We start from the raw sequence: 55,987 nt of genomic DNA on the forward strand, positions 1-55,987 counted from the left end.
CACGGCACCGGCCATCCAGCTTGTAGTTGCCGTCGAGACGGGCACCATTTCAGGAAACGCCGGCATCCGACTTGCCTCGGTCCGGCTCTTGCGCCTGCCAGACTCTGAAGTCGTTGCTGTGACGGGGGCCGGAGAAGGCGGCAGTTTCCTGTTTACGCTCCTTCCGGCCGGCTCATACCGCGTAGTGCCGGAGCGCTCGGGCGTGAGCTTCCAGCCGGCTTTCAGGGACGTGACCCTGTCTCAGGGGGGCACGGTGGAAGCTTCCTTTGCCGCTCAGGCTTCGGTGGGGTCCATCGAGGCTCAGGTGGTCAATGTGCTTCGTCAGCCTCAGGTCGGCATCGAGGTGGTGCTTGCAAGTAGCGACGGCCTCGTGGTTCGCAGTGCCCGAACGGCCGCAGACGGCACGGTGGTGTTTCAGGAGCTCCCGTTGCTGAGGAGCTACACGGTCAGGCCCAGTAAGGCCGGGTTTTCTGCGAATCCGGCGTTCCGGGAAGTCCAGCTCGTCTCAGCCGTGCCCGTGTTGATGGAGTTTTCCCTTCTTGAGGCAACCGGTCGCATCAGCGGGCGGGTGGAGGCTCCCGACGGCAGTGCGTTAGCCGGAGCCACCGTTACCGCAGTGCATCTGGCCACCGGCACGTCGATGACGGCGACGGTGAACGAGAATCAATACCAACTGGCCAGGCTTAGCGGCGGCAGGTATCGATTGCAGGCCCGCGCCGACGGATACAACCCCGCCTCCAGAGAGCTTCAGCTGGACGAAGGTCAGCACGCCTCCGGCGAAGACTTTCTCCTGGATCGGGCGACGGTGCGCGTCAGCGGAAGGGTCCTGTACCAGGGTGCGGGTCAGGCCGGTGTGCGCGTAGTTGCCGAAGCCCGTGATCGCCTGGAGACGGTCTCCGGACCCAACGGCGTCTACCTGTTCGAGAGCCTTCCGCTGGATCGTCCGGCACCGGACTCGACCGTCTATACGTTCCGGTACGAACCACAGGCGGGACGGATGCAGACCCTGGTCTACGCGCTACCGGGGGCACTGGTGGGTCAGGTGACCGTGCTTCCGGACGTGACACTGGATTCCGGACGCATCACGGTGCAGGTAGACGATGGCTCGAACCCGTTACCGGCCAGCGTGGCGCTGGAGGGTCCGGGAGGACATCGAGTAGAAGGGGAGGCAGACGAAGGAAACTTTGAGTCGCCGGCCGAGCTGGGACAAGGTCTGTACCGCGTGTCCGTGGATGCTCCAGGCCGGCTGAGGCCCTCAGGCGACGGGATGGTGGTCCACTTGCCAGACAACATGGCGCAGGCCAGCCTCCGTGTATCGCTGCCGTTCTTCCACGCCAGTCCGGAAACGGTGTCGAGTGCCGAACCGGTGACCATTGCAGTCGAGGTGACTCCCGGCACCGAACTGACCGATGTCTCCGCGGTTGTCACGTACGAATCCGCCGGCGCCGTCCTCGAAGTTCCGATGGCGCAGGTCTCGGGCAATCTGGTGGCTCAGCTGCCGCCGCTGAGGTCGACCGACCCGGTGCCGTACAGCATACAGGTTGAGGCAGCCGCGTCGGGTCTGACCTATCGGCAGTCCGGCCTCACTCTCATTCCTCAGGCGCCCGGAGCATTGGCAAGCGCGCGCATCGAGCCGGCTCTGAACGGGGCAAGGGTGCGATCGGGGGACACGTACGCACTCCAGCTGGTATTGCGGGACGGCCTCGGGTCCTCGATAGAGGATCGATTCACATCGGCCGGCCCCGGCCAGGTTTCCTGGAGCCTGATCGGCGACGGTGCCGAGATTGCCCCCGACTCCGAGCATCGAGAGCGGGCGACGCTGGTTGTGCACCAGGCCGGAGCATTCCGTCTGGTCGCGAGCATTCGTCTTGAGGGTGAGCAGCAGGAAGTCGTGGCCGACTTTGTCGCGGGCGAGTTCTCGCCGGCATCGCTGCTGGTGAGTGTGCCCGAGCCGACCGTCGCGAACGAGGGAGGCGGCGTGCAGCTTTCCTACAGGGCCGAGACGGCAGATGGAGTCAGTCAGATCCTGGGCGCAGGTCTGCGCTGGAGCGTCGACCCTCCAGGTGCGGGCTCCGTGAGCTCAACTGGCTTCTTCCAGCCCTCGGACGCCTCTTTCATCGGGCCCGTGGTCATCACGGCTCGGGACGACCGATCGGGCCAGGAAGCCAGGACTGCGCTCTCGCTGGTTCGTCGTCTGGCACCCGGTTCATCCGCTTCCCTTCACGATGGGCAAGGCGTTCGTTTAACACTGCCCGAAGGCGCCATACCGTTTTACTCAGAGATCGGGCTGTCCAGGCCGGCGCTTCGTGGTCCCAAACGAAACGCATTCCCGCAGGGCGCGTCCGTGAGACATACCGCAGGGGAGCGTCTGGTGCGGTTCTCGATGCGCGCCGACGAGGCACTGCCGGGAGATTCCCTGCTGTTGCCGGCCGTCGTCGAACTGCCGTCGGACCCAACCCTGCGCCTGCTTCAGGGTACCCGCACGCTGGCTCGATTCGACGCGTCAACGCTCAAATGGCACCTTGTCGAGTCAGTCGATGAGGCAGACTTCGTCCGGTCTGATCGCGTGCATCACCTCTCGGAGTACGGCGTACTGGCTGCGAATGAAGCGCTCGGACTGCGCCACGTCGCCGTGCTGCCGAATCCCTTCTCGCCGACGCTGGCGCCCCTGAAAATCGGTTACGTGCTGACGACAGAAACGCCGCCGGCATCTGTCAGCGTACGCATCTTCACGACTCGCGGCGAACTCGTACGTACTCTTCTTCAGTCCGAACCCCAGGAACCCGGGAGGTACGGATCGGCCTCATCCAGAAGGTTGATCACCTGGGACGGGCTGACCGACTCGGGCACGCTGGCCCGCAACGGGCGCTACCTGATCGAGATCCGGGCCGAGGACACCTCGGGAGTAACGAGCGAGCTGATTCCGGTGGTACTGGTCAAGTGAGTTGCTACGTCACGATAGCGCGGAATGGCTGGGGTGCAACGACGTTGCGGCTGCTCATGCTGGGCATCTCGTGCATCGCGCTGGCACACGCGGCATCGGCCCAGTCACTGAGCTCCATCCAGGCGGCATTCGTGGACCCGGGAATCGGCACCAGGCAGGCCGCGATGGGATATGCCGGGACAGCGCTAACCGGCGTCGAGGGGGCTTCCTGGAACCCGGCTTCGGTGGCGCGTCTTCCGAGGTTGGACGTATCGATGGTCTATATCGACGCCTTCGGCGTAGTGCCCGCGGGCCTTGCACACGTCGGTTTCCGGACCGGGCGTCGCTGGGGGCTCGCGGTGGGCCTTTCCGAGTCTGGCGACGACGTGCTGCAGGAAACCACCGCTGAGGTGGTCGCGGCCAGGAGATTCGGTCCGTTGTCCGTCGGGCTCGGCGGCCGGGTGCTTCGCGCTGTGTTTGGCCGCAATGCCCTGGCGCCATCCGATTATCAGGTATTCGATCCGGGGGAAATCGAGGCAGGAATTGCGCGACAGGTCCAGGGAGATGCGCTGGGCTTCACGCTCGCCGCGGGCGCACAGTACTTCGCCGGGAGGGCAGCCTTCGCAGTCGTCGTTCGCAACCCGCTGTCCAGCGTGACCTGGAACAGCGGATCAGCTGCTGCCACCAATGCGAGCTATCAGGAAGGACTGCCGCTGGAACTGGTGGTGGGGGCGGCACTGCCGGCGGGCCCCCGTGCGCAGATCCTGATGGACGTTCGCCCGGCACTCGATCCGGAGCTGGATCATGCGGTACGTGTGGGGGCTGAATGGGGGCCGGTTCCCGTGATCACACTCAGGGCCGGCACTGAGAGGCGCTTCAACGGCAGAGGAGACGATGTGCTGACGGCAGGCTTCGCACTTGCCTCCCCCGGTACATCGACATTTCGGGTGATCGCCTCGTACGCGTACGCCTCAAGCTTTCTCGGCCTGACGCAGCAGGTCGGCATTCGCATGGTGCTGCGATGATCAAGCGGTGCCTACCCTATCTCCTCGCCATGTGGGTCGTTACGCCGGCCTGGTCCCAGAGCAATGAATCGTTCCGGGTGGAAGACTGGCGGGGAGGCAGTGTCGAGTCAGGGCTGCGATTGGCCATGTACCGAGCCGGCCCGGGGATCAACGCTGTCGGAGGCGTGCTGAACGGAAGGCTCAGGGGAGGACCGGGGGTCCTGTTCTCGGCCCCCGCGCAACTGGCCGATGCGGGAGCGGGCGTCCTTCTGGCCGGGCGGGCCGGGATTACGAACGCAACCATACCGGGGCTGCAGCATGCGCTCCTTTCGCAGGAGGATGTGCGCTCGGCCACCGACGAATTCCTTGCCGACTATGCCTTCTCCGGCACGCCGGACTACACGACCATTGCGGGTCTCGCCGCGGGCCAGCCGCGCCAGTTGGTGTCGGTTGCCGCCGCGCACGAATTGCTCGAGGGCTTTACCATCGCTGCCGGATTCCATCGGCCGGTGTCCCTTGCCGCGGATTTTCGCGCCGCGGGAATCGAGTTTGTATTGGACGCGGGCCGGCGAAGCGGCTCCCAGACCATCGACATCGACGTGCTGGGTCAACTGAGCGGCGCATCCGGCCTGCGCCTGGATCTCGACGTGCTCGCGACCGGATTCGGTTACCGCTTTGCCTCCGACGACCTGGGATCCTGGGATTTCGGGGCCTCGGTCAGTCGCACGACCGCATCGACCGTGATCGACTGGTCCGTGGAGCCGGAATTGATGATCGTGCTCAGCGGCTCCCAGCAGTATTTCTTCAACGATCCGTCCGACCCGAATCTGTCCGCGGATGAAACCAACGACCTCTACTGGCGCGCCCAGGCGGACTACCGGGGGTCGGCGTGGAGCGCACGCTCCGGGTTGCGCTTCGCCAGCGAGGGCGGAGTGCTCACGCTGATGGTGGACGGCCGTTGGACACAGGACATCCGACTGGCCGACCCTTCGGCCACAGTCAGGGGGTACCTCCCGTCGTTTCTGAACCTGGCAGGCAGCCCGGATCCGGGGCCATTCGAGGAGGAGCTGATGGATGTGGAACGACTGGACCTCGCCAAGCCGAATCTGACCCGTCAGACCTCGGACTCCCTGGGTACCTCAGCCACGTATCGGCGGCCGGATGAAGTGATGGTAACCCTGGATCTGGGGCTGGGTCCGCACACGCTGTCGGCCAACTACGTGCACTACATGGGGGAACTGTCCATGGAGGGCACCTACGGGAGCCGGCGCGGAGAGCCCAAGGTGTTTCGGGTGGGCAAGTCGCTCGACTACGAGGTCCGAGCCGCACTGGATCTGCGATTTCCCGACCGGATGAAAGGGCTCGGGTGGGCGCTGCTTCCGGTCCGCCTGCTATTTCTCGATTTCGACGGCCTGATCATGCAGGCCTTTGCCGGAACGACGGAGTATCGTGAGCCGCACTATCGCATCGGAGGCGGTGTGGTCTATGGCTCTCCCATTGTCAGCGGCGTCGAGCGAAACGTTCGCTCCGATTTGAACCGGCTTCTGGACGGGGCCATGCCGTCGGGCTTTGCGCTTGCCCGCTCCTACACCGTGTTCGAAAACCTGGACGTCGGCGTCACGGCGGTCGGAGTGCCCGACCTGCTGTTGCGAACGTCGCTCACATGGAGACTCGGCCGCCGCGAGCCCTGACCCGCCTCGCCTTCTAGCCGAAGCGCCTCCCCAGTTCTTCGCACAAATCCTCCAGGTACGCCTGGTCCGTGGTATCAAACGCGTCGTCGCGATTGGAGTCCACATCCAGCACGGCGATTACCTGACCCTCCGGGTTCAGCACTGGTACCACGATCTCCGACCGGGTGCTGGAGGAGCAGGCAATGTGGCCCGGAAACAGCTCGACATCCGGCACCAGCTGGGTTTGCCGGCTTTCGGCCGCCGCGCCACAGACGCCCCGGCCGAACGCAATGCGCAAACAGCCGTGGGTGCCCTGATACGGCCCGACGGCCAGCATGCCGGGTTCTACAGTGCGGTAGAACCCCGTCCAGTCATAGTGATCGAACGCGTGGTGGAGTTCGCAAGCCACTGTCGCCATGGCGGCCACCCAATCCGTTTCTCCCTCCAGTAGGGCGTCGATGGTGCGCCTGACCTCGCGGTACGTGTCTGCCTTGTCGGGGTGGGTGATGGTCTGCATCAGTTCTTCAGCTTCTGATAAGCCTCCAGGGCCCGTTCCCGGGCCTCCTTGTGCTCAACGATGGGCGCGGGATACTGCTCCGGCACCACGTCGGTATCCCAAGGCTCGAAGAGGTGTTTGTCCGGTACATCTTTCAGTTCCGGCACCCATTTTCGCACGTATGCTCCGTCCGGGTCAAACTTGTCGCCCTGCGTGATGGGATTGAAAATGCGGAAGAACGGCTGCGCATCCGCTCCGCATCCTCCGGCCCATTGCCAGCCGAAGGTATTGTTTGCCAGGTCGGCATCGACCAAGGTGTCGTTGAACCATGCCTGCCCGTGTCGCCAGGACAGGAGCAGGTGTTTCGTGAGGAAGGAAGCAACGATCATGCGCACGCGGTTGTGCATCCAGCCCGTTTCCCAGAGCTGCCTCATGCCGGCGTCGACCATGGGATAGCCGGTTCGACCCTGTTGCCAGGCCTGAAGGGCCTGCGAATCCTCGCGCCAGGGGAACGCCTCAAACTCCTCCCGAAGCGGCTCGGTTACCGTGTGCGGGAAGTGATGCAGCACGTGATGCGCAAAGTCGCGCCAGACCAGTTCGCGGCGAAAATCTTCGTCGCTCGAGGCGTGCCAGGCCTGCCGGATCGAGATCTCCCCAAAGTGAAGGTGCGGAGACAGCTGCGAGGTCCCATCGATGGACGGAATGTCGCGCTCGTCCGCGTAGTCCGACATGTCCAACTGAGACAGTTTGCCCCTGGCTGATCGTTCGCCGGGATTCCAGGCCGCATCGATGCCTCCGGCCCAATCGATTTTTGGCAACAGCTCCAGCGCTTCCAGCGGAGTACCTGAGACGTCTGGGGTGGCCTGAACATCCGAGAATCGAGGCGTGCCGCTCGGTTCGTCGACCGGCGTGCCCTCCGCCAGGAATTTCTTGTAGAAGGGGGTGAACACCTTGTACGGACCACCTGAACCCGTTTGGATGGCATCCGGGTTGTGCAGCAGGGCGCCGGCGAATCTGCGTACATCGATGTCCTTTTCCTCAAGCCGGCGCTGGATTTCATCGTCCCGGCGAGCGCGATGCGGCTCCGGGCGCTCTTGCCAGTACACCGCCTCTGCCCCGGTTTCGCAGGCAAGCCGGACCACCTCGTCGGCCGGATCCCCTTGCCGGATCACAAGCTGCAGGCCCGCGGCCTGCAACGCCTCGGCGTGGGCCGCCAGCGAATGGTGCAGCCACCAGCGGGATGCGCTGCCGTCCGCCCAGCCTTCACCGCCATTCCAGGCAAAGAATGGTATGACCGGCTGCCCGGAATCGGCTGCGGCCTGCAGGGCCGCGTGATCCGACTTGCGGAGATCGTTTTCAAACCAGACGATGACAGGAGGCATTCGGAGAGGGATCGTACACACAGACCCCCGATGTACGTGACCGCTTGCCTCTACGTTCGGGCAGATCCCGGACCTCACGGAAAAAGCGAATCGGGTGTTTGGGCCCGTACTCTACTTGCGGAGGATCGGCGTTACCCCGACGCAGCCCTCGATGCCGATCGGTCACTGACACACAGAACCGATTGAATCCACGGTAATCATGCGTACCGTAAACGTATCAGCCAAGGCTACGGCTGAACTCATTTCCCGAACGCTCTCTGACGCGTATCCGGGGACCCTCTTTGCAGTGAACATCGCCGAGCCGCAAGGTCGACGCGACATTCACGGAATCGATGTCGTCTGGATCGACGGCCCCAAACGCGAGCAGGTAGAGGAGATGCTTGATCGCTTTCAGGGGGTATCGTGGGATCCCAGGACCGGCAATCTGGACAGCCGCTCACACATGCAGGTGGGGCGGGATGGACTGCTGGAAGAAGTCTTCTACGACATCGACTACATCTTCTGCGACGGCCCTACGACGGTACTCTACCGCTGATCAGGCAGGCGCCGGCCCCCCCGGAACGGGTTTCCCGGTGCCGCCGCCCAGCACGCACTGCAGGATCGCGACATCAAGGCGCTCCCCGTCCACGAATCCGATTTCGTGCTGGATGCCTACCCGTTCGTATCCGAAGCGCTCGTGCATGCGGATGCTGCCGTCGTTGCCTGCCCAGATCTTGGCCACCAGGTGATGGTAGCCTAGTTCGCGGCATCGCTCCATGAGACGGTGCTGCATGGCCGAACCGTGGCCCTGGCCGGTCAGGGAGCGGTCCACGTACACGGACGTTTCGGCAGCCACTGCGTAGCCCGGACGAGGGTGGTAGGTCTTGATGATTCCCCAGCCAACGACGGCGAACTCATCGCCTGATTCGACCACCAGCAGGTCCTCTCGGGGACCCTGTTTCTCTATCCACAGCGCAACGTCCGAGGCGGCCAGGTCATCGGTGTCCATGGTCGCATCGCGGAGCCGGATCGACTGGTTATAGATCCGGGCGATGCGGTCTGCGTCCCGCATCGTGGCCTTGCGGATCCTGCGCTCCGGCTCAGGCATCCAGCACCGATCGAACGGCCTGTTCGGCATCGATCATCGTACCGACCGTGCCCGATCCCGCAACGGAGCGACCGGAGTCCTTGAGAATGCCGTAGACCTCATCGGCCGTCAGTTCCGGATTCAACGCGCGCAGCACGCCGGCCAGGCCGGAGACCATGGGTGTCGCCATGGAGGTGCCCGAAAGCTTCACGTAGCCGCCACCGGGGCGAAGCGACAGGATGTTCGTGCCCGGCGCCGAAATGGGGCGCGACAGGCTGCTGTTGGTATTGGAGAACGGCGCCTTGGCCAGGCGTTCGTTGACGGCGCCGACGGCGATCACGCCCTCGATGTTTGAGGGCACGCTCTTTTTGGCGTCGATATTGGAATTGCCTGCTGCAGCGATCACGACGGCGCCGCGCTTGCGCGCAAACTTGACCGCATCGACCATCACTTTTGGCGTTATGGGGCTCTGACCACCCAGCGACAGCGAAATGACGTCGGCACCGGCCTCGGCGGCCGAAATGATGCCCTCTGCCGTGCTTTCGGCCGTTCCGAGACCATTGTCACCCAGGGCCGAGAACCCGAGAATGGTGACGAACCGGCCCTCCCAGTTCAGGGATGCCACACCAAGGCCGTTGTTGGTGGTGGCTCCGGCTATGCCCGCGCAGTGGCTGCCGTGTCCATGCCGGTCGCGGGAGCCCGGGGACTCGCCGAAGACCGAACTCACGTCCTCATGCGAGGCGTCGACACCGGTGTCGACGATGGCGACGACCGCCTTGCGCACCGGCTCGGCATCCTGAAGCAGGGCGTGGGCTTCGTGACCGCGAATGGCCTCCAGGGCCCACTGAGAGCCCACCAGCGGGTCATTCTCCAGAACATCCAGCGGGAGCATCTCCTCGATGGGCTCGGTGGCGGGCAGATCCAGGCTGAACGTGGGGTTCAACTCCGTGTGGTCGACGTTTTCGGTGTCGAGGTCGAGAATCTTGCGCAACGCCTCCCGACAATCCTTGGGAAGCCGAATGAGGTACACCTGGGCCAGGTCCTCATCCTCGGCGAGGTCTACCATGGGAAAGGCGCGCTCGGCGACGCCCTGGTGGGCTTCGACCACCGCCGCAATTTCCTCATAACTGTCGTCCGGGCCCAGTTCAACGAGCAGCGTGACCTGCTCCGAGGACGAGAACATGCTGCCACGCAAGAGAATGATGACCACGCCGAGGACCATGGATCCCATGCCGAGCATGAAGAAGGACCGGGCCTGCTCCTTTTTGCCGGCGACCATGCCGGCGATGATGAGCAGTCCCGCGCCGAGCTCAGCAGCCGCAAAGCCCACGGAGTCCAGCAAGGGCCCCGTCCCCGTCAGCCGCATAAACACGGCAATTCCCAGCAGGGCCAATCCGCCGAGCACGAAGAAGGGGTTTTTGTCGTCCTTTCGGGCGGCCAGTCCCAGCAGGACAGATCCCCCGACAGTCAGCGCGGCAGTCAGAAACATGGTGTTCAGGCGGGAATAGGATAAACGCTCCCAGCGGATCGCTACGGTATGGCGGGCTGCTGGTTTCACCACCGGGAATGCTGCCCGGACTACCTACACATTTCCCCAGTGATGAAGAAACTGCTCCTGAGCCTCCTGTTCGTGATGTCCGCAGGCCTGTCCGCCTGCCAGTGCTCCGACAAGCCTGAAATCGGCCCTGTCGAAGGGCAGACCTCAACTGCCCAGGTGGTCTCTGAGCCCATCGCCTGATCCATTGCCGGGTCGGCCCGACTCCTCGTTGCATGCGCATTTCCGACGACACCATTGAGTCGGTCCGCTCGTCCGCGGACGTCGTGGATGTGGTCGGAGACTACGTGCGACTGAAAAAACGGGGCTCGAATTACGTCGGACTCTGCCCGTTTCACAACGAGAAGACTCCATCGTTCAACGTCAACCCCTCGCTGGGCATCTTCAAGTGCTTCGGCTGCGGGGAGGGGGGAGACGTCTTCAGCTTCATCAGTCGGGTGGAGAACCTGACGTTCCCCGAGGCGGTGACGCTGCTCGCCGAGCGGCTTGGAATCGTCATCGAGCAGCCGGACGGCGTAGATGAGGGTGCGTCGGAACGGGAGGCCATCCTGCATGCGCTGCACTTCGCGGCACGCTACTTCTACCAGCAGCTCACTCGGGAGGAGACGGGAGCTGTGGCGAGGGACTACCTGGCCAAACGGCAGATTGAGCCGGAAATGGTCAAGCGGTTCGGTGTCGGCTATGCGCGGGATGAGTGGGACGGACTGCTGAAGGCTGCCACGGAGGCCAGGATCAGCGAGTCCATGCTGGAAGCCGCCGGGTTGGTTCTTCCCCGGCGGGATGGGTCGGGATACTATGACCGCTACCGCCACCGACTGATTTTCCCCATCCTCAGCCACGTCGGCAAGGTGCTCGGCTTCGGTGGAAGGATTCTGGAGAAAGCGGACGATCAGCCCAAGTACATCAACTCTCCCGAGACCGAGGTGTACCACAAGGGCAAGGTGCTGTACGGGCTCTATCACGCCAAGAACGCCATCAGAGGGCGTGAGGAGGTGGTGCTTGTGGAAGGCTACACGGACGTCATCGCGCTGCACCAGGCTGGCGTGGAGCATGTGGTTGCCAGTTCGGGCACGGCGCTCACGTCGGATCAGGTGAAGCTCATCGGTCGATATGCTCGCCGCGTCATCATGCTGTACGATGCGGATGCCGCCGGCGCCAAGGCCACGGTGCGCGGCATCGACCTCCTGCTGCAGGCAGGCATGGCGCCCTACGTGGTTTCGCTGCCCGAAGGGGAGGACCCCGACACGTTTGTGCAGAAGTTCGGCGCCGAGGCCTTTGAGACTGCCATGTCTGACCGGAGGGAGGATTTCGTCACCTACCTGCACGGAAGAGCAAGGGCCAAGGGCAGTCTGGACGAGCCTGACTCGCGCGCCGAGACGCATCACGCCATCATGAAGCTGGTCTCACGAATCCCCGACCAGTTGATGCGTGAGTCCTATGTGCAGCGGGCGGCGTCGGTGCTCGGGGTGCCGGATGTGTATTTGCGGCGGGCCATGCAGGCCGATCGCAAGCGTGAAGCGCGGAATCAACAGCGCCGACAGCGCCGGGAGCCGGCGCAGGAGCCGGCCGCGCAGGTACCGCAGAGTGCTGAACGCCAGCCGCTGCCCGAAGAGAAGACCCTGCTGCGCCTGATGCTCGACCACGGCTCGCCCATGGTCAGTTTCATTTTGTCACGCACGGCCCTGGACGAGTTTACCGAGGGCCCGTCGCGCCGAACCGCGCACGCGCTGGTCCAGCAATTCGAGTCAGGAGAAATACGCAAACAGTCATTTCTTGACGGCACGCTGGGCACCGGGATCCAGCGTCTGGCTGCTGAGATCCTGACGGATCGGGAAGAACCCTCCGACAACTGGGAAAAGAAGCGGCGCATCACCGTGCCGCAATTCAATGAGAACGCCCGTGCAGCGGCCTCTGGAGCCATGACGTTGCTCAAATTGGACCGTCTGGACGAGATGATTGCCGGACTTCGGCATGGCATCCATATTGCAGAGCGCGAAGGGCGTGAAGTGCGGCCTCTTCAGGAAGAGCTCGTAGGGCTGCAGCAGCTGCGCAGAAAAATTGAAGACCGAGAGTTTTTGAACTGATGGCCACTACTCGATTGAGTTCTTCCGGCGGAGATTCATCTCCGCACGATACGCCTGGCGTCCCCTCGCCCAGCAAACCTCGCCTGCATGCGGCTGTCCCTCGGGCCGTCGATCCACAGCCGGTTGCGACCGGGGCCGAGCTGGATCATCCGGCGCTGTATTTCAATCGTGAATTGTCGTGGCTGGACTTCAACTGGCGGGTGCTGCACCTGGCACTTGACGAACGCACCCCCCTTCTGGAGCGGGTACGCTTCGCGGCCATCACCACGTCCAACATGGACGAGTTCTTTCGCAAGCGCGTCGGTGGTTTGAAGCGCCAGGCCGCCGCGGGGGTGGTGACGCTGAGTCCCGACGGCCGCACACCGCTGGAGCAGTTGCGCCTGGCGCAGCATGCCGTGCGTCCAATGCACGATGCGCTGTGCGATGTGTGGGTGAATACCCTCAAGCCGGCCCTGGCGGATCAGGCCGGTATCCGCATTCTGGACTACGATGGACTCGCTGAGACGGAGCACGCCTTCCTGCGCGAGTACTTCCAGAAGAACATCTTCCCGGTCCTGACTCCGCTGGCCGTCGACCCGGGACATCCCTTCCCGTTCATCTCCAATCTGAGCCTTTCCCTGGCTGTGACACTGCGTCACCCCACGCGAGGCACCGAGCACTTTGCGCGGCTGAAGGTTCCTACCTCCCGCGGCCGGTTTGTGCGCCTTCCCGGGGACGGTCACAGCTACGTGCCCGTCGAGCAGGTGATCGCGGCCAATGTCGGCGAGGTATTCCGCGGCATGGATGTCGTGGGTGCTCACACGTTTCGACTGACGCGCAATGCGGACATCCGGCGGGATGAGGAAGAGGCGGACGATCTGATCGAGATGATCGCGGAGGAGCTCAGGGAACGGCGCTTTGCGCCCGTCACCCGGCTTGAGCTGGCAAGTTCGGCTTCAGAGGACGTGCGCGCTCTGCTGACACGCGAGCTGCAGCTCTCCCCGGAGGACATCTTTGACGTCGACGGCGAGCTGGATCTGACGGACTTGCACAACATCGCAAGCATCGATATTCCCGCGCTGCAGTTCCGGCCCTGGGATCCGGTCATTCCGTCGCGTCTGCGCCATGCAGGGGAGGCCAAGGACCGGGTGGACATGTTCTCGGTCATCAGGGGCGGCGACATCATGGTGCACCATCCCTACGAGGCGTTCAGCGCCAGCGTACTGCGCTTCATCGAGGACGCCGCAGTGGATCCGAAGGTGGTTGCCATCAAGCAGACCCTGTATCGCACCTCGGATGACTCACGTGTCGTCAACGCGCTGATTCGGGCCGCCGAGCGTGGGAAGCAGGTCGCCGTGCTTGTCGAGGTGAAGGCGCGATTTGATGAGGCCAACAACATGGAATGGGGCGCACTGCTGGAACGAGCCGGCGTGCATGTGACCTATGGCCTGGTCGGGCTGAAGACGCACACGAAGACGACGCTCGTCATCCGCGAAGAAGAGGACGGTCTGAGAGCCTACTGCCACATCGGGACGGGCAACTATCACCAGAAAACGGCCAAGCTCTACACCGACATCGGGTACTTCACGTGCGATCCCGATGTGGGCTACGACATCATCAACCTGTTTCACTATCTGACCGGCTATGCCCCGGAGCAGCACTACAAGAAACTGGTCGTGGCGCCGCGGGACATGCGCCGCACATTCGTGCAGCTTGTGCGCCGCGAAGTGGAGTTGCACGAGAAGCACGGCGATGGGCGTATAGTCGCGAAAATGAACGCGCTAGACGACACCGTCATGATCCAGGAGCTCTACCGCGCCTCTCAGGCCGGTGTGCGCATCGACCTGATCGTGCGAGGGCATTGCCGACTGCGGCCCGGATTGCCGGGGATCTCGGACAACATTCGTCTGGTGTCCATCCTGGGTCGTTTTCTCGAGCACAGCCGCATTTTCTGGTTCCGCAACAACGAGGAACACCAGGTCTTCATCGGAAGCGCGGACTGGCAGCGTCGCAATCTGGATGACCGGGTGGAAGCCGTGCTGGAGATAGATGACGAGAGTGCTCGCCAGCGGCTGATCGATACCCTTGAGCTGGCGCTGCTGGACAATCGCTCTGCGTGGGAGCTCGGATCCGACGGCCAGTATCAACTCCGTATGCCGGCGGACGGCCTCGAAGAGCCGGGATTTCAGGAGCAACTGATGCACATTCATCGCCAGGACGCGACAGAATCCAGCTCCTGGGACATCACCTGATCCGCCGCCCCGCGGGTGGAGGTCGGTCAGTACAGTTTCTCCATGCGCGCCGGGTCATTGGAGTCCGCATCGCGAGTGATCCAGTACGTGCGCATGCCCGGGTCCGGCCGGCGGTTCATGGGGTCCTTGCCCGCAAGGCGAAGCATGAGAGCGATGGGGGTCACGACGAGCAGGAAAACCAGCGTCAGCAGGACACGCGTCATGATCGTGCCAAGGACCAGCGCAATGAGCATCCAGGCCGGATACACGGTGCGCAATGCACCCGGAAGCAGCGTGCCGAGCATCACGAGGGGAGTCCCGACGGCGATCAGTACGGTTGCCGCGGTGCCGGGGACCCAGTCCGAGCGCCACATCAGAAACACTGCGATGGCAAGGAAGACACCGCCTACGACCAGGCCAAAACGGCGTAGCGTGCCGGCATCCCGGGGGAGGGCAAGCGCCTCTTTCCACAACGTTCTGAGCATGAGGGACGATACGAACACTCGGACCGGTTCACCGAGCAGGATTCGGAACGACAGCGTCAAATGATCGCGCCTGGGCTCCTTTCCCCGCTATTTCATGTCGCTCGTGCGGCGGTCGACGTAGGTTTTCGGCATGAACGACATCGTTGAGTCCGTGATGCGATCCGGCTTCGGCCAACCGGCAAGCGTGGCGTACCTGGTCGGAAAACCCGCACCGGGCGAGCACCTGCCCCTGGAACGGACCCTGGTCGTAGCCGGCAAGGGGTTCGAGGGTGATCACGACCGCACCGCGTGGTGGAAGGGGGAGTTGATTCCTGGTCGGGAGGTCACCGCAATGGCGATCGAGGTGCTGCGTGCGATGCGGGTTGCGCCGGACGTGCCCGGCGACAATCTGATTACGCGCGGCGTGGATCTCGGTGCACTGAACGCCGGGGATCGGCTCATGATTGGTGATGTGGTGCTTGTTCGCAGCGAGAAACCGCATCGCCCATGTGCGCTGTTCAGACAGCGGGCCGGGCACGAGGCTTTTGAGGCTGCGGCAGCGGGGCTGCGCGGTGCCCTCTTCTCGGTAGAACGATCGGGAGAAATCGCGGTGGGCGACCCGATCGAGGTTGTTGCCGAGGTGAGCGCATGAAGCGTGTGCTTCCCCTGGTGCTGGGTGTTGTCGTTGCGGCGTGTACCACGCCGCCGCAACAACGGGGAACGACGGGCGCCGAGGTCTACGCGACCACCTGCGCAGCCTGCCACGCCGCCGACGGACTCGGTGTCAATGAAGCTTTCCCGCCTCTAAAGGACAGCCCCTGGGTCAGTCTGCCGGATTCGCTGCTCATTCGGCTGACGCTACGTGGCCTGCGGGGCCCCATTCAGGTGAATGGCCGTGAATACAACAACATGATGCCGCCCCACGCCTTCCTCACGGACGAGCAGCTGGCCGCGGTACTCACGTTTGTGCGTACGGAGTTTGGAGCCGGTGGGCTCATTGAGCCCGACCAGGTTGCGGCAGAGCGTCAGCGATTCGGCTCTGGACCGATGTGGACCATCCAGGAGCTCACCGCCGCGCCTGAATGACCGGCTCAGGATCTGTCTGCGGCCCGGGCTACGAGGTGCTTGAATAACGGGAGCAGATCAGTCACCTGACGCTCCGGGTGGAATTGCACGCCCAGTACCGAGCCGTCTTCGTTTTCGATGGCTTCGATGACGCCGTCGTCGGCTCGGCCGGCCACCCGGAATCCCTGGCCCACGGATGCCAGGGCCTGGATGTGATAGGTGTTCACCGAACGCGGCTCCTCTCCGAGAAGCTTCGCGATCCAGGTGTCGGGTTCGGCGGTGAATGCGTGCGAAGTGCCGCCTCGCTCGCTGGAGTGCACGCCCGTTCCCTCCAGGGCGGACTGCACGTCTGCGTGGATGGTGCCGCCGGCCACCGCGTTGATCAGCTGCATGCCGTAGCAGATCCCCAGCACGGGCGCACTGCGCCTTCGGTGCAGTTCCAGATACAGCCTGTCTGATGCAGACCGGCGGGCGTCGGTGGGCTTGATGTCGTCGGGCAGCGAGCCGATCAGTCCCTCCTGGATCGCAGGCCCACCGGTGATCACCAGTCCCTGCACAAGGTCCACAAGCGCTTCGGCCACGCCTGGATCCGTGGTGGTCGGCAATACCACAGGAATCCCTCCGGCAGCTTCAACAGCATCCGCGTACCTCGCGTCCAGTTCCTGTTTGCCGTCCTTTAACGACGTGGTGATGCCTATCAGAGGCCTCTTCATGCGTCCGGGGTGTTCAGGGCGATGATTCGGGCGATGGCCGCTCCGCCCAGGTCAGTCAGTTCCGCCAATACGAGTTCGGTGTGGGCACCAAGGTCAGGCGGGGGAGACAGTTCCCGGAATCCGGCCGGCCACTGCCGGATCCCCTCAGGCTCGAGGACCATGTAAGGAGAGCGGGCGAGTGCATCGCCGGCGTGCCGAATCCGGCCGGCCGGCACCCCACATTTTTCCAGCCCAGCCATCAACGTGTCACTGGCAACTCCGGCTGCGGCCGCCTGGAGCCGCGATTCGAGTTGTTGGCGCTGCCTGACCCGACCGGCGTTTGTGCGCCACTGCGCATCGACCGGGACATGCAGTGCTTCACAGACGGCCTCAAACTGCCGACTGCTGCCGACGGCCAGCAGAATCGACTCGCCGTCGGAGCACTGGAGCACGGTCCCATAGGGGGCGATGTTGGGGTGTGCAGATCCCATGCGCACGGGAGGCTGTCCAGTTCGCAGGGTGCCGCTGCCCTGGTTGGCCAGCGCAGAAACAGCGGCATCGAGCAGCGAAATGGTCACATGCCTGCCTTTGCCGGTGCGCTGCCGGTCCAGCAGCGCCAGAAGAATGCCCTCCTTCAAGTGGTGGGCCGCCAGCACGTCCATCAGGGCCACAGGCAGTTTGACGGGGGGGCGGTCCGGATAACCGTTCATCGCCATGAAGCCGGATTCGGCCTGGATGACCGCATCGTAACCGGCGCGATCGGAGTCTCGGCCGTATCCGGATACCGTGGCAACTATGAGTCCCGGGTTCTCCAGCAGCAGCGTTTCCGGGTCGAGCCCCAATCTGGCGTCGTGCCCGGGGCGGAAACTGGCGATGAGGATGTCGGCCCTGGCCGCCAGTGCTTTGGCGGCACGGGCGGCCTCGGTGTCCCGGAGGTCCAGCACCACGGATTCCTTGCCAAAGTTCGCTGCGCTGAAATACGAGGCCGTGTCGTCGGGGTTTTCAGCCGCCCGATGCCAGGACCGGGTCACGTCTCCCGCAGGCGGCTCGACCTTGACCACACGCGCGCCCAACTCGGCCAGAAACTGGCCGACGCTTGGCCCCGCCAGCACGGTCGCCAGCTCGACGACGAGCAGGCCCTCCAGCACGTCAGGCTCCCGGTACGCCCGGTTCGGTCATGTCCCGCACGTCCAGCACGTGGTCCAATTCCTCCTCGGACATCAGCCCCATTTCCAGTACGACTGCGCGCACGGACTGTCGCGTTTTGGCGGCCGTCTTTGCCACGGTCGATGCCTGGTCGTAGCCAATCGTGCGGTTGAGCGCCGTGGCAATGGACGGATTAAGTTCAAGCAGCTCGCGGCATCGCTCCCGGTCTGCCTGAATGCCCTCCAGGCAACCGGTCCGGAACGCATCGCAGGCGCCCTGGAGCACGTTGACAGACTCCAGCATGGCGTGTGCCATGACGGGCATCATGACGTTCAGCTCGAAGTTGCCATGCTGCCCGCCGACGGTGATCGTGGTGTGATTGCCCATGACACGTGCGCAGACCATCATCAACGCCTCGCTGAGCACCGGATTCACCTTGCCGGGCATGATCGACGACCCCGGCTGGATGGCCGGAAGGCGGATCTCGGAAAGTCCGCTGGTGGGACCACTCGACAGGTGCCGAATGTCGTTGGCGATCTTCATCAGCGAGACGGCCACCGTATTCAGCGCTCCCGATGCGCTCACGTAGGCATCCTTGGCGGCCTGGGCCTCGAAATGGTTGTCGGCCTCCCGGAAGGTGAGCCCTGTGAACTCGGAAATGTGAGCGATGGCCGATTTGGCGAACGCAGGCGGGCAGTTGATACCCGTTCCCGTAGCGGTGCCGCCCAGTGCGAGTTCAGCCAGCTCTTCGGAGGCGCGCTCGACCCGCCTCATGCCGAGCCGGAGCTGCGCCGCGTAGCCACCGAACTCCTGGCCCAGTCGGACCGGGGTGGCATCCATGAGGTGGGTGCGGCCACTCTTGACCACATCGTCAAACTCGGCAGCCTTGGCCTCGAGGGCCGTCGCAAACCGGTCCAGGGCCGGCAATAAATCCTCGGCGATGGCAACCCGCGCGGCAACATGCATCGCGGTCGGAATGACATCGTTGGAGGATTGCGAGGCGTTCACATGATCGTTGGGGTGGACCAGCTTCGAGCCGCGGTCGCCCCCCATGCGCTCCGAGGCCAGGTTTGCAAGCACCTCGTTGGCGTTCATGTTGCTCGAGGTCCCGCTGCCGGTCTGGAAGATGTCCAGCACGAATTCGTGGTCGAGCTCGCCGGCAATCACGCGGTCCGCGACGGCAACGATCGCATCGCGCACATCCTGCTCGATCAATGACAACTCTGCGTTGGCCATGGCCGCGGAGCGCTTGACAATGCCCAGCGCCGCGATGAATCGCCGCGGGAAACGAATCCCGCTGATGGGGAAGTTGTCGGCGGCGCGCTGGGTCTGGGCGCCAAAGGCCGCGTCGGCGGGTACCCGGACTTCTCCGAGGGAGTCGCGTTCGATGCGAAAATCGCTCATCGTTGATGGCAGCAGTGGATGGTTTCGAAATATACCCGCGCGCCCTCACGGAGGGTGTTGATTGGGGTTGAATACGGGGCGTTTCGCAGAGGCGTGCCGGGGCGATGCGCCCGCTCCGCACGCCCTGGCAACCCAAGCGGGCCCTGTTCGTAGCTTGCCGCCGCCAAACCCTCCCCGGATGAAACTGATCACCGACGTGTCGGCCATGCAGGCCGAAGCCAATACCGCCCGCGCCGCCGGAAAACGGCTCGCCCTGGTGCCGACCATGGGGTCACTGCACGCGGGCCATCTGGAGTTGGTGCGTCGCGCGAAGGAAGAGGCCGACCACGTAACGGTCTCCATCTTCGTCAATCCGACCCAGTTCGCTCCCGGAGAGGACTACGACCTCTATCCCCGTGATCTGGAGGGGGACATGCGTCTGCTCGAGGGCATTGGGGCGGTCCAGGCGATCTATGCGCCGCCCCCCTTGGCCATGTACGAGAACGGCACGTCAGGGCTTACCTGGGTGACCGTCGACCGGCTGACGGAGTACCTCTGCGGACCCCACCGGGAAGGCCACTTTCGCGGCGTCACGACCATCGTCGCGAAGCTGTTCAATGCGTGTCGTCCCGACGTGGCCGTGTTCGGGCTGAAGGACGCGCAGCAGTTTTTCACGCTGCGACGTATGGTGCGCGATCTGGACTTCGGCATAGAGCTCGTTGGTGTCGAAACCGTGCGCGAGCCGGATGGGCTGGCCATGTCCAGCAGGAATCGTTACCTCGGCACCGAGGCCCGCAAGCAGGCCGTGGCCCTTTCCCGGGCTGTGCTGGGTGCCCGGGATCGGATCCGGGCTGGTGAGCGCGACTCCACCCGCGTCCTGGATGCCATGCAGGCCGAATTTGACAATCTCTCCCTGGCCGCCCTTGAGTATACCGAGGTGGTCGACGGAGACCTGCTTCAGCCTGTGGATGCGCTGCGTCCGGGAATGACGGTGATCGCGGCGGTTGCGGCGCAGGTGGGCGGTGCGCGACTCATCGACAATTCCATTGTGCAGGTACCCGAATGAGGTTCTTTGCTGCGCTGCTGCTGGCGCTGTTTGTGACGGATGCGGCGGGCCAGTCATGGCGCTACCCTGCTCCGGTGGACGGAGGGCTGGCGCTCATCGACAGCACGGGAAAAAGGGTCGGGGATGCCGTATTCGAGAGCGTGCCTGCCTTCGACGGACCCGTCGGCGCGGCGCGCAGAGACGGACGGTGGGGACTGATTGACAGATCCGGCGCCTGGGTGGTCGAGCCCCGCTATGGGGAAGCCTCCGCGCACGGGAATCGTGTCCTCGCCCGGGACGCGCAGGGCTGGCACCTGCTGGACGCTTCGGGCAGGACGCTGACCTCCGAACCCTATGCGGCGATCTCACCCCCAGGCGATGGCGTAGCGGCCTTCCAGGAGCTGAGTCCGGGTCGCGGCAAGGAAGGAAAGTGGGGTCTTCTGTCCGCAGACGACGGTCGGGTGGTGCTCCGACCGGAGTTGGATGCCGCCGGGGTGCCCGCAGAGGGTCTTGTTCCGGCTGCGCGGTATCGCAAGCTTATTTTTCTGCGTCTGGAGCGCCGCTGGGGGTACGTGGACCAGGCGGGTCAGTGGCGGATTGAGCCTCTCTTCGGGTTCGCACGGACTTTTTCCGACGGACTGGGACTGGCGACGGACGGCCGGGCCGGCGTCTACCTTGACGCGTCCGGCGATACCGTGCTGGTGGCCGAGCATGCGCTGGTCGCCTCGTTCTCGGACGGACTGGCCCGCTTCGGCGAGCCCGGCAGCCAGGGGTTCATGGATGTGGAGGGTGCCGTGCGCATAGAGGCCCGCTTCGAGGCCGCTTCCGACTTCCGGAACGGCCGGGCTGCTGTCAGACAGGACGGGCGATGGGGCTACATCGACACCACCGGAGCCTGGGTAGTGCCCCCGACCTTTGAAACGGCCGGCACGTTCCAGGGGGGGCTGACGCTGGTCCGATTCCAGGGCAGGCACCAGTACATCGACCTGCAAGGCAACGTCATCTGGCAGCAGAACTAGCCGGAATCGCCAAGCGTCGGAAACCGACCTAGTCTTCGAACTGCTCGTAGGCCTTGATGATGTCCTTCACCAATCGGTGCCGGATAACATCGGCCTCGTCGAAATAGACGAACTGGATGCCCTCCACGTCTGACAGAATCTCCCGGGCGTGCACCAACCCGCTGTCCGAGCGGCGAGGCAGGTCGGTCTGTGTGACGTCCCCGGTGATGATGGAACGGCTGTTGGCCCCGAGCCTCGTCAGAAACATCTTCATCTGCGGCGTGGTCGCGTTCTGGGCTTCATCCAGAATCACGAACGCCGAGTTGAGTGTGCGGCCGCGCATGTAGGCGAGCGGCACGATCTCAACAATGTTCTGCTCCATGAGCGAGGTCAGCTTCTCACGGGAGAGCATGTCCTCGAGCGCATCGTAGAGCGGACGCAGATAAGGGTCGATCTTTTCCCGGAAGTCACCCGGCAGAAACCCGAGCCGTTCGCCGGCTTCCACGGCAGGGCGACAGAGCACGATGCGCTTGACCTGCTTGGACTTCAGGGCGGCCACGGCCAGTGCGACTGCCGTGTAGGTCTTGCCCGTTCCCGCAGGACCGATGGCGAATACGATGTCGTGGTTGCGCGCCGAGTTGACCAGCTTGATCTGGTTGGGCGTGCGGGCACGGACAACGCCACCCGAGGGCGTGAAGACCACTGCGTTCTGGGCGTCCGTTTTGGTCGGAGCTCCATCACCCGCGTCCGTCAGCGCCAGAACCGTATCGATGTCGTTCTGGGTGAGATGCCCGTTACGGTTGACGAGCACAGTCATCTCGTCGAGCACCCGGGAAATCTGGTTCAGGCTGGTCTCGTTGCCCTTGAGGAAAATCTCGTTGCCGCGGGCCGTGATGCGGGTCTCGGGAAAGGCATCTTCGATGCGGCGGAGGTAAACGTCATTGAAGCCGAAAAGCAGTAGAGGTTCGGCTTTTTCAATCAGGATGCGCCGTTCTGCCAACGTGTATTATGCAACTTGAGGCTGTTGAAACACCCGAACGCCGGAGCCCGCCGAATGATGCCAATGCCGCCGCGAACCCTCGTTGTGGAGTTTACCAAGATGAGTGGCGCCGGGAATGACTTCATCGTAATCGACAACCGGTTCTACCATTTCTCGGAGGACGAGCTGTCGAACTTTGCCGTGCGGTATTGTGCGCGGCGCTCGGGCGTGGGTGCGGACGGTCTGCTGGCGCTCCAGGCCTCCGAGGAGCAGCATTTCCGAATGAAGTACGTCAATGCGGACGGGTCCGTGGGCTCCATGTGCGGAAATGGCGCGCGGTGCCTGGCGCGCTACGCGTTTGATGCCGGCATTCAGCACGAATTGCTCGTGTTTGAGACGGATGCCGGCCGGTATGAGGCCGCGGTGACGGGCGATGTGGTCCGGCTGTTTGTCCCACCGCATGAGGAGTTCAGAACCGTGCCGCATGACGAATTCGGACCCGGTCGCTTCTACATCTGGACCGGTTGCGAGCATACGGTAGTGTTTGTCGACGACGTGGCCGCGGTGGATGTCGCAAACGAGGGCGCACGTCTGCGTCGAGGCCATCAGCCTGCCGGGACGAACGTCAACTTTGTCCAGGTGGCAGGGGCCGCTCTGAAGGTCCGCACCTTTGAGAAAGGGGTCGAGGCTGAGACGTTGGCTTGCGGCACCGGAGCGACGGCCTCCGCGGCGGTGTCCCGCCTCACCGGCCGGCTGTCGGGCACGCACATCGATGTGCATATGCCCGGCGGGATCCTGGGCATTGGGTTCGATGCGAGCGGTGGGGCCAAATACCTCGAGGGTCCCGCCGTAACCGTGTACCGCGGGACCCTCGAAATACCTGTCTGAAATCGACCGGCCGGCCGGCGCTAGTTGATGAGCACCCGGCTGCGATTGTCCACGATCTCGGAGTCCTCCTTCAGGGAAGCAATCCACTGGGCCCGCACGCGGTTCTGACGCTGGGTCAGCAGCTGTTGGCGCAGCGTTTCCCGCTCGCTGTCGGCGATGGGGGAGGGCTCCCGTACCTGGGTAACGTGCACCACATAGACGCCGTTGTCGCCCGTCAGCACGTCAGACGTTTCACCCGCCTGCATGCCGAGGGCGGTGCCCACGAATTCGGGATCGCGGCCCAGCGTCGGTACCACCATGTTGGTGTATGAGAGGCTGTTCGCGGTGCGCTCGGTTTCACCCACGGCGGCGGCCAGGCCCTCAAAGCCACCGGTCGTGTTCAGCGCGTCCTGCAGTCGTTCCTGCAGCAGCTCGGCCTTCTTCTGGTTCCGCACGCGCGGCTCAAGCTGCGAGCGTACCTCCTCGAAAGGCTGGTAGCCGGCCTCCTGAATGGCCTCGACGACACCGACGATAAACTCGTTGTTGAGCTCGATCACGGGGCTGATGTCTCCGACGTCGGCATCCTCCAGGAAGGTCGAAAGTTCGCCACTCTGCCCGATACCCGGGATGAATACGGAGCCGTCTTCAACCTGTACGGTGTTGGGGTTCAGACCGGTGCGGGCTGCCTCTGCCTCGAATTCGCCGTTCTCTTCAGCGAAATACTGGAGGTCGTCCAGCCGTTCCTGTGCGGCGTTGAGCGTGGCGACTGAAGCGCGAAGGTCCAGCGCGAAGTCGGCGATCCTGGCTTCCTGCGTGGCACGCTCGGTTACTTCGATGAGGTGGTAGCCGAATTGCGTCTCGACCGGGCCTACGACGCGTCCTACGCGAGCGCCAAATGCAGCCTCCTCAAACGCAGGGACCATGCGACCCGGTCCGAACCAGCCGAGATCGCCGCCCTGGGACGCCGAGGCGTCGGAGGAATGCTCGCGAGCCATTTCCTCGAAGTCCGCTCCGTTCCGGATCTGGCGAAGCACATCGTTGGCGTTGGTGCGCGCCTCGGCGCGTGCCGCGTCATCTCCTTCCGCGGCGCGGAACAGGATGTGGCGCGCCCGCACGGCTGTCTCTTCCGGAGCCCGCACATCAATCACCTTGATCAGGTGGGCCTGACTGCCGGAAATGATGGGCCCGATGACAGCACCCGGGGTCGGATTGTCGAAGATCGCATCGGCAATCGGGTCTTCGAGCTCGTCCGGACGGAAATACGCGTCCGTCCAGGGCCGGGAGGAGCCGTTGCGCGTGAGGAATGTGGAATCGTCAGCTGCCGCGACAAACGATTCGCGGAGGTCATCCAGATCCTCCAGCGTCGCGGCCGTGTCGGCCGGCGTGGGGTCCTTGTCAACCGAGACATACCGGAACGTGTAGGAGCGCTCACGGGCGAATTCCTCGCGGTTGTCGTCATAGAACCGGCGCAGGTCCCGGTCCGTGAACGACACGGAATCGTTGGGGATTGTCGCGAAGCGCAGCGCTACGAAGCGCACATCGACCGCGCGGTTGCGGCGCATGTACTCGGCCTCGACGTCGGCGTCGGAGATCCGCACGCTGCCGGCCACCAGGCGGTCCAGTTTCTCACGCAGGCGCTCCTGGCGCAGGTAGTCCTCAATCTGGATCCAGTCCTGGCGGGCGTCCGGGTTCTCGATAAAGTTCTGCAGGAGGGCGCGATCAACGCCACCTGATCCGTCACCGAAATAGAGCGTAATGATGGGATGCGGGTCTGCACCCTGCACCATTTCGATCAGCTCGTTGTCGGAAACGGCCAGGCCCAGACGCTCCATCTCCTGCTCGCGCAGTTTCGTCTCGACAAGATTGTCGAACACGCGCTGCCGCGTCTGGTCCAGCATCTGGGGAGGCATGCTCTCGCCCGTCTGCTGCTGGTAATTCTGCATTTGCCCGTCCAGGGCAGAGTTGTACTCCTCAAACGTGATCGCTTCGCCGTTGACTTCGGCAATCTTGTTACCGGTGAAACCGACAACGTCGAGGCCGCCGGAGTCCTGGAGCACCCAGATGACGCCGAAGGCAAAAACGAGAATCCAGAGGACGACTCCGGTGTTTTCCCGGAGCCGGTTCATCACACCCATGGTGAACCGATGACTTGGTGAAGAGGAGGAAGGGGGAGGCCCGAGGGCACGGGCTCATTCCTGTTTAGCCGCGGGTATACCGGCGGCCTGAGGGTTTGTTCAGCCCATCGGAGAGGCAAAAACCGGGCTTCTTCGAGGCTCCACGAGGCGGCTGTCGCGGGAGTCATGCGGCGGTCACTCTGGGCGGACACGGTGCTACGCTGCCCGATTTCCCATTTTCTGAAGATGGGACCGCAACTGCACCAGCACCTTGCCCAGAATCTGGGAGATGCGGGCCTCCGTACGGTCCATCAGCCCGGCGATTTCGCGAAGCGTCAGATTCTCGAAGTAGTACAGGGCGATGATCGTCTGCTCACGCTCCGGCAGGTCGTTGATCAGCGTCTGTATGTAGTCTTTCAGGCTCTGGCGGTCAATCTTTTCGAAGGCCTCGAACGTTTCCTCGTTCGGAATGGACTCGATGATGGTCTGGTCTCCTTCCTTGTCGATCGGAGCGTGCAGCGACAGGGAGAACCGGCACTGTGCGTCCCGCAGCAGTGTGTGATAGTCGGTAAGAGAGATGCCCAGGTAGTCCGCCACGTCGCCGTCGGTCGGCTCGTCGCCCAGAACCTGGCGCAGGGTGTCCATGGCGCGGTGGGCTTCCGCCAGTCGGCGACGCCGTTCACGGGGGAGCGCATCAATGCTTCGCAGGTAGTCGACGAGGGCGCCGCGGATGCGGCCGTAGGCGTACGAGACGAAGGGCGTGCCGCGTTCGGGGTCGTAGCCGTCCAGGGCCTGAAGCAGGCCGAGCAACCCGACGTTCTCGAGGTCGTCACGGGAGGCCAACGGGTGGTCCGGAACGCTGAGCCTCCCGACGATGGACCGTACCAGCGGCACGGCGGCCATGACAACCGCTTCCCGGTTCCGGGGCGTCGGTTCTTCCGTGTATCGGACTGCGTGACTCTGAAGATCTCGGGCCATGGTGGATCGGTGCTAGGTTCGCTCAGGCCGCCTTGGCGTCCTTTGCGTTGGCTTCCGCGGATGCGTCCTTGGAGGCGCCGGGTTGGGCAGTGGGCCGGGCAGGGGACTGCGGCGCAGCAGCTGCCTGCTCAAGAATGCGCTGAATCACGACGTCTCCAAGCAGCAGAACTACATAGACGGCAAGTCCTGAACCGGCTCCGGTCAGGACGGCCTTCTCTACCGGTGCGCCGCCGAGCATCTGGTTGATGAACGTCAGGATTCCGATGAGACCGCTGAACTGGGAAAAGAGGGCGCGCATGATGGAGGGTGAAAATGGTCCGTCCGGGGACTTTGCAAGGAGTGTGCCCGAAGACTCAGTTCATCGCGAGGGGAGCGAGTGTTTGAAAGACGCCGCAGCGAACCCGGCGTGCGAGGTCCACAAACGCGTGTTCTGCGTGAGAGTCCGTGAGTACGGCCGGGATCTGCTGCCGGACGGAAGACCGGATGGTCCCGGAAAATGGTACCCAGCCGGCATACAGAATCTTCCGGTCAAGAAAGTGTGTAGTGAGGGCAGAAAACCGCGAAATCACGCCTCCAGCGTCGATTTCCGAATCCGCCATGTTGACCGCTCCGGCAAGCGGATAGGCCGGGTCGCGGGTCCATACAAGCTTGCACAGGGCATAGGCATCCGCAGCTGCGGTGGGCTCATCCACGAGCACCAGCAGGCTGGCGTCTGCCCGGTCCATGGCCCACCGAACTCCCGGGCCAATCCCGGCCGGGGCGTCGATGACAACGAGGTCGTATGCGGTGCGGGCCCTGGCCAATTCCAGATCCAGCAAACTCAGCGCCTCGTCCTGATCGTGAAGGCCCTCCGGGGGCGCGATCAGGCTGACACTGCGACTGTGTCCGAGCAGATAGGCGCATGAACCCTGGCCTGCGTCGGCATCAACCAGCGCGACGGACCGTCCCTCCCGGGACCATGTCACGGCCAGGTTCACGGCAAGCAGACTCTTGCCGACGCCGCCCTTCCCGCTGACTACGGCCAGCACAGTCGGCTCGTGAGGCGTGCGGTCACGCATCGCAGACGCGGCGGGCAAAGCGGGCGGGATCCCAGGCTTCAAGGCCTTCACCCGTAATGCCGCTCTGCAGCAGGGCAGCGACCGGAGTCTGCATCACGATGAGTCGTTCAGTCACGTGACCGAGCGCAGGAGCCTGATCCACATGCGTGACCACTACCGAGTCGGCACGCTCGCCTTCTCGCGCCGTGGCGCCGACGGCGGCCCGGGCATCAACAACCAGTCGGACGTGCCCGGAGGTGCCGTTGGGCATGCGAAATCCCGCCGGGGTGTCGATGAGCACATCGCCGTCCAGACCCTCAAGTGCGGAGGCGAGTGCCTCACGGCTGCACCGGAGCACCTGCAGGTCAAAGCTTTCGAACATGCTTGTCGGATCCTGCCAACCTCGCATGCGCTCACGAGAGGGGGCGACCACCACGATCCAGGGGGCGCGGCGACCCGCTCGCACGCGGGAAAGTGCGGCGCGAACCACAAGCGACGTCTTGCCGGCTCCGGGAGCGCCAACGAATGCGACGCGCCGGGGTGCTCGGCCGCTCACACGGGGCGGCAGACTGCGGGCCAACTCCCTCACCGCGTCCGTGACCGAGGTTTCACGACTGATCTCGGCCAACTGGCGGGCGCGGCGAGGCCGCAGACCCTGGCGGATCAGCTGCATGAACACAGGATTCAGGGCGATGGGCTCCGTGGCCGGCTCCAATCGCTCCGTGCCGTGCTCGGGCTCTGGAATCGGATCCGGGGTCGGCACCGATTGAAACCCGTCGGCGCTGGCCGTGAGTCTGGCGAACACGTCCGTCGCCGGACGAATGCGGTCATGGAGCAGCACGCCGGTGCCACGCTCCGGGCGGCGCAGTGCGCCGGGGGCGGGTGCGGGCACGAACGCTGGGCGTGGTTCGGGTTGTTCCTGCACGAGTACGTCTACGGAGGTTGCGGAGCGCCGGGTGTCGGAGGAGGGAAGCCCCACCGCTATGCGGGCACGGCGGCCGGCACTCTCGGGTTCTGCCTGCAGCATCACTACCGAATCGCCCCAGAGGCTGCGGGCTTCGGCCAGTGCGTCGGCGATGGTGGTTCCGGTAAGGTTGCGGATGTCCATGGGGATCAGACAGGTACGGCGTCCATCTCATCGAACGTCACCTGGCCGACGATGTCGACCTGCACATCCGACAGGAGATCGTGGTAGGAGAGCACCACGATTTCCTGAATCATGGGCGCCAGGAAAGCAAACAGGGTGGGTCGCAGGACCGGGGAGGCCAGAAGAATGGGAGTGTGCCCTTCGGCCAGCATCTCGCGGGCAAACAGGCGGGCAGACTCTACCAGTGCTTCCGCGCGCTCGGCAGGCAGTCCCAGCGTGCCCGCGTGCAGTTCGCCGGTTTTGGCTCGCTGCAGCAGCTCCTGCTCCACGGAGGGTTCCAGTACCAGCGCCCGAACGATGTTGGTCTCGTCGGCGAACTGACGGGTGATGGTGGGGGAGAGCGCCGCACGCACGTACTCGGTCAGCACGTCGATATTCTTGGTCGCCTGGATGTTGTCTGCCAGGGCTTCCAGGATCGAGACCAGATCGCGGATCGGCACCGACTCGCGGAGCAGCCGCTTGAGTACTTTCTGGATGGAGCCAACGGACAGCTGATCGGGCACGAGTTCCTCGACCAGCGCCGGCGCGGTTTCCTGCACCTTGTCGATGAGTTTCTTGACCTCCTGACGGTCAAGTAGCTGGTACGCCGACTTGCGAAGGATCTCCAGAAGATGGGTCGTCACGACCGCCGGGGCTTCGACCAGCGACAGGCCCATGCGCTCGGCTTCAGGCAGGTGCCGCTCCGAAATCCAGATGGCAGGCAGGCCGAAGGTCGGATCGGTCACCTCGACGCCCGGCGGCATTTGCCCCGGATCCTCGGGGACCAGCGCCAGGTGGTAGCCGGGCAGGACCTCGCCCTCGGCGATCGGGTTGCCCTTGAGTTTGATGACGTATTTGTTGGAGCCCAGCGCCACGTTGTCGCGGATGCGAATCGGCGGCACGACAATGCCCAGCTCCATGGCCAACTGCTGGCGCAGCAGGCGAACCCGTTCCAGGAGGTCGCCGGCCTGGTTGGGGTCGACGATCGGAATCAGGGCATAGCCGATCTCAAGCTCCAGCGGGTCGACCAGGAGCAGATCGGACGGCTTGTCTTCCTCTTCCTCTTCCTCTGCGGGAGCCTCGATCCTGGCGGCCTCCCGGGCCTGGGCTTCCCGTTCCTCCTTCAGCTTGCGCTGGCCCATGGTGAGGGTCACGGCGGCAAGGAGCCAAAACGGGATGAGCGGCAAACCGGGGATCAGCCCCAGCACCGCGAGAAACCCGCCGGTGATCAGCAAGGGGAACGGACGGTTGAACAGCTGCAGCTTGAACTCGCTGGCCAGATTGCCGGAGCCGCTTGCCCGAGAAACGATGATACCGGCCGCAGTGGAGATCAGGAGGGCCGGAATCTGTGAGACGAGGCCGTCACCGATCGACAGCAGCACGAAGGTCTGAGCCGCATCGGCCGCCGACATGTTGAGCTGGGCGATGCCGATGATCAGGCCGCCGATGATGTTGATGGCCGTGATGATGAGGCCGGCGATGGCGTCGCCACGCACGAACTTGGACGCACCGTCCATGGCGCCGTAGAAGTCCGCCTCCCGGCCCACCTCGTCGCGGCGCTTGCGCGCCGTGTCGTCGTCAATCAGGCCCGCGTTCAGGTCGGCGTCAATCGCCATCTGCTTGCCCGGCAGGGCATCCAGCGTGAACCGGGCCGCGACCTCTGCGATGCGACCGGAACCCTTGGTGATCACGATGAAGTTGATGATCACCAGCACCAGAAAGATGATGGTACCGACCACGTAGTTGCCGGCCACCACGAAATCTCCGAACGCCTGGATGAGCGCTCCGGCATTGCCCTGGCTCAGAATCAGGCGTGTGGAAGCCACGTTGAGCGACAACCGGAAGAGCGTCGTGACCAGCAGCAGTCCCGGGAAGACGGCAAAGTCCAGCGGGCGCTCGGCATAAAATGCCGTCAACAGGACGGAAAGGCTGATGGCGATGTTGGTCGCCAGCAGCAGGTCCAGCATGAAGTTGGGCAGCGGGATGACCAGCACCAGCAGGATGCTGACCAGCGTCGTGGCGATGATGGCCTCGACGTTTGCGCCCTTCTTATCGGCGTCTTCTGGCAGTATTTGGGGTGCGGCGGTTGCCAAAGGGATCAGAGTTCGCGCTGCTGCTGTCGGTAGATTTCAGCCAGGATGGTTGCCACTGCGGGATACAGGTCCGCGGGGATCTCGGCCATCTCTTCGACGGTGTGGTACAAAGCCCGGGCCAAGGGCCGGTCCTCGACCATGGGCACGTCGAATTCGCGGGCGAGTGCCTTGATGCGCAGCGCGCGTTTGCGCACGCCCTTGGCCAGGACGAGTGGCGCAGGGGACTCTTCCGGATTGTACCGGAGCATGACGGCAAAGTGGGTCGGGTTGGTGACCACCACATCGGCCTTCAGGATGGCATGGTCCAGACGCGGCCGGCGTTTCATTTCCATGGCCAGCTGGCGCCTGCGGGACTTCACGTGAGGATCTCCCTGGCTCTCACGGTTCTCGTCCTTGATTTCCTGCTTGCTCATCTTGAGGTCGCGCTTGTAGCGCCACTTCTCGAAGGCCGCGTCGATGGCGGAAAGCAGGATCAGGACAATCAGAAGCTGGAACACCATGATCATCATCCACTGGCCGGCCATGGCCATGACCTGCTCGATGGTCAGAGCCGGAAGCATCAGGATCTCCTCCATGCGGGCGGCGATGTACTGCCAGGCCACGGGACCGACCACCGCGATCTTGAGCACGGCCTTGCCGGTATTGAACGCTCCCTGGGCAGAGAAAATGCGTTGCAGGCCCTTGAGCGGAGAGATCTTGTCGGGCTTCGGCTCCAGCGGCTTCATTGTGAGATTCAGGCCGCTCTGGGCCGCCTGAATGCCGACCGAGGTGATGAACAGCACGCCCACGAAGGGTCCAAGGATCATCACCACCTGCATGCCCGAATCCTGCAGGATCCCGGGAATGGCCTGCAGATTGACCTCGGTCGTTGCCGAGGCCAGAAACAGGTTGCCGGACAGCAACTTCAGTGATTCAAAAGCCCGAGGCAGGAAGGCCGTGATCATGGTCATGCCTGCCAGGAGTAGGGCGATGGACGTCACGTCCTGACTCTTGAAGAGGTTGCCGTCTTCCCGCGCCTTCTTGAGCCGTTGCGGTGTGGGATCAAAAATCTTGTCGGACCGATCCGCCATCAGCGCAGGGCGTCGATCATGTCAAGCACCGCAGCCATGGCTGCGTCCGTCAGCTCCGGAGCCAGGGGAATCAGGTTCTGCACGAACATGACGGCGAGGCTCAGGCCGATCAAAAGCTTGATGGGCATGCCGAGGGAGAAGAGGTCGGCTTGCGGGACCACCCGGGCAAAAATGCCCATGGCGGATTCGACCAGGAAGAAGGTGACCATGAATGGACTCGCGATGCGCAGTCCGGTCGAAAACAATCCTCCCGCCATCGCCAACAAATGCGGTCCGGAGGCTTCGATTTCGGACCCGGCAAGCGGGATCGCCTCAAACGAGATGACCAAAGCCTGCAGGAGCATGTGGTGCCCGTCGAGCATGATGAACACCAACAGGAACACCATCATCACGATGCGGCCGAGCGGGTTGGTATTGGCATTTGTCGTCGGATCGAACACAGCTGCCATCGCCAGTCCCATCTGGAAGCCAAGCACGTCGGTAGCGTATTGCACACCCCAGAACAGGAACTGGGCAGCAAAGCCGATCACGAGACCGGTAAGCAGCTCGATACCAATGGCCACGACCAGCCCGAGCGGCCGAGCAATCAAGTGGGCAGGAGGCAGGCTGACGAAGCCCACCACTACCCAGGAGAGCATGATCGCCAGCAGCAGACGCACCTTGGTCGGAATGGACTTGTGCCCAAACACCGGCGCAGCCGTCATCATTGCGCCCACGCGGACGAAAATCAGGAAGATGGCCGCGATCCGGACCGGATCGAGTAGTTCTTCCGGTCTCACTGGGAAACGCTTGGGATGAACTGGAAGACGCGCGTGGCGAAGTCGGTCATCATCTCCAGCATCCACGGTGTCAACGCCAGCAGCACACCCCCGACAATGACAATCTTCGGGATGTAGCTCAGGGTCATCTCCTGCATGGAGGTGATGGCTTGAAAGAGTGACACGCAAATACCGACGGCAAGCGCGGCTACCAGCAGGGGGCCGGCGAGCATCACCGCCAGCTGCATGGATTGCTGGATCCAATAGAGGGCAACATCAACATTCATGGCAGCAGCGGATCAGGCGCCGAGGTAGGCGCTAACAACGGATTGCACGATGAGGTACCAGCCGTCGGCCAGCACAAACAGAAGGAGCTTCATCGGCAGCGAGATCATTACCGGTGGAAGCATCATCATGCCCATCGACATGAGCACCGATGCGACGATCAGGTCGACGATGAGGAAGGGCAGGAAAATCATGAAGCCGATCTGAAAAGCGATCCGCAGTTCGCTGATCACGTAGGCCGGCACCAGGACGTAGAACGGGGTTTCGCCGCCGTTCTGGAAACTGTTGATGCCCGCCATGTCCATGAAGAGCGTCAGGTCCTTCTGGCGGGTTTGGGAGAGCATGAACCGCTTGATGGGCACCGAGGCGCGGTCAAAGGCCTCCTGCTGGGAGATGGCGCCGTTCATGTAGGGATCCAGGGCGTCGCGATGGATTTCGCTGAAGACCGGAGCCATGATGAACATGGTCAGGAAGAGGGCGAGGCCGATGAGCACCTGGGTAGGTGGCGACTGGGCCGTGCCCATGGCCTGACGAAGGATGCCCAGAACCACCACAAGCCGGGTGAAGCTGGTCATCAGAATGACGATGGCGGGCGCCAGCGAAAGGACCGTCAGCAGCAGTAGCAGCTGTATGGGCAGGGCGTAGCCCTCGCCGTCCGGGTCTCCAAGCTGCACGGAGGGCAATCTCGAAAGCGCACCGGACGGGCCGTTGGCCTGTCTGGTGGTCGGGGTGTTGCCGCCGGCTTGTGCGCCAGCCTGAGCGGCGGCCTGCGTGGCCGCGTCCTGGATCTGACCGGTGAGGTCTTGCGCCTGCTGTCCGGCAGCCTGAAGGACCTGCTGGAAGGCAGCCTGGTCTACCGCAGGCGGCAGTTCCACCTGTCGTGCCAGTGCCGATTCGACCGGCAATGCGAGGAACAGCGCAAACAGGAGCGAGAGGAAGCGAACTCGCGACATGATCAATTGCTGGCTCCGGTGGGAGGGTAGAGGGTGTTGGCCTTGTAGGTCTTCTTGCCGGAATAGCGCTTGAGCACGTGCATGAAGTCGGGGCCGTCCGAAATGGCTGATGCTGTGGCGACGGTCCATTCGGGGATTTCGATGTCCGGGTCGTCGGGCAGGGCCAGCGGTGGCTCGGCGCGCTGCTTCGGCTTCGGTGTGACCATGGCGCGGGCGGCGCGCGAGAGTGAGGTGGTCCAGGACGGCTCGGCCGGTGATTCCGGCGGTGCTGTCGTCATCTCCGGTCCCGGAAACTGGCTGGCGGGGTACGCCTTCAGCAGTGAGATCTGGCCGGAGCTCACACCGAGAAGCAGGACCTCATCGGAGCAGCGGACCAGACGTACCTCCTGACTGGTTCCCAGACGGAAGCGCCCGATGTCCTGGAGGTGTCCGTGAGGCCCGCCGGGGCGCTTCTTCTGCCGCAGCCAGAGGGCCCACAGGCCACCCGCTGCAAGCAGCACAATGACCAGCATGTAGCCGGGGCCGATCAAACTGGGGTCGGCAGCGAAGGGGGTCTCCGCCTCGTCGATCGAGGGCGACTCGGTGACGAGTTCGGTATCGACAGGCAGGGTGGAAGCGGCCTGCTCGGTCGGGTCAGGCAGGAAGGCGATAGCCGTCCAGACAATGACCAGAAGAATACTCAGAAACAGCGCGCGGCGAAGGCTGTCACGGGGTGACGGCGCATCTCCGGTGGGCGGAAAGTTTGTGCGCATGTTCGGCATCGTTTGCGTTGGAAGACGTCCCGTTGCCGCTTTGTGGCGGTTTCAGGGATCTGCCAGGCGTGAATGCCAGAATGATGCCAGCGCACTCGTCCGGGGAGGCCGGACGGCGAGAATCAGAATGTGTCAGGGCAGGTGAGGCGGAGTCCGGCCGCCCTCGCGTGAGTCAACTCAGCGCAACAGCTTGTCGGTTGCTCGGGCAGCCAGCGCCGTGATGCGCACTCCGAACTGTTCGTCGATTACCACAGCTTCGCCCTCGGCGATGAGCCGGTTGTTGGCGAACACCTGAAGCGGTTCGCCGACCAGTTTGTCGAGTTCTAGCACACTCCCGCTGGTAAGACGGAGGATGTCGGCCAGGGGCATGCGCCTTCTGCCGAGTTCCACGGTCACCTCCAACTCGACTCCGGCGAGCAGTCCCAGCCGGGCCTGTCCCTGAGCACTGATGGTCTCGGGACCGAGGTCCGGGAATCCAGCGGATTGAATGCGTACGCCGCCAGCGTTCGCTCCGGGAGGAAGCGTATCCGACGCGTCCGGGCTTGGTCCACCGCCCGCAGACGCGGGCGCGCTTCCGACGGCACTCGGGGGCAGGCCTGCCGCAAAGTCTTCGTTCCCTGCTGAACCGGACTTCTCCATCACAATCTCGCTCTCTGGTTGTTCGCTGAGATAGGTATCGGCAGGCTCGTCGGTACTCTCAACCGCGACAGAATCGACCAGCACGAAGCCGTGCAGGATGGCACCTTCCCACTCCATGAAGAAGGGGAGCTTGTTGGTTGTCTTCTGAAAGACGACCTGATCCAGCGCGTTACCGGGGGCCTTGATCAGCAATTCGGGCGGATTCAGATCGACACCTACCGACGAGAAGTGCGACTGAACCGCTGCCACAAAAAGGCCGGCCAGCTCCAGGCTGATGTCTTCATAGTCCTCATCACCCACCCGCGTCTGCACGCCCAGCTTGAGGCCTGCGATCAGAGGCAGCCACTCGGGGTCCAGCAGGACACCGAACGAGCCACTGGTCGGGTAGACGCCCAGCAGGGAGCGCACGTCGTCCCGCAACTCGTCTTCCACCGCAGCCTGCAGCGTCGAAAACTTGAGCGGGGCCGAATCGCCCAGCATGGTCGACAGGAGTGCTTTCGCGGCCTCGCCAGCCTGTGAGAGCATTTCGCTATTCATGGGATTCGTCTTGTTCGTCGGTGTCGTCCTTGGCGTTCTCGATCACTTCCAGAACCCGGAGTGCCTTCCGGGTGCCGGCGCGGCCGACCATGGCACGGAACTGAGGGATGTTGCCCACCACCACATGGATGGGCTCGGAGATCTTTCGATCGAGGGCGACCACGTCACCTTCGGAGAGATCCAGAATGTCCTGAATGGAAAGGTGCGTGCGGCCGAGTTCGGCTTTGACCTCGACCTCGGTCTTGCGAAGCGTGTCCTCGTAAGCCTGCTTCACGTCCGGATCCACGGGCTCGGTCTGACGCGAGAGCATCTGCCGGATACCGGCTCGGCCGAGCATGCGCTCGATCACGATGTAGGGGTAGCAGATCCTGAGGACGGCTCGGTGTTCACCCAGACCCACCTCAAAGCTGGCTACCACCGCGGGCTCGGTGCCCGGAATGACCTGCACGAACTCGGCGTCGGTCTCAAACGATGAGGTGGAGAGGTGGAGCGGGAAAATGGGTTCCCAGGCCGCTTCCAGACCCCGGTAGGTCCGCTCGACCACGCGGGCCATCACCCGCTGTTCGATCTGGGAAATTTCGCGGGGTTCGGCCTGGAAAGAACCGTGGCCCCCAAACAGCTTTTCGACCGTGTACAGCACCAGGCGCGGATCGTACTCCAGAATCATGCGCGTGGCCTGCCCCTCGGATTCCATCACGTACAGGGCAGAGGGGGCCTGCGTACTTTCGACGTACTCCGAGTAGTGCACCTGCTCGACGGTCACCAGACTCATCTCGACGATGGAGCGCAGCTGGGCCGAGAGATAGACGGAGATGTCTCGCGCAAAGCTGGAGTGCACGTGATTCAGCAGTCGCAGCTGGTCCTGGGACAGCAGTCGCGGCTTGCGGAAGTTGTAGGCGCGCGCCCGCTTGCGGTGCCGGGGAGCCTCCGCATTGGCAATCATGGCAATCTCGTCTGCTGAGATGTCCATCGCTTACTGGACAATGAATCCGGTGAAGTACAGGCGACTCAGCGCGACCTCGTCCTGCGCAAGCACCGAGTTGATGTCGAGCAGCATTCTGGTCTTGATGCTGTCGCGCAGTGCGTAGTCGGTAAGCTGATCGACGGTCAGTGAGCTGAGAATGCTGAGAATGCGATCGCGGATTACGATCTCGCGAAGGCCGACCGCCTCCAGGGCGTCAGCATCCTGGCCCTCCAGACCGACACTAACCATCAGGGCGCGACGCCCGTTGGATTCGGCTGGGTTGACCATCAGTCCCTGCAACTCCGTGAACTCGCCGTACTCGACCGGCTCGGCCGCTTCTTCTTCAGCAATGTCCTCCGCGGTCTGCTCCGTGCCATCGATCATGGCCGTGACCTGCGGAAAGAACAGATAGGCGGCCGCGGCGCCTGCTCCAACGGCTACCAGAATGACCGCAATGATCGTTACAAGGAAGGTCTTGCCGCCTCCCTTGGAAGGCTTTCCTTCAGCTCCGACATCTCCGTCGGCGGGCTGCTGCTGCTCTGCCATGGTTCCCAACTGAAAAGTATTTCGACTCGGCGGTTTTTGGCCCTTCCGGCGGCGGTCTCGTTGGATTCCACGGGGAGAAACTCCCCATGGCCGATCCCGACGTATGCCGAGGGGCTCAGTGCCGATGGTTGTCCTAGCAGGAATCGGACCACAGAAAAGGCCCGGGCTCCCGACAACTCCCAGTTGGTGGGGTAACGATTGGTAGCGATGGGACGATCGTCCGTATGGCCCTCCACGACCACGGCCTGTGCGCTCTGGGCAAGCACGCCGGCAACGCGGTCCAACACGTCCAGCGCCTCCGGCAGCAGCTCTGCCCGACCGGAGGCAAACATGATGGAGTCCACGATGACCACGTGAAGGCCTTCTTCGGTGAGGTTCACCCGCACCTTGTCTTCAAGACCCGATTCTTCGAGGTACTGCAGGAGTTGCTCAAAGCGCTCGGCATGGTCCCTTTGTTCAGGATTGTCGGCGCCTGCGGACTCCTTGGCGATGACCTGCTGGGTGACCGGGGGGAGCACGGCGTCCTCAAGCAGGAAACTGGTGCGACCCTGGAAATAGGACAGGGCCTCTTTGAACTTCTCGACCTCGACCGTGGACATGGACACGATCATGATGAAGAAGGTCAGCAGCAGGGTGGCCATGTCCGAAAACGTGGTCATCCAAAATGGAGCTGACGGATCGTCGTCCTCCTCAGGGGGCGGGGTATTCTTTTGCTTCTTCGCCACGGCTCAGCGAATCAGGCCGCCTTCTTCATGGCAGCGTCTCCCTCTTCTGCGGCCTCTGCTCCATCCTTGAGGAAGAGGTTGAGGCGCTTCTCGATCATGCTCGGGCTCTCACCGCGAACGATGCCCAGCACGCCGGCCTGTACGATTTCGCGCGCCAGGGTAACCTCGGCAAGCTGCGCCTTGGCCTTCTGGGCTGCCGGCAGAAACAGCAGGTTGGAAAGGAAAGCGCCGTAGAAAGTGGTGATCATGGCCACGGCCATGCCGGCACCGATCGCGGCAGGGTCGGACAGGTTCTGCATCATCTGGATGAGCCCGATGAGCGTACCGACCATGCCGAACGCCGGGCAGAAGGTGCCGGCGTTGTTGAGAAACTTGACGGTGGTCGTGCGATCCGCCATCTCCGTGCGCACCTTGCCGATCATCAGTTCCTCGATTTCCTCTTCCTCGACACCGTCGACGGCCATTTCGAGGCCGAACTCCATGAACTCGTCTTCGACGTCCTCGAGAGCCCGGTCCAATGCCAGCAAGCCTTCGCGGCGCGCGGTGCGGGCGAGGTCACCAAACTGGCCGACCAACTCCGCCAGGTTTGGCGCCTGATAGCCGAACATGCCTTTCAGCCCGTTGATGGAGACTTTCATGTCCTCCATGCTCGTTGCCACAAGCAAACCGCAAATGGTGCCGCCGATCACCATGATCATGGACGGCACGTCGAAGAACGTGGTCCACCCCTGGCCCATCATGATGGTGCCGAAGATCAGGACGAATCCGGCAACAAGACCTATTGGTGTTGACTTCTCCATGGGGCGGAAGGGGGGAAGGCGAGCGTATCTCTGCCTGTTATCGGCGCCCGGGCGCGAGGATTAAGAGGCCTGCAGATGCTTGGAGGGCAATTCACGGGAGCCGTCGAGCGGCTGCGGTCCTGCATACCGCACGGGAAGCGCCACGAGACCCTGCTCACGCTCGAAAACGATCAACGTGTCCACGTCGTGGGCCGGGGCGAGCAGGCGTACCGTGCGGCCTCGAAGGCGCACGGTGGGGCAGGAGGTATCGATCGAGGCGAAGGGACCCTTCAGCCGGATGACCTCCTGAACCGCGTCGAGCAGCACGTGAAACGCCTCGCCGGTCTTGTGGAGGGCCAGATAGAGTTTGTTTCCGTGCATCGATCCGCGGGGTTTCCTTGATGCCTTCGGTATCGGCCGAACCCCACTCCCGATAAGCAAAAAACACGGTTCTTCAGGGCAAATAGCCACAAAAAAAGGGTCCCGCGGAAGCCGCGGGACCCTCAATTCAGGAGCGTCGGGTATTACCGTTTCAGGTTGACGGTTTCCTGAAGGATCTCGTCCGACGTAGTGATGACCCTGGCGCCGGCCTGGTAGCCGCGCTGGGCAACGATCATGTCGGTGAATTCCGTCGCGAGGTCCACGTTGGACATCTCAAGTGCACCTGCCACGACGCCGGTCTCGACCTCGTTGCCGGCGCGACCGGTGATCATGTTACCGGATGCGGCCGTCGTGCCGTAGAGGCCATCGCCCACATTGTCCAGGCCGTTCGGGTTGTTCACCGAAGCGACAGCCAGCTGGTAGATGTTCTCTGCCTCACCGTTGGAGTAGTTGAGGGACATCATGCCGTCCGGAGCGATGCTGTAGCCGACCAGCTTGCCGGACTGGTAGCCGTCCTGCGAGCGAACGATGGCTGTGTCGTTGCCGGAGTTCTGGGTGATGTTCTCGATGTTGATCTGGAAAGTCGTATTCGAGTCCGTGTACTCGGAATCCCAGGTGACGTCAATCGGCGTATTGGAAATCAGCTCACCGTCGGTGTCAAAGTCGAGGGTTCCGGTGGTGGAGGCGAAGGCCGCCGGCGTCAGGCTGCCGCCGTAGCTGATGTCATAGCTCCACGTGTCGTCTGCAGTCTTCTCGTACGTGATCAGCGCAGTGTGTGCCGTACCCTGATCATCGTAGATGACCGTCGAGATGTTCACCTGATCGCCCACGGCTGCGTCGGCAGACAGGTTGCCACCGGTCATGACTTCCTGCGTGGCGCTCGCGTTACTCGACGAGGCCCAGTTGATGGAGAGATCCACCAGCGCGGACTGGTCGACATTTCCGTTGGCATCAATCTGGAAACCCTGCACGGTGAGGCCGGCCTTGTTCACCAGCAGACCGTCTTCGTTGAACTCGAAGCGACCGTTTCTGGTCAGCATTTCGCGCTCGCCGTTGGATACGATGAAAAAGCCGTCGCCGTTGAGCGCGAGGTCAGTGGCGTAGTTTGTGTTTTCCAGGGCGCCCTGGTTCCAGTTGCGGTCGATGGACGAGACCGCAACACCAAAGCCCACAAAGGAGGTGTTGACTGCGGCGCCACGCGAGCTCCGGTTCGTACCGAGCATGCGCTGTCCGAGGACATCGGTGAATGCCGTACGGCTGCGTTTAAAGCCGATCGTATTCACGTTGGCAATGTTGTTACCGGTGACGTCCATCTTGGTCTGGTGTGTCTTCAGACCAGAGACACCGGTACGGAGTGAGGAGATCATGGCGGTCTATTGGCGGTTTAGGTTGTCAGTTTGAATTCCGAGTCAGCTGCCGTCTCCGACGGATCTGACGGCAGCCATACTGACCGGCATCTTGCCGATCCAGAGCATGACTCCCTCGGGTGAGAAGGTGACCCGCGACACTTTGCCGCGGACCGTGGATTCGGTTGGAACGGGTTCGCCGCTGCTGTCCTTGGCGACGATGCTCGTGCTGTAGGCCCCTTCGGCAACACGGTTGCCGTGGTCGTCCAGTCCGTCCCACTGGAACGACTGCTCGCCCGAGCCTTGTGCGCCGAGATCTACCGTGCGCAGCAGGAAGCCCGTGCTGTCGCGGATCTCGATCTGCACGGAGGAGGCAGGACCGGCGAGTTCGAACTCGGTCGTGGATGCCGTCTCTCCATCCCAGTTTACCTGGGAGCCGGGGGCCTCGACAGTCTGGCCGATGAGGCCCGCGGCCACACCGTTGTTCATGCTGGTGGCCAGCATCGCGTTGGCTTCACCCTGGGCGGCCAGCGTTCCTTCAATATTGATCAGCTGTTCGACGCTGGTGAACTGGGCCAGCTGCGCTGCAAACTCCTGTCCTTCCAGCGGATTCATCGGGTCCTGATTGCTCAGCTGGGTGACGAGCAGTTTCAGGAATTCGTCGCGGCCCATGGCTGCCGACTCGGAAGAAGGCGTCTCCCTTGGGTTGCCCCGAAGGTCGATGGGTGTGATGCCGAGAGGATCGATGGACATAATGGTTCGCGTCAGCCTACCCAGACGTTGTCGGCACCGCGGCGACCCGACGAATCGGGTTCATCGCCCTCGGTACCGGCGTCAGAGGTGGCAGTGGATTGATTGCGGTTCGAGGCACCTTCGGTCTCGCGACGTCCCGAACTCTGGTCGGTCTGGGATTCGGATCCAAAGCTGAGGTCCACATCTGCGCCGTACCGGTCCCGGAGCTGGTCCTGCAGCCGGTCGGTAGCGGCCGAAAGGCGGGAAGAGGTGTTCAGGTCAGAGGCGAGAATCTGGACGGAGAGCTGCTCTGCCTCACGGCGGGCGCGGATGTTCACTGATCCGAGACCATCCTCCAGTTCGATGGTGACTTCCTTCCACTCATTGCCTGATTGCGGCGCGGTTGCCTCCATGCTCGAGCGCATGGCCCGTAGCCAGGCATTGGCCACCGTCATGCGCCCGCGGGGGCCCTGCGGCTTCTGGGTGAGCATCGAGGTCTCCTCCCCGAACCACTCATCCATAATGTCGATAAGGTGATGATCGAGCAGGGCGGCGGGGTCGATCTCGGGCTCGATCGCCGCATCGACCGGGGGCATCTCAAAAATGGGGTCCGCCTGTGCGGACGCGGTGCGCTGCGGTGAGGCCGCGGCTGTGTCCGAAAGCCGGAATCCCCGATCCTGACGATCGGAGCCCTCGGAGCCACCCTGGAATCCGGAATTCGACGTGGCTGCCGGGCTTGCGTCCGTGCGCGAAGCTTCGGCCTGCCCACGCTCGGATGATTCCTGTCGCACGGTTGTCTCGGGCATTGTATCGAGCGAACCGGGCAGTGCGCCGGCGACATCCGGCGTCGCCGGCAGTCGGGTCACGCCGGGATCGCTTTCCGGGGCCGCGGCAACGGTCGTGGTCGGGGGCGTTGCGCCCTGCGACTCGTAAAACGAGCGAATGTTGAACGTCGGCCGTGCGGAATCGCGGCCGAAGGTGAGCAGACTGCGGCCCCTGTGCGATGCGGATCGCACCTGCACGGGCTCCGCGTCACTGTCCAGCGTGTGACGGGCGATGGGCTCTGCGACCAGTTCCTCAAGGCTCTCGGGTTCCGGCGCCGTGGGCGTTATGAAAGCTTCGGCCTCGCTCGAGACGTCGGCGTTCGCAGCCAATGTGACGGTCACTGGTCGGGGCACCGGTGCGCTCGGGGGAGCGACCGCTCGCGCGGGACGCGACGTCTCTGTCGAGTGTGCAGCCTGGACCGTGGTGGCTTTATCGGCCGTCGCGTTGACGCTTGCCGTCTCCCGCGTGGACGTTGCCGCGACCGGAGCCGAGAGTGTGGTCGAGAACGCGCTGGTCGCCGAACCGGAAACCTGTCGGGGGACAGTGCCCCTCGAAGTCGTGGTACTGGTCGAGTTAGCTGTCTCGCGCACCGTGGAGCCATTTCGTGCCGGTGGCGTGCCGGCTCCAGCCTCTACGTCCTTCGACTCCCGAGGAAGCTCCTGCGGGCTGGCGGCAGGGGCCGGGTTCGCACCGGAGCCCTCAGTCCGGATCGATGTCGGGGAGGTCCGGGCGGTGCCGTCGCTTGCCGAACCCGTCGCGGGACGCACGGATTCCGGTGGCGAGGCGGGCGTCGAAAGGGTGGTGGCTGCGGCCGGACGCAGTCGATCGGGTGTGGCGGACACTACCCGAGGGATTGCGTCCGGGGTGCCGGATTCGGTTGCCGGCAGCGAATTGGCGGTCGTGCCAGGGCCGGACACGGTCGCATCAGAACCTTGTGCGGCGGCGTGACCGGCTGCCGGGGGCGCCTGCTTGCCGAGCGACGTCAGATCCCGAGTATGCGCGCTCGGGACGGATCTCGTCGTGTGATTGGGGCTCGTTGAGGATATTGGAGTGGAGGTCTCCGTCCTGACCGAGCTGTTGGCGGCGACAGCTTCCGCGCGGCCCGTGATTCCGATGGACGGGTTTTCCGCGCGAGCGGCTTGCCCTGTGCCCGCCGGCGGCGCCGGGGTACCTGTGGGTTTACCGTTGTCCGAGCCCGTCGAAGGCGCGGAGCTTTGTTCGGGCGTTTCGGCGGAGCCCCGGGTCGTCAGTCTCGTGGGGGAGGCAGGCTCGCCGGGTGCGGCCGAAGTTTTTGTGTGTGCCCTCGGCAGGGCAACATCATCGATCGAAGAGAGAATCCCGCTCGCGACCTTCTCCCCGGGCTGAGCTCCGGTTTCCGGAGCTACCGGGCTGCCGGACAGGATGGGAGCCTCCGCGGCAACCCACTCGAATCGTTTGCCATCGGCCGTTGAGGAGGTTTCAACCCCGGACTGCGTCTTCCCCTGCGACGACTGCGCAGGATAGGCCGAGTCGGGATGCCGGGTTGAGGTCCATTCCTGGGAGGTCGTCCCGATGGCGTCACCGGACGCTGAACCCCGGCCCTGCCCGTGCTCGGAGTCTGCCTCTTCCACGGTCGGTACGGTGGCCGCGGACTTCGGCGTGTCTTGCTGGAACGACCGGCGCTCCGGGGCCGACGAGTGTCGGTGGATCGGAAGGGCCGCCGTGTCCTTTCCGATGCGTGACGCCGCCGCGCCGGTCGGTTCCGGGTCGGCGGGAGTCGCAACTGAGGTGGCTGTACCCGACTGCGCGAAAGACTGGTCCTTGGGTACGAGTGGGTGGTCCTGGCCGATCGCAGGGGCAGGCTGGGCAGCATCCACGCTCTGCACCGCCTCAGGTCCCTGAAGCGAAGCCGCCGGTGCGTCCGGGGGCCCAGGGCGAGTCGCCGTTTCGAATCGCTGGCCAGGGAGGCTATCGGTCTCGGAAGTGTCGGAGGGGTTCGTGATTGGAACCTGGCTGGTTGCCGCTCCGATGGCAGTGCGTGCGACCTCGCTGGTTTCAGCGCTTGCCACCGGCGCGCCGGTTACCGGAGCCGGCTGGATCTCAAAGTGTGGCGCTCCCGTCGAACAGTGTGCGGTCTCCGGCGCTTCCTGCGAAGCGGGCTCTCCCGACGGGACGTGTACCTGGGAGACACCGGAGCCTGGCTGCGGAATGCTCGCTGTCGGTACCGGACGGGAGAACCGCCCTGCACGGTGCCTGTGTTCGGTAGCAGGCTCCACGGAGATCTCCGAACCCGTGGTTCGGGTCTTCGCGGCATTTGAGTGCGCGGAAGATTCGCCGATACCGGCGATATCCCGGGGAACGGGTCGCCGATCGCTTTCAAAAGCAAAGGTCCCATCGTCCACCGTTCCCCGCGAGGTCGTCGCGGGTGTCTGAGGGTCACTCGCGAGCTCCGGAGCGCCGACGCGTGCCGGCGAAGGTGCCGGTGAGCCGCCGGCACGGGCAAGCAGGCCTGCGAAATCGCCCGGCGATCCTCCGGAATCGTCCGGGCCGGAGCCGGAAACATCGGGCTGTGTGCCGGCCGTGGCCGTCGGTGCTGAGAAGAGGACTGTGATGGACGTTTGCGTCACTGAGTTGAATCTGGCTGAGATGGGGTGGCAACCGGCGTCTGACCAGGGCCTGCGATAAAGCGCTCCACAAGGGCCGATGCCCGGTCGGGCTTGAGAGCCTGCAGGATGGTGGTGCGGTTGCGGGAGGATGCGGCGTTGTAGAGGTCGTCCAGGCTGGTGTCGTCGAGGCCCTCCAGGATGGGCGACAACTCAGCGGTATCCAGCTTGGGCAGAGTGGAGGCCATCGCTGCGGCGATTTCCTCGCGGGAAGTCTTGTTGCGAAGCAGCTCCTTCAGACGGTCCACCTCGATTTGCAGGTCGTCTGCCCGGGAAATGGCGGCAAGCAGCTCCCCCTTGGCGATCGCCAGCGAATCGACGAGTTTCGAGGTGATCTGGGACTGGGCTTCGAGGCTGGCACCCCAGGCGTCGCGGTTCAGGGAGTCCGTCAGGGCCCCCACGTCGAGGCTGTCCGGTACGATCAGTTCCGCCGGCTCTTCCGTCGGTTCGATGGACATGTACACGCCGACAAAGGAGCCGCCGAAGGCCAGAATGGCCAGTGCGATGAGCAGGATTATTCGCATGGAAGCAGGTTCGGTGCGGGCCGCCGGCCAAAGCCGATCACGCCCAGTTCATCAAGGGTCTCTTGATCCCGTTTGCGCACCCCGTCCAGGAATTGCTCGTGCTGCCGTTCTCGCAGGTCTTCCAGCGCCTGCTGGTCCCGCATCCTGGCAGCCAGTTCGTGACGGGCAGCGAGCTCGCCGGCCTCGAGTTCCGCAACCAGCTTGCGAGCCTGTTCCACGCGGTCGATGGCATTCGATCGCATATCGGAAAAACGGCGCAAGTCGTGCACACCGTTGCCGGTGGCGGCGCGGGTAAGGAGCGCATTGAGTTCCTGTTCTGCGGCCGCCAGAGCCTGCCTGGAGCCAACTACCTGGCGCAGCGCGTCGGCCAGTCGCACGCGTGCGCGCTCGGCCTCGAGGCGCCGCAGCTTCAGCACGGCTTCCAATCTGAACTGGAACTTCTTTCCCGTCATTTTCTGTGTTTTTCCCGGACTTTCGGGCGATATGGGGGTTTTCTGAAGACGAACAAACTCCCGGCCAAACAGCCGCTGGAGCGCTACTGCATCAGGCGATTGAGGGTCTGGTGAGCATCTTCATTCAGGACTTCTGAGGTGCCTTGGGTCAGAAATGCGCGCAGGCCTTCGTTGGCTTTGATGGCCCGGTCAGCCCGCGCATCTGAACCCTCGACGTAGGCGCCTACACGAATCAGGTCTTCCACCTCGCGGTATGAGGCGAGCAGTGAACGGGCGTTGCTGGCGGAGGCGATTGAACCCTTGTCCGAGACCCGTGTCATTACACGACTGACGCTTTGCAGCACGTCGATCGCGGGGAAGTGATTGGCGTGCGCGAGTTTGCGCGAAAGCACGATGTGGCCGTCCAGAATGCCGCGGGCCGCATCGGCCACCGGGTCATTCATGTCGTCACCGTCCACGAGCACGGTGAAAATGCCTGTTATGCTGCCATGTGTCCCGGGACCGGCCCGTTCCAGGAGCTGGGGGAGAATGGTGAAGACGCTGGGTGTGTAGCCCCTCGTAGTCGGGGGCTCGCCGACGGCAAGGCCGATTTCCCGCTGCGCCATGGCTACCCGGGTCACCGAGTCCATCATGAGCAGCACATTCTTGCCGCGGTCCCGGAAGTACTCGGCGATGGCTGTGGCCACGAACGCGCCTTTCACGCGGCTCATGGCGGCCTGGTCACCGGTCACGGCGACCACGACGGACTTGTGAAGTCCTTCTTCACCGAGGTTGTCCACGATGAATTCCTGGACCTCGCGGGAGCGCTCGCCGATGAGGGCAATGACGTTCACGTCGGCTTCGGCCTGGCGGGCGATCATGCCCAGGAGCGTACTCTTGCCCACGCCTGATCCGGCGAAGATGCCGACACGCTGTCCGCGACCAAGCGTGGTAAACGCGTCGATGGACCGCACGCCGGTACGCATGCGCTCGGTAACCATGTGCCGCTTGAGGGCCGGAGGAGGGTCGGCGTGGACCAGCTGCGCATCCGTGGCAAGGATCGGCCCGCGATCGTCGATCGGGCGTCCGTTGCTGTCGACGATGCGACCCAGCAGGGATTCACCGACCTGCACACTCAACGGGTTCGAGCTGCGCCGCACCAGATGGCCGGCCTCGAGTCCAGCCGACCGGCCAAGCGGGAGCAGGAGGGAGGTGGCGCCCCGAAGGCCGACCACCTCTGCAGTCATGCGAGGAGTGCTGGCGGGGGCGTCGTAGATCTCACAGAGATCGCCGAGCGCGGCGTTCAGGTGTGACGCCTCGATCAGCATGCCCACGACCGAAGAAATGCGGCCGTAGGAAGCGGGCTGAACGGGTTCGGCGGCGATGCGCTCGATGCAGGAAGCGAGGTATGACATCAGGCGTTGTCCTCGTCCAGGTGGCCCAGGCGATCTCGCAGGTCCGAAAGCAATTCACGGGCCACCCGGCGCACGACCGCAGCATCCGTTCGGGCCTCCCAGTCTCCGCGGTCCAGTTTGGCGTCCGTGCGCCAGTTGAGATTCGGGTGGTTCTGGGAGAGCGGGCCGAGAATGCCGCTTTCTTCGAGCATCATGTAGTCTGCGGGATGCACGGTCACGGTCACCGATCGCGTTTCTCCGAGTCCCTCGATGGCGTCACTCAGCGCTGCGGTCGACAGGTTGCGTACCGACTCCGGTAGCGGACATTCCAGGATGGCCTCGGTCATTCGGGCCGAGAGTTCTGCCAGCAGCGGCTCGGAATTCGAGGCCATGGTCTCCCAGGCGCGGTCAAAGCCTTCTGCGATGGCGCGCAGGAAGGCCTCCCTGTCGCCACGCTCAGCTGCACCAGCAGCCTGGCCCTCGGCAAGGCCGCGCTCGTAACCGATTTGTTGGGCCTTCGCGATTTCGCCGGCCAGCCGGCGTTCGAAGTTCTTTTCGGCCGCGGCCAGCGCTTCCTGCACCTGCTCGGTTCCGGGTCGCACCGGCGCCCGGTCGACTGTCGGAGGGGCGCTCCGCTCCGTTTCAACCAGCGGAGCTGTGGTCGGGTTGACCAGGATTACGTCGCCCTGGTGGTGGAGCAAGCGGGACTTGAGAACCTTGCGGGAGGCATTGCCCCCTCCCGATGCGGTGCTTTCGCTCACGATCTCTGCGGCAGGTATTCTCGCCATGGATCAGAGAACCAGCTCGTCGGCGGATTCGCGACCGAGCGAGATCTCTTCCCGCTCCTCCATATTCTGGGCCTCTTCGATGATGCGGCGCTGTGCTTCCTCGATCTCCGAGAGCTTCACCGGTCCGAGCAACTCAAGCTCCTCGGTGATTGCCTGTGCGGCGCGCTCGGAGACGTTGCCCATGAGCTTGTTCTTGAGCTCATCCTGGGAGCCCTTCAGCGCCAGAATGAGGTCTCGCTGATCAATCTGGGAAAGCAGCTTCTGCAGGTCGCGCCCGCTGACCTTGATGAGGTCGTCGAAGGTGAACATGAGCGCCTTGATGCCGCCGGCGAGTATCGGATCGCGCTCGGAGATGCCGTCCATGATGGAGCGTTCCGTGGCACGGGCGGAGTAGTTCAGTATCTCGGCCACGAGTTCAACGCCGCCAGAGGTGCTCAACTCTGCGCCGAGAACGGAGCCGACCTGCTCTCGCAGCACGCCCTCGATCTCGTTCATCAGAGCCGGTGACGTTTTTCCCATGGTGGCGAGGCGAAAGACCACCTCTTCGCGCTGTTCGTCCGGCAGCAGTGCCACGACTTCCGCCGACTTGCGGGCGGAGACGTGGGACAGAATGAGGGCAGCCGTCTGCGGGTGCTCCGACTGCAGGAACCCGGCCAGCTGCGAGTTCTCAATTTTGTTGAGCATCTGGAAGGCCGAGCCGCCCGATGACTTCTCCATCTTGGAGAGCATGGCTTCCGCCTGCTCGTCGCCCAGCGCAGAGGCCACGGCCTGGCGCGCGAACGCCGCGCCGCCGGTGCCGATGATGCGCGTATGCTCGCCCAGGTCCAGATACTCCTGGAAGACGGCTCGCACGGTGTCGGCGGGCACGCCTTTGAGGTAGGAAATGGCGATTGAGAGTTTCTCGACCTCCTTCTCCTCCAGTTGGGCCAGGACCTGGGAGGCCGTATCGACGCCCAGAGAAACGAGGAACACGGCTGACTTGGTCAGTCCGTCCAGATGTGCTGCTTTGTCCATCACGGGGTGGGGTTACAGGGCGAGCGGATCGTTGGACAGCCATTCGCGGATGACTGCGGCTGCGTCTTCCGGTGACGCGGACACCATCATGCGAACCTGATCGAAAATGGGGTCCTCGGGCGGCTTCTCGTATTCGAGTTTGTCCGCATAGAGGTCGTCTTCCACAGCCGGGCCCAACTGGCGATGCTCGGCCACCAGTTCTGCCTCTTCCTGCGAGAGTCCGGCAGCGACAGCCTGGTCGATGGTCAGTGCACCACCACCACCTTCGGCCTCGGTCAGGGACGGATACGAGCCTGACGGCAGCGCACTGACCGGCGCGTTGCCGGGCAGCAGGTTGCCCTGGTCGTCGTAGAAGCTCGGCCGCTTCGGCGGCTCGACGGCCTGCAGTTCTTCGACCTGACGCCCCGCCTTTCGCACCAGAAGGAACGCGAGAATGAGGGCGATGAAGATCAGGCCGTAGCGGAAGTAGCTGGATAGTTTGTCCGGCCCGAACGCTCCCATGTCCTCGACCAGAAGGTTGTTTGCGTTGGATTCGAACCGGGTCTGATGGATGGCGATGCGGTCTCCTCGATCCGGCACGAAGCCGACTGCGTTCTGCACCAGGGCCTCGATCTCGGAGATCTCCTCGGCACTGTACTCCTGGAAGACGGGCTGCACCGGATCGGCATCCGGATCGGTCGGCTCGGGAATGGGCAATTGCTTCTGATTGAGAATCACCGAGATGGTTAGGTGCTCAATCGAGCCGACGCCCTTTTCGTGGGTCTCGGTCGTGCGGCTCAACTCGTAGTTGCGCACCGAGGAGTTGGCGCCGGTGGTTTCGTCCACACGTTCGTCGATCTTCTCCTCCGAGATCACCGTGGCACTCTCGGGATCGATGATTTCCCGGTTGGATACGGTGCGGGAAAAATCCAGAGCTGCCGAAATGCGCAGGATGGCGTTCCCTTCACCGAGCACCTCGTCGAGCATCGTCTGGCCCTTGGTGACGAGATTTTCCTCGACCGTGCGCTGGACCTCCAGCTGGGTAGAGGAGAGGGTCACCTGATCATCCTCGTCGCCCGGCGAGGACAGCACGTTGCCGGCGGTATCGAGCACCGTCACATCGCCCGCATCCAGGCCCTCGACAGCACCCGAAACCAGGGAGGCGATGCCGTCGACCTGTCCAAGGTCAAGCGAACTGCCCCGGCCCAGCTGCAGCACGACGGAGGCGCTGGGTAGAACCTGCGTCTCGCGGAAGGGACTTCGTTCGGGCATGACAAGGTGAACCCGAGCAGATTCGACCTGGCGCAGACTGGCAATACTCCGGGAGAGCTCTCCCTCCAGCGCGCGCTTCATGTTGAGGCGCTGCATGAAGTCCGTCATGCCGAGCGTGCCCCGGTCAAAGATCTTGTAGCCTTCAGGACCGTCGGCAATGGTGCCGTCGCTGGCCAATTGCAGCCTGAGTTCATACACCTGCTCGCGAGGGACGTACACGGAGGATCCGTTGTCGCGCAGGTCGTACTTGACTCCGCGGCCGCGCAGGTTTTCGACGACCTGGCCGGCGTCGGCCTGTGAGAGCTCGCCGAAGAGCAGGGCATAGTCGGGCTGATTGGCCCAGTAGGCCACGGATCCGAGCAGGACCACGCCGCCGACGAGCACACCGCCGATGGCGAGCCGCTGACGCATGGGAAGCCGCTGAACCAGGGCCGCGAGTTGTTGGAAGAAGCCGTTCATGGATCAGTCAGGGTGGGGATCAGACCTGCATGCGCATGAGCTCCTGGTAGGTGTCCACCAGGCGATTGCGCACTTCAGTCATGAGCTGGAACGAGAGCTGGGCGTGGTTCATGGAGATCATCACCTCGTGCAGGTCCTCCTTCTCACCCGCAACCCAGGACGTGATCTCCCCGTCGGCGTGCTTCTGCACGTTGTCGACACGGTCGATGGCGTTCTTGAGCAGGTCCCCGAACTCCGACGGATCGCTCGAGCGAAGCCCGCGCGGCTGGGGAAGTGAGAGCCCGCCTTCGCCTTGAAGGTGGTTGGAGCGCAGGCGCTGCAGCTGGGAGATTGAAATAGCCATGCTAGCCTTTCAGATCGATGAAGGACCCGAGACTGTGCTCCACCTGGGAGGCTGGTCGTGCGGGTCCGTAGAGCCGAAGCGACATGCGCTTCGTTTCGGGAAACTGGGCCTCGATCATGTGCCGCTCCTCCGGTGAGCGAGCGGCTGCCGGACTGTCTCCGGCGCGTTTGCCCGGCAACGGTGAAGGCGCATTGGGCGCGGTCGGGTCGGCACCGGGTCGTGCGGAGTCTGGTGCAGGCCGCTGGCGCCGGGTCGGAGCCATGCGGGCTTCCAGGCCGGGAGCGTACACACGCGTATGGGTGGGCTTGATCATCTACTGGGGAAGCGTCAGATGTCGAGAGTTCGTTTGATCATCTCCTTGGCCGACTGCACGGAGGAGAGGTTGGCTTCGTAGAGCCTGTTGGCCGAAACCATGCGGGCCATTTCCTCCACGACGTTGATGTCGGGGTAGTGCACGTAGCCGGCGGGATCCGCATCGGGATGGGTCGGATCGAATTCGGCGCGGGTGCGCTCGGTCTCGATGATCTCCGTTTGCGGACCGAGGTCCACTTTGTTGACCACGCGGTAGGCGTCCGATCCGGTCAGGTGCTTGCCGCTGGTGCTCTTCATCGAGCTCTGGGCCTCCGACAGCATCTGGCCGAACAGCTCGTACTGGGTGTAGTCCGTGCGATGGACTGCGCGCTTGATGGCATACGGAGTGCCGTCCGCCGTGCGCGTGGTTTCGGCGTTTGCAATGTTCTCCGTCGCTGCGGACAGCGCGATGCGCTGGGCCTCGAGACCTCGCGCAGCGGTGCGAAAGAATGAGAGTATGCGTCCTCCTGGATCCATGGTCATCTACCTCGATCAGCCGCTGCGACCGGTAATGCCCATGCGCATCAGTCCGAAGTGCTCGTGCAGGGCACGCGCGGCCAGCTGATTGCGCATTTGCGTATCGGCCATGTTCATCAGTTCATCCTCCAGAACCGGCGCTTCCTCACCCACTTCCATCTTCGGGCGCACGCCTGCCGTCTGGGACGGGTCGGAGCCGTGCAGCACCTCCTGGAGGCGATCCTCGAACGACACCGAAATCTTGCGGAAGCCGGGCGTGTCGAGGTTGGCAATGTTGCCGGAAATCGCGTCCATCCGCCGGGCATATGTTGCCAGGGCGTTGGAAAGCAGGTGAAGCTTGTCGTTGATCATTGCGCGGTCGGAGTTCGGGACGCGATCCAGAACCCAAGCTTCGTGCCATGCAACAAACCGGCCTTGCAGCCCTGCCTGCGGGCGGTGTCAGGCGACGTCGGGGGAAATTCGTTTCGGGCGCTGGAGAATCTTGCCCGGTCCCCAAAGCGAGTTTTTTGGGACTATATTGCGCTCTTCATCCCAGGCACGACCCCCTTTCCATGGATCCGAAGGCCCGAATTCTTTTCGTCGATGACGAGCAGTTGCTGCACAGTCTGTTCGAGCGGCTGTTTGCCCGCCATGGCATGACGGTGACCAGTTGCTCCAGTGCGCACCAGGCGGTGGAGCTGCTGGCCAACGAGCATTTTGATCTGGTCGTGACGGACTTCATGATGCCCGACATGGACGGCTTCGAATTGCTGGGGCACGTGCGGGAGAACTACCCGCGCACGCGGGTCATCATGATCACCGCGCATTCGAACGTGCAGCATGCGGTGCGCATGATGCAGCATGGGGCCATCGACTACATCCCCAAGCCCTTCTCGACGGCGGAACTGGTGGAGCGGGTGCAGGCATGCCTGGCACAGCCCCTGGATGTGGAGGAAGAAGAGGCCGACGGGGCCACGCCGGCCAAGGGGCGGAAATCGTCACGCAAACGCAAGGTCGGCAAGACCGCCTACATCGGCGAGGCACCCTCCATCAAGCGTATCAAAGAGGTGCTTCCGCGCATCTCTTCCAACAAGGCCCCCGTGTTCATCCAGGGAGAGAGCGGGACGGGTAAGGAGATTCTGTCGCGCACCATCCACGAGATGAGTGATCGCTCCGACAAGACCTACCTCACGCTCAATTGCGCCAACCTGCCTCGAGAGCTTGTTGAGAGCCACCTGTTCGGTCATCGCAAGGGGTCGTTCACGGGGGCCATCGATGACATGACCGGTGCCTTCGAGCGGGCTGACGGAGGCACCCTACTGCTGGACGAGATTACGGAAGTGGATCTGTCCGTGCAGGCCAAGCTGCTGCGCGTCCTTCAGGAGTCGGAGTTCCAGAAGATCGGCTCGACCGATGTCCAGAAAGTTGATGTGCGCGTTATCGCCACGAGCAACCGCAATCTAAGCACGGCCATCAGCACGGGAGTCTTCCGGGAGGACCTCTACCACCGGCTGGCCGTCTTTCCGTTAACGGTGCCGCCACTCCGCGAACGTCTGGCGGACGTGCCGCTGCTGGCAGATCACTTCGTCAAGAAGTACTGCGCCCTGTACGATCAGGAAAAGAAGTCTCTTTCCAGACAGCTCATGGAGCGGTTCCGATCCTACAACTGGCCGGGCAATGTGCGCGAACTGGAAAACCTGGTTCAGCGCGGCGTGCTGCTCTCAGCGGAGCGCGACGTGATCGAGATCGAGGATGTCTTCGACGACTTCTTTACGGACGCTGACCCTGCGAGGGCAGAGGAGGGCGGCAGCGCCGGTCCCAAGGCGGAGACGATCGACGACATGGAGCGCTACATGATTCTTCAGGCGCTGGAGGACACCGGCAACAACCAGCAGCAGGCCGCGCAGAAGCTCGGTATCTCGGCTCGCACCATCAGGAACAAGCTGAAACGCTACCGGGAAGAGGGCCTGCTGGAAGAGTAGGGGATCAGCTGGACTTCTTTCCGCTCTGCAGGGCGTCAGCCATGGCGTCCGCCACCTTGGCAATCGTCTCCGGCTGGCTGTAGTAGCCGTTCTGAATCTTCGACTGGATTTCGGCGCGGCGCGCATCGTCCAGAGTATCCAGATTTCGCATCGCTGCACGGGCGGCCGTCAGTTCCGGAGATTCCCGAACCGCGGACTGGAGATCGATGGCGTCTGAAGTGCCCTGAGCGCCGGCCTGCTGGCCTGCCCGGGCGGCATCGCGTGCCTGACGGGCCTCCTGGGATTCTTCGGTGCGGCCCTGATTTGCGGCGGCAGTCGAAGCGGAGTTGATGCGCTGGATGTCCATGTCGGATACCGGAAGAAGGGGGAAGTCGTTACTAGCCGTGCAGGCTTTTGTTCAGCCTTCCCATGGGCACACCCTGGCGCTGCGCATAGCTGCGATTCGCCGTACGGAAGCGGGAAACCGCACTGATGGCGGCACCAAGACCTACGCGAGTCGTGCGCATGGCTTCAACCATGCGTTCGCCCTGGGCGTCCAGCGCGTCGCGGTCGGCCTGGGTCAACCCGTCGGCCTCAAGGTCGGCGGCCAACCGGCGAACCAGCTTGCCGCGGCGCTCCAGCAGTCCCGAGAACACCTCTACATCGCCGTCGTCGAGCGCCGCCAACATGGCGTCGCCGAGTTCGAGGATGGTGTGAACGGAGGGGTGATGCATGGATGGGAAGAGAGTTCTCTTCTCAAGCATCAAGGAGCGTGCCAGTCCCGTTTTGGACTCGCGGAGGCGGCAGTGACTGCCTCCTGTGACCGGAAATCGCGGTCAGGTCCTAGAAGAACCCGGTGGAGAAGGACCCGAGGAACTGCTGCTGTCCCTGGAAGAGGGAAATGGCTTCCTGGATCTTGGCGTATTGCTGCCGCAGCTGGTTTTCCCGGCGAGCCATCTTGTCGTCGAAGTCTTCCAGCTGATTGTTGATTCGCGTGATGCTCGTGTCCAGCACATCGACCCTGTTGTCGAAGATGCCATCGGCCCCGAGGTAGCCGGAGATACGCGTGTCAATGCGGGTGGCGATGCCGTCCGCACCGGTGAAGAGCGCCTTGAACGCGGCCGGATCGGCTTCGAGGGCTTCCTCGAACTCATCGTTGTCGGTAATTGAAAGGGTGCCGTCTTCGGAGATTTCGATACCGATTTCAGCGATGGACTGAATCTGTCCGCTGGACTGTGACGTGACCGCAGCGGCTATGTCATTGCGCAGGTTGAACCGAAGGCTGCGCAGGGTGGGGTCGCCGGCGAACACGCCGCGGACCCCGAGGTCCCCATCGACCAACGTCGCGCCCGACAGTTGGGTGACGATGGTGTTGTACTTCTGAATGAAGTCGTCAATCTGATTCCTGACGCCTTCGGTATCCGGGCCCACTGTAAAGTCGAGCGAGGTGGACTGTACCTCTTTGAGGTTCAGCGTCACATCGTCAAGCGCATCGGTGACCTGGTTACTCGACCGGTAAATGGTCAGACCGTCCAGCACAAACTTGGAGTTCAGCTCTGAATTCGACTCGCTTGAGCCGATGTCGGTCACGTACCCACCACCCGTGCCGCTGGAAACGGCGGCGTTCGTGATATCGAGTTGCGCCAACAGCCCGTTGGCGGAATCGGTGAACTGGAGGCGGTTCGCGTACCCGGTTTGCCCGGACCGAAGGGTAAGCCGCGCCGTGTCGGACGTCTCACTGACCACCGATGCGAGTGCTTTCTCGTCATCGTCGATGGTCTCAGCGGAGTTCGCCGCGTTCATCGCGTCGTTGATGGCGACCGAAATCTCCTGAAGGATGTCCTCGTCGGTGGATCCCGTCGGGTTCACGGTGACCGAGATGTCTTCGCGATTGTTCTCGTCGGCGTCCGTGGGCGCTGCCACCGAAATCGTGAAGGACTGCGAGCCGTTGGTATCGAAGAAGGAGCGCAGGGAGGTGCCCGCGCTGGTGTACTGCTGGCTCAGCCGGGTGTCGGTGCTCGCGAGACGCTGCACCTGCATGGTGTGGCTGCCACTGGCTGCGCCTGAGCCCGCGCCGGCGGTGAAGTAGGTTTCGTCCGAGAGCGATGCGGCTCGTCCGTCGAGTGGACTGGAAAGCACATCGGTGAAGCTCTCCATCAACGAGTGGAGACTCGAGACGGCGCTGTCGAGGTCACCGAGAATGTCGGACTGGCGCTCGGCCGTTTTCAGCCGCTGCTCGATGTCTCCTCGCGGCTGGCTCTCAATGCGTACGATCTGCTGCAGGAGCTGCTCGTACGGGTTATTGGCCATCAGGGCCCGGTTGATCGAACTCAGCATTCAGTCAGGCTGCGCGTGCGGATCCTACAACGGCCGACTTCCAGGCATCCCGGAGACCCCCGAGAATTTCTGCCACCGGTTCCAGATCGCCGTTTGCCGAGTGATCCATGCAGAATGCGTAGATCGAATACAGCCGGCCTGCGATTTCGCCCCCTTTCTCCATATTGAGAGAGGCGATGAGTTCGCGAAGCACGGCTCGCAGCTTGTATCGGTCACCCCTGTGGCAGGAGGCGATTCCGAGGTCGTAGAGTTTTACGACCAGCTGCTCCGGAGTAGCAGACATGATGGCCTGCTTCTGGTAGCTATCGAACCGGCTTTTTGGACTTGGCATCTGGGGGCAGACGGAATGTCAGGCTTGATGGCGGTC

General features: G+C 63.5%; 57 protein-coding genes (1 of these 57 only partly in view). 14 read left to right on the forward strand and 43 right to left on the reverse strand.

What is annotated here, in order from left to right; genetic code table 11:
* The 3 genes in view from JJ896_12235 to JJ896_12245 are tightly spaced (at most 29 nt apart) and all read left to right on the forward strand, a layout consistent with a single transcriptional unit that may run on beyond the window.
* On the forward strand, nt 1-2,944 hold the 3' end of the coding sequence (locus tag JJ896_12235; GenBank protein ID MBO6780413.1) for a carboxypeptidase regulatory-like domain-containing protein. Its footprint begins 4,115 nt before the window's first position; 2,944 of the gene's 7,059 nt are visible here — the last part of the coding sequence; its start codon lies off the left edge, out of view; it ends in the stop codon at nt 2,942-2,944.
* Complete coding sequence (locus JJ896_12240; protein MBO6780414.1) at nt 2,941-3,948, forward strand: hypothetical protein; 1,008 nt, start codon at nt 2,941-2,943, stop codon at nt 3,946-3,948. Before JJ896_12235 ends, JJ896_12240 begins: the two co-directional genes overlap by 4 nt.
* Before the next feature lie 29 nt (nt 3,949-3,977).
* Complete coding sequence (locus tag JJ896_12245) at nt 3,978-5,618, forward strand: hypothetical protein (GenBank protein MBO6780415.1); 1,641 nt, start codon at nt 3,978-3,980, stop codon at nt 5,616-5,618.
* A gap of 13 nt (nt 5,619-5,631) precedes the next feature.
* Here JJ896_12245 and JJ896_12250 read toward each other — a convergent pair whose 3' ends face one another.
* Entirely contained in the window at nt 5,632-6,114 is a 483-nt protein-coding gene (locus JJ896_12250; GenBank protein ID MBO6780416.1) for a GAF domain-containing protein, read from the reverse strand.
* On the reverse strand, nt 6,114-7,475 hold the full coding sequence (locus JJ896_12255) for a deoxyribodipyrimidine photo-lyase (GenBank protein MBO6780417.1): 1,362 nt from the start codon (nt 7,473-7,475) through the stop codon (nt 6,114-6,116). Before JJ896_12255 ends, JJ896_12250 begins: the two co-directional genes overlap by 1 nt.
* Before the next feature lie 199 nt (nt 7,476-7,674).
* Between JJ896_12255 and JJ896_12260 the strand changes: the two genes are divergently transcribed.
* Nucleotides 7,675-8,010 carry a hypothetical protein gene (locus JJ896_12260; protein MBO6780418.1) on the forward strand — a complete coding sequence of 112 codons (336 nt, stop codon included), beginning with the start codon at nt 7,675-7,677 and terminating at the stop codon, nt 8,008-8,010.
* On the opposite strand, the gene JJ896_12265 is transcribed toward JJ896_12260, so the two are convergent.
* On the reverse strand, nt 8,011-8,562 hold the full coding sequence (locus JJ896_12265; protein ID MBO6780419.1) for an N-acetyltransferase: 552 nt from the start codon (nt 8,560-8,562) through the stop codon (nt 8,011-8,013).
* Entirely contained in the window at nt 8,555-10,030 is a 1,476-nt protein-coding gene (locus tag JJ896_12270) for a S8 family serine peptidase (protein MBO6780420.1), read from the reverse strand. The genes JJ896_12265 and JJ896_12270 overlap by 8 nt, the downstream gene beginning before the upstream one ends.
* A 111-nt stretch (nt 10,031-10,141) precedes the next feature.
* Here JJ896_12270 and JJ896_12275 point away from each other — a divergent pair, with 111 nt between their 5' ends.
* The 3 genes from JJ896_12275 to ppk1 are packed head-to-tail and all read left to right on the forward strand — an operon-like array spanning nt 10,142 to nt 14,411.
* Nucleotides 10,142-10,279 carry a hypothetical protein gene (locus tag JJ896_12275; GenBank protein ID MBO6780421.1) on the forward strand — a complete coding sequence of 46 codons (138 nt, stop codon included), beginning with the start codon at nt 10,142-10,144 and terminating at the stop codon, nt 10,277-10,279.
* Nucleotides 10,280-10,311: 32 nt separating this feature from the next.
* On the forward strand, nt 10,312-12,180 hold the full coding sequence (locus JJ896_12280) for a DNA primase (GenBank protein MBO6780422.1): 1,869 nt from the start codon (nt 10,312-10,314) through the stop codon (nt 12,178-12,180).
* On the forward strand, nt 12,180-14,411 hold the full coding sequence (ppk1, locus tag JJ896_12285) for a polyphosphate kinase 1 (GenBank protein ID MBO6780423.1): 2,232 nt from the start codon (nt 12,180-12,182) through the stop codon (nt 14,409-14,411). The genes JJ896_12280 and ppk1 overlap by 1 nt, the downstream gene beginning before the upstream one ends.
* Before the next feature lie 26 nt (nt 14,412-14,437).
* On the opposite strand, the gene JJ896_12290 is transcribed toward ppk1, so the two are convergent.
* A complete protein-coding gene (locus tag JJ896_12290) occupies nt 14,438-14,875 on the reverse strand; it encodes a hypothetical protein (GenBank protein MBO6780424.1) in 438 nt (145 codons plus the stop codon).
* A gap of 130 nt (nt 14,876-15,005) precedes the next feature.
* On the opposite strand from JJ896_12290, the gene JJ896_12295 reads away from it, so the two are divergent.
* Together JJ896_12295 and JJ896_12300 are read left to right on the forward strand one after the other, a co-directional pair.
* Nucleotides 15,006-15,506, forward strand: coding sequence for an MOSC domain-containing protein (locus JJ896_12295; GenBank protein MBO6780425.1), 501 nt, complete (start codon nt 15,006-15,008; stop codon nt 15,504-15,506).
* Nucleotides 15,503-15,940 (forward strand): c-type cytochrome, encoded by a 438-nt coding sequence (locus tag JJ896_12300; GenBank protein ID MBO6780426.1) that lies wholly within the window; start codon nt 15,503-15,505, stop codon nt 15,938-15,940. The genes JJ896_12295 and JJ896_12300 overlap by 4 nt, the downstream gene beginning before the upstream one ends.
* Before the next feature lie 5 nt (nt 15,941-15,945).
* Here JJ896_12300 and JJ896_12305 read toward each other — a convergent pair whose 3' ends face one another.
* From JJ896_12305 to JJ896_12315, 3 genes are read right to left on the reverse strand one after another with little or no spacing between them, the layout of a single operon-like run.
* Nucleotides 15,946-16,632 (reverse strand): gamma-glutamyl-gamma-aminobutyrate hydrolase family protein, encoded by a 687-nt coding sequence (locus JJ896_12305; GenBank protein ID MBO6780427.1) that lies wholly within the window; start codon nt 16,630-16,632, stop codon nt 15,946-15,948.
* On the reverse strand, nt 16,629-17,759 hold the full coding sequence (locus JJ896_12310; protein MBO6780428.1) for a CoA transferase: 1,131 nt from the start codon (nt 17,757-17,759) through the stop codon (nt 16,629-16,631). The genes JJ896_12305 and JJ896_12310 overlap by 4 nt, the downstream gene beginning before the upstream one ends.
* 1 nt (nt 17,760) lies before the next feature.
* Nucleotides 17,761-19,161, reverse strand: coding sequence for a class II fumarate hydratase (locus JJ896_12315; protein MBO6780429.1), 1,401 nt, complete (start codon nt 19,159-19,161; stop codon nt 17,761-17,763).
* 178 nt (nt 19,162-19,339) lie between these two features.
* On the opposite strand from JJ896_12315, the gene JJ896_12320 reads away from it, so the two are divergent.
* A complete protein-coding gene (locus tag JJ896_12320; protein ID MBO6780430.1) occupies nt 19,340-20,206 on the forward strand; it encodes a pantoate--beta-alanine ligase in 867 nt (288 codons plus the stop codon).
* On the forward strand, nt 20,203-21,204 hold the full coding sequence (locus tag JJ896_12325) for a WG repeat-containing protein (GenBank protein MBO6780431.1): 1,002 nt from the start codon (nt 20,203-20,205) through the stop codon (nt 21,202-21,204). Before JJ896_12320 ends, JJ896_12325 begins: the two co-directional genes overlap by 4 nt.
* A 28-nt stretch (nt 21,205-21,232) precedes the next feature.
* Here JJ896_12325 and JJ896_12330 read toward each other — a convergent pair whose 3' ends face one another.
* Nucleotides 21,233-22,183, reverse strand: coding sequence for a PhoH family protein (locus tag JJ896_12330; GenBank protein MBO6780432.1), 951 nt, complete (start codon nt 22,181-22,183; stop codon nt 21,233-21,235).
* A 63-nt stretch (nt 22,184-22,246) separates the two neighbouring features.
* Between JJ896_12330 and JJ896_12335 the strand changes: the two genes are divergently transcribed.
* Nucleotides 22,247-23,050 carry a diaminopimelate epimerase gene (locus tag JJ896_12335; protein MBO6780433.1) on the forward strand — a complete coding sequence of 268 codons (804 nt, stop codon included), beginning with the start codon at nt 22,247-22,249 and terminating at the stop codon, nt 23,048-23,050.
* Between the two features lie 20 nt (nt 23,051-23,070).
* On the opposite strand, the gene JJ896_12340 is transcribed toward JJ896_12335, so the two are convergent.
* The 20 genes from JJ896_12340 to JJ896_12435 all read right to left on the reverse strand — a co-directional run bounded on the left by JJ896_12340 (nt 23,071) and on the right by JJ896_12435 (nt 41,998).
* A complete protein-coding gene (locus JJ896_12340) occupies nt 23,071-25,155 on the reverse strand; it encodes a peptidylprolyl isomerase (GenBank protein ID MBO6780434.1) in 2,085 nt (694 codons plus the stop codon).
* A gap of 204 nt (nt 25,156-25,359) precedes the next feature.
* Nucleotides 25,360-26,121, reverse strand: coding sequence for a FliA/WhiG family RNA polymerase sigma factor (locus tag JJ896_12345; GenBank protein MBO6780435.1), 762 nt, complete (start codon nt 26,119-26,121; stop codon nt 25,360-25,362).
* A 22-nt stretch (nt 26,122-26,143) separates the two neighbouring features.
* Nucleotides 26,144-26,419: a hypothetical protein gene (locus JJ896_12350; GenBank protein ID MBO6780436.1), complete on the reverse strand. Its 276-nt coding sequence runs from the start codon at nt 26,417-26,419 to the stop codon at nt 26,144-26,146.
* A 55-nt stretch (nt 26,420-26,474) separates the two neighbouring features.
* Complete coding sequence (locus tag JJ896_12355) at nt 26,475-27,179, reverse strand: P-loop NTPase (protein ID MBO6780437.1); 705 nt, start codon at nt 27,177-27,179, stop codon at nt 26,475-26,477.
* The gene (locus JJ896_12360) at nt 27,172-28,266 is read right to left on the reverse strand and encodes a hypothetical protein (protein MBO6780438.1); all 1,095 of its coding nucleotides are present in this window, start codon (nt 28,264-28,266) and stop codon (nt 27,172-27,174) included. Before JJ896_12360 ends, JJ896_12355 begins: the two co-directional genes overlap by 8 nt.
* A 5-nt stretch (nt 28,267-28,271) precedes the next feature.
* Nucleotides 28,272-30,377 carry a flagellar biosynthesis protein FlhA gene (gene flhA / locus JJ896_12365; GenBank protein ID MBO6780439.1) on the reverse strand — a complete coding sequence of 702 codons (2,106 nt, stop codon included), beginning with the start codon at nt 30,375-30,377 and terminating at the stop codon, nt 28,272-28,274.
* 5 nt (nt 30,378-30,382) lie between these two features.
* Complete coding sequence (locus JJ896_12370; GenBank protein MBO6780440.1) at nt 30,383-31,447, reverse strand: EscU/YscU/HrcU family type III secretion system export apparatus switch protein; 1,065 nt, start codon at nt 31,445-31,447, stop codon at nt 30,383-30,385.
* Nucleotides 31,447-32,226, reverse strand: a complete 780-nt coding sequence (gene fliR, locus JJ896_12375) for a flagellar biosynthetic protein FliR (protein MBO6780441.1) — start codon at nt 32,224-32,226, stop codon at nt 31,447-31,449. Before fliR ends, JJ896_12370 begins: the two co-directional genes overlap by 1 nt.
* Nucleotides 32,223-32,492, reverse strand: a complete 270-nt coding sequence (gene fliQ / locus JJ896_12380; GenBank protein MBO6780442.1) for a flagellar biosynthesis protein FliQ — start codon at nt 32,490-32,492, stop codon at nt 32,223-32,225. Before fliQ ends, fliR begins: the two co-directional genes overlap by 4 nt.
* A gap of 12 nt (nt 32,493-32,504) precedes the next feature.
* The gene (gene fliP / locus JJ896_12385; GenBank protein MBO6780443.1) at nt 32,505-33,443 is read right to left on the reverse strand and encodes a flagellar type III secretion system pore protein FliP; all 939 of its coding nucleotides are present in this window, start codon (nt 33,441-33,443) and stop codon (nt 32,505-32,507) included.
* Nucleotides 33,444-33,445: 2 nt separating this feature from the next.
* A complete protein-coding gene (locus JJ896_12390; protein ID MBO6780444.1) occupies nt 33,446-34,195 on the reverse strand; it encodes a FliO/MopB family protein in 750 nt (249 codons plus the stop codon).
* Between the two features lie 177 nt (nt 34,196-34,372).
* Nucleotides 34,373-35,371 carry a flagellar motor switch protein FliN gene (gene fliN, locus JJ896_12395; GenBank protein ID MBO6780445.1) on the reverse strand — a complete coding sequence of 333 codons (999 nt, stop codon included), beginning with the start codon at nt 35,369-35,371 and terminating at the stop codon, nt 34,373-34,375.
* The gene (gene fliM / locus JJ896_12400) at nt 35,364-36,341 is read right to left on the reverse strand and encodes a flagellar motor switch protein FliM (protein MBO6780446.1); all 978 of its coding nucleotides are present in this window, start codon (nt 36,339-36,341) and stop codon (nt 35,364-35,366) included. Before fliM ends, fliN begins: the two co-directional genes overlap by 8 nt.
* 3 nt (nt 36,342-36,344) lie before the next feature.
* Nucleotides 36,345-36,881, reverse strand: coding sequence for a flagellar basal body-associated FliL family protein (locus JJ896_12405; GenBank protein MBO6780447.1), 537 nt, complete (start codon nt 36,879-36,881; stop codon nt 36,345-36,347).
* Complete coding sequence (locus JJ896_12410; protein MBO6780448.1) at nt 36,797-37,606, reverse strand: flagellar motor protein MotB; 810 nt, start codon at nt 37,604-37,606, stop codon at nt 36,797-36,799. The genes JJ896_12405 and JJ896_12410 overlap by 85 nt, the downstream gene beginning before the upstream one ends.
* An 11-nt stretch (nt 37,607-37,617) precedes the next feature.
* Nucleotides 37,618-38,406, reverse strand: a complete 789-nt coding sequence (locus tag JJ896_12415) for a MotA/TolQ/ExbB proton channel family protein (GenBank protein MBO6780449.1) — start codon at nt 38,404-38,406, stop codon at nt 37,618-37,620.
* Nucleotides 38,407-38,466: 60 nt separating this feature from the next.
* Nucleotides 38,467-38,766, reverse strand: coding sequence for a hypothetical protein (locus JJ896_12420; GenBank protein ID MBO6780450.1), 300 nt, complete (start codon nt 38,764-38,766; stop codon nt 38,467-38,469).
* A gap of 143 nt (nt 38,767-38,909) precedes the next feature.
* Nucleotides 38,910-40,133 (reverse strand): flagellar hook protein FlgE, encoded by a 1,224-nt coding sequence (locus tag JJ896_12425; protein ID MBO6780451.1) that lies wholly within the window; start codon nt 40,131-40,133, stop codon nt 38,910-38,912.
* Between the two features lie 42 nt (nt 40,134-40,175).
* On the reverse strand, nt 40,176-40,865 hold the full coding sequence (locus tag JJ896_12430; GenBank protein MBO6780452.1) for a hypothetical protein: 690 nt from the start codon (nt 40,863-40,865) through the stop codon (nt 40,176-40,178).
* Nucleotides 40,866-40,876: 11 nt separating this feature from the next.
* A complete protein-coding gene (locus JJ896_12435; protein ID MBO6780453.1) occupies nt 40,877-41,998 on the reverse strand; it encodes a hypothetical protein in 1,122 nt (373 codons plus the stop codon).
* Here JJ896_12435 and JJ896_12440 point away from each other — a divergent pair.
* On the forward strand, nt 41,955-42,617 hold the full coding sequence (locus tag JJ896_12440; protein MBO6780454.1) for a hypothetical protein: 663 nt from the start codon (nt 41,955-41,957) through the stop codon (nt 42,615-42,617). The genes JJ896_12435 and JJ896_12440 overlap by 44 nt on opposite strands.
* A gap of 1,654 nt (nt 42,618-44,271) precedes the next feature.
* Here the strand turns inward: JJ896_12440 and JJ896_12445 are convergent.
* The 10 genes from JJ896_12445 to JJ896_12490 all read right to left on the reverse strand — a co-directional run bounded on the left by JJ896_12445 (nt 44,272) and on the right by JJ896_12490 (nt 51,694).
* Nucleotides 44,272-44,835 carry a hypothetical protein gene (locus JJ896_12445; protein ID MBO6780455.1) on the reverse strand — a complete coding sequence of 188 codons (564 nt, stop codon included), beginning with the start codon at nt 44,833-44,835 and terminating at the stop codon, nt 44,272-44,274.
* Nucleotides 44,826-45,287 (reverse strand): flagellar FliJ family protein, encoded by a 462-nt coding sequence (locus JJ896_12450; protein ID MBO6780456.1) that lies wholly within the window; start codon nt 45,285-45,287, stop codon nt 44,826-44,828. The genes JJ896_12445 and JJ896_12450 overlap by 10 nt, the downstream gene beginning before the upstream one ends.
* Before the next feature lie 83 nt (nt 45,288-45,370).
* Entirely contained in the window at nt 45,371-46,681 is a 1,311-nt protein-coding gene (locus JJ896_12455; protein MBO6780457.1) for a FliI/YscN family ATPase, read from the reverse strand.
* Nucleotides 46,681-47,448 carry a hypothetical protein gene (locus JJ896_12460; protein MBO6780458.1) on the reverse strand — a complete coding sequence of 256 codons (768 nt, stop codon included), beginning with the start codon at nt 47,446-47,448 and terminating at the stop codon, nt 46,681-46,683. Before JJ896_12460 ends, JJ896_12455 begins: the two co-directional genes overlap by 1 nt.
* Nucleotides 47,449-47,451: 3 nt before the next feature.
* Entirely contained in the window at nt 47,452-48,462 is a 1,011-nt protein-coding gene (fliG, locus tag JJ896_12465) for a flagellar motor switch protein FliG (GenBank protein ID MBO6780459.1), read from the reverse strand.
* Nucleotides 48,463-48,474: 12 nt separating this feature from the next.
* Nucleotides 48,475-50,172: a flagellar M-ring protein FliF gene (gene fliF / locus JJ896_12470; GenBank protein MBO6780460.1), complete on the reverse strand. Its 1,698-nt coding sequence runs from the start codon at nt 50,170-50,172 to the stop codon at nt 48,475-48,477.
* Between the two features lie 19 nt (nt 50,173-50,191).
* On the reverse strand, nt 50,192-50,515 hold the full coding sequence (fliE, locus tag JJ896_12475) for a flagellar hook-basal body complex protein FliE (GenBank protein MBO6780461.1): 324 nt from the start codon (nt 50,513-50,515) through the stop codon (nt 50,192-50,194).
* A 1-nt stretch (nt 50,516) separates the two neighbouring features.
* Nucleotides 50,517-50,828 (reverse strand): hypothetical protein, encoded by a 312-nt coding sequence (locus JJ896_12480; protein MBO6780462.1) that lies wholly within the window; start codon nt 50,826-50,828, stop codon nt 50,517-50,519.
* Between the two features lie 14 nt (nt 50,829-50,842).
* Nucleotides 50,843-51,349, reverse strand: a complete 507-nt coding sequence (gene flgC, locus JJ896_12485) for a flagellar basal body rod protein FlgC (GenBank protein MBO6780463.1) — start codon at nt 51,347-51,349, stop codon at nt 50,843-50,845.
* A gap of 9 nt (nt 51,350-51,358) precedes the next feature.
* Nucleotides 51,359-51,694, reverse strand: coding sequence for a hypothetical protein (locus JJ896_12490; protein MBO6780464.1), 336 nt, complete (start codon nt 51,692-51,694; stop codon nt 51,359-51,361).
* Between the two features lie 200 nt (nt 51,695-51,894).
* Between JJ896_12490 and JJ896_12495 the strand changes: the two genes are divergently transcribed.
* Nucleotides 51,895-53,304 carry a sigma-54-dependent Fis family transcriptional regulator gene (locus JJ896_12495; protein ID MBO6780465.1) on the forward strand — a complete coding sequence of 470 codons (1,410 nt, stop codon included), beginning with the start codon at nt 51,895-51,897 and terminating at the stop codon, nt 53,302-53,304.
* Nucleotides 53,305-53,308: 4 nt separating this feature from the next.
* Here the strand turns inward: JJ896_12495 and JJ896_12500 are convergent, their stop codons facing one another.
* The 4 genes from JJ896_12500 to JJ896_12515 form a co-directional block, all read right to left on the reverse strand.
* Entirely contained in the window at nt 53,309-53,650 is a 342-nt protein-coding gene (locus tag JJ896_12500; GenBank protein ID MBO6780466.1) for a hypothetical protein, read from the reverse strand.
* Between the two features lie 31 nt (nt 53,651-53,681).
* The gene (locus JJ896_12505; protein ID MBO6780467.1) at nt 53,682-54,017 is read right to left on the reverse strand and encodes a hypothetical protein; all 336 of its coding nucleotides are present in this window, start codon (nt 54,015-54,017) and stop codon (nt 53,682-53,684) included.
* 109 nt (nt 54,018-54,126) lie between these two features.
* Nucleotides 54,127-55,620: a flagellar filament capping protein FliD gene (fliD, locus tag JJ896_12510; protein ID MBO6780468.1), complete on the reverse strand. Its 1,494-nt coding sequence runs from the start codon at nt 55,618-55,620 to the stop codon at nt 54,127-54,129.
* A gap of 4 nt (nt 55,621-55,624) precedes the next feature.
* Entirely contained in the window at nt 55,625-55,951 is a 327-nt protein-coding gene (locus JJ896_12515) for a flagellar protein FliS (protein ID MBO6780469.1), read from the reverse strand.
* Nucleotides 55,952-55,987 lie beyond the last annotated feature (36 nt).

The organism is Rhodothermales bacterium (genome assembly GCA_017643395.1).
In the GTDB taxonomy this organism is placed as follows: domain Bacteria; phylum Bacteroidota; class Rhodothermia; order Rhodothermales; family UBA10348; genus JABDJZ01.

Bases quoted from the DNA above. Each gene is read 5' to 3' on its own strand.
- JJ896_12245 (MBO6780415.1), top strand. From the start codon at position 3,978: ATGTGGGTCGTTACGCCGGCCTGGTCCCAGAGCAATGAATCGTTCCGG.
- JJ896_12250 (MBO6780416.1), bottom strand. From the start codon at position 6,114: ATGCAGACCATCACCCACCCCGACAAGGCAGACACGTACCGCGAGGTC.
- JJ896_12255 (MBO6780417.1), bottom strand. From the start codon at position 7,475: ATGCCTCCTGTCATCGTCTGGTTTGAAAACGATCTCCGCAAGTCGGAT.
- JJ896_12260 (MBO6780418.1), top strand. From the start codon at position 7,675: ATGCGTACCGTAAACGTATCAGCCAAGGCTACGGCTGAACTCATTTCC.
- JJ896_12265 (MBO6780419.1), bottom strand. From the start codon at position 8,562: ATGCCTGAGCCGGAGCGCAGGATCCGCAAGGCCACGATGCGGGACGCA.
- JJ896_12270 (MBO6780420.1), bottom strand. From the start codon at position 10,030: ATGTTTCTGACTGCCGCGCTGACTGTCGGGGGATCTGTCCTGCTGGGA.
- JJ896_12275 (MBO6780421.1), top strand. From the start codon at position 10,142: ATGAAGAAACTGCTCCTGAGCCTCCTGTTCGTGATGTCCGCAGGCCTG.
- JJ896_12280 (MBO6780422.1), top strand. From the start codon at position 10,312: ATGCGCATTTCCGACGACACCATTGAGTCGGTCCGCTCGTCCGCGGAC.
- ppk1 (MBO6780423.1), top strand. From the start codon at position 12,180: ATGGCCACTACTCGATTGAGTTCTTCCGGCGGAGATTCATCTCCGCAC.
- JJ896_12290 (MBO6780424.1), bottom strand. From the start codon at position 14,875: ATGCTCAGAACGTTGTGGAAAGAGGCGCTTGCCCTCCCCCGGGATGCC.
- JJ896_12295 (MBO6780425.1), top strand. From the start codon at position 15,006: ATGAACGACATCGTTGAGTCCGTGATGCGATCCGGCTTCGGCCAACCG.
- JJ896_12300 (MBO6780426.1), top strand. From the start codon at position 15,503: ATGAAGCGTGTGCTTCCCCTGGTGCTGGGTGTTGTCGTTGCGGCGTGT.
- JJ896_12305 (MBO6780427.1), bottom strand. From the start codon at position 16,632: ATGAAGAGGCCTCTGATAGGCATCACCACGTCGTTAAAGGACGGCAAA.
- JJ896_12315 (MBO6780429.1), bottom strand. From the start codon at position 19,161: ATGAGCGATTTTCGCATCGAACGCGACTCCCTCGGAGAAGTCCGGGTA.
- JJ896_12320 (MBO6780430.1), top strand. From the start codon at position 19,340: ATGAAACTGATCACCGACGTGTCGGCCATGCAGGCCGAAGCCAATACC.
- JJ896_12325 (MBO6780431.1), top strand. From the start codon at position 20,203: ATGAGGTTCTTTGCTGCGCTGCTGCTGGCGCTGTTTGTGACGGATGCG.
- JJ896_12335 (MBO6780433.1), top strand. From the start codon at position 22,247: ATGCCGCCGCGAACCCTCGTTGTGGAGTTTACCAAGATGAGTGGCGCC.
- JJ896_12340 (MBO6780434.1), bottom strand. From the start codon at position 25,155: ATGAACCGGCTCCGGGAAAACACCGGAGTCGTCCTCTGGATTCTCGTT.
- JJ896_12345 (MBO6780435.1), bottom strand. From the start codon at position 26,121: ATGGCCCGAGATCTTCAGAGTCACGCAGTCCGATACACGGAAGAACCG.
- JJ896_12350 (MBO6780436.1), bottom strand. From the start codon at position 26,419: ATGCGCGCCCTCTTTTCCCAGTTCAGCGGTCTCATCGGAATCCTGACG.
- JJ896_12355 (MBO6780437.1), bottom strand. From the start codon at position 27,179: ATGCGTGACCGCACGCCTCACGAGCCGACTGTGCTGGCCGTAGTCAGC.
- JJ896_12360 (MBO6780438.1), bottom strand. From the start codon at position 28,266: ATGGACATCCGCAACCTTACCGGAACCACCATCGCCGACGCACTGGCC.
- JJ896_12370 (MBO6780440.1), bottom strand. From the start codon at position 31,447: ATGGCGGATCGGTCCGACAAGATTTTTGATCCCACACCGCAACGGCTC.
- fliQ (MBO6780442.1), bottom strand. From the start codon at position 32,492: ATGAATGTTGATGTTGCCCTCTATTGGATCCAGCAATCCATGCAGCTG.
- fliP (MBO6780443.1), bottom strand. From the start codon at position 33,443: ATGTCGCGAGTTCGCTTCCTCTCGCTCCTGTTTGCGCTGTTCCTCGCA.
- JJ896_12390 (MBO6780444.1), bottom strand. From the start codon at position 34,195: ATGCGCACAAACTTTCCGCCCACCGGAGATGCGCCGTCACCCCGTGAC.
- fliN (MBO6780445.1), bottom strand. From the start codon at position 35,371: ATGAATAGCGAAATGCTCTCACAGGCTGGCGAGGCCGCGAAAGCACTC.
- fliM (MBO6780446.1), bottom strand. From the start codon at position 36,341: ATGGACATCTCAGCAGACGAGATTGCCATGATTGCCAATGCGGAGGCT.
- JJ896_12405 (MBO6780447.1), bottom strand. From the start codon at position 36,881: ATGGCAGAGCAGCAGCAGCCCGCCGACGGAGATGTCGGAGCTGAAGGA.
- JJ896_12415 (MBO6780449.1), bottom strand. From the start codon at position 38,406: ATGGAGAAGTCAACACCAATAGGTCTTGTTGCCGGATTCGTCCTGATC.
- JJ896_12420 (MBO6780450.1), bottom strand. From the start codon at position 38,766: ATGCACGGAAACAAACTCTATCTGGCCCTCCACAAGACCGGCGAGGCG.
- JJ896_12425 (MBO6780451.1), bottom strand. From the start codon at position 40,133: ATGATCTCCTCACTCCGTACCGGTGTCTCTGGTCTGAAGACACACCAG.
- JJ896_12430 (MBO6780452.1), bottom strand. From the start codon at position 40,865: ATGTCCATCGATCCTCTCGGCATCACACCCATCGACCTTCGGGGCAAC.
- JJ896_12440 (MBO6780454.1), top strand. From the start codon at position 41,955: ATGAAAGCTTCGGCCTCGCTCGAGACGTCGGCGTTCGCAGCCAATGTG.
- JJ896_12445 (MBO6780455.1), bottom strand. From the start codon at position 44,835: ATGCGAATAATCCTGCTCATCGCACTGGCCATTCTGGCCTTCGGCGGC.
- JJ896_12450 (MBO6780456.1), bottom strand. From the start codon at position 45,287: ATGACGGGAAAGAAGTTCCAGTTCAGATTGGAAGCCGTGCTGAAGCTG.
- JJ896_12455 (MBO6780457.1), bottom strand. From the start codon at position 46,681: ATGTCATACCTCGCTTCCTGCATCGAGCGCATCGCCGCCGAACCCGTT.
- JJ896_12460 (MBO6780458.1), bottom strand. From the start codon at position 47,448: ATGGCGAGAATACCTGCCGCAGAGATCGTGAGCGAAAGCACCGCATCG.
- fliG (MBO6780459.1), bottom strand. From the start codon at position 48,462: ATGGACAAAGCAGCACATCTGGACGGACTGACCAAGTCAGCCGTGTTC.
- fliF (MBO6780460.1), bottom strand. From the start codon at position 50,172: ATGAACGGCTTCTTCCAACAACTCGCGGCCCTGGTTCAGCGGCTTCCC.
- fliE (MBO6780461.1), bottom strand. From the start codon at position 50,515: ATGGCTATTTCAATCTCCCAGCTGCAGCGCCTGCGCTCCAACCACCTT.
- JJ896_12480 (MBO6780462.1), bottom strand. From the start codon at position 50,828: ATGATCAAGCCCACCCATACGCGTGTGTACGCTCCCGGCCTGGAAGCC.
- flgC (MBO6780463.1), bottom strand. From the start codon at position 51,349: ATGACCATGGATCCAGGAGGACGCATACTCTCATTCTTTCGCACCGCT.
- JJ896_12490 (MBO6780464.1), bottom strand. From the start codon at position 51,694: ATGATCAACGACAAGCTTCACCTGCTTTCCAACGCCCTGGCAACATAT.
- JJ896_12495 (MBO6780465.1), top strand. From the start codon at position 51,895: ATGGATCCGAAGGCCCGAATTCTTTTCGTCGATGACGAGCAGTTGCTG.
- JJ896_12500 (MBO6780466.1), bottom strand. From the start codon at position 53,650: ATGGACATCCAGCGCATCAACTCCGCTTCGACTGCCGCCGCAAATCAG.
- JJ896_12505 (MBO6780467.1), bottom strand. From the start codon at position 54,017: ATGCATCACCCCTCCGTTCACACCATCCTCGAACTCGGCGACGCCATG.
- fliD (MBO6780468.1), bottom strand. From the start codon at position 55,620: ATGCTGAGTTCGATCAACCGGGCCCTGATGGCCAATAACCCGTACGAG.
- JJ896_12515 (MBO6780469.1), bottom strand. From the start codon at position 55,951: ATGCCAAGTCCAAAAAGCCGGTTCGATAGCTACCAGAAGCAGGCCATC.